This window comes from Bacillus sp. CZDM1 (genome assembly GCF_055502545.1).
Window position 1 is genome coordinate 57,672 of sequence record NZ_JBUESO010000013.1, and the last position, 57,671, is coordinate 115,342.

Consider the following 57,671-nt stretch of genomic DNA (forward strand, 5'->3'; position numbering starts at 1 on the left):
TTATGTCTCTGATATTGAATACATCGAAAATCATAATAGTCTTTTAAGAAGTTTTAATCAGTCCAGACCAATAAACCCATCTATTAACTCCATTCGCTTTTATACCGATAATACATCCATCATTTATTCAGGCGGGGTGTATTCGATTGACAGCCTTCAACAGGAATTAAAACACTTCAAGAATGCATTAAAGAATAGTAATGGTTCGCAAATTCTCATCGATACACCTTCTAATCAGAATTTCGAAACCTTTAGTATTATCCGGAATTTAGATTATTTTTATACCGGTAAACAAAAGTTTGTAAAGGTTGAAATTAATCCTTCAGCCATAGAAGATATTTTTAACAATGTAACATTTAAAGGAGATGTATATCTAATTAATGAAAAAGGGGGGATTGAATACACGACCAATCCTTCGATTAAACAGTTGGATAAGACAATTAATTTTAATCAAATAGAAAAAGAGAACAATCTAGTTACCATCTCTGCCAATCTTAATAATGGATCATATTTAAGTGACTGGTCCGTTGTTGGAACCATATCTGAGGGAACCATGCTTAAAACTGTTAATAAATCTACACTCTTTATTATCTTGCTGGCCCTGATAAATTTTTTAGCTCCCACCATCATTATTGTTATTATTTCTCGATCTTTTTTGACTCGTTTACAAAGGGTGTTACGCCATGTAAAGCGGATGAAGAACCAGGATTTTGAGTTAATCCATGATCAGGAGTATCAAGATGAAATCGGTCAACTAACAAGTGAATTTAATCGGATGACCAAAAAAATTAAGGATTTAATTAATGATGTCTTATTAGTTACTATCCAAAACAAGGATCTAGAAATAAAACGTAACCGCGCACAGTTGAGTGCACTGCAAAGCCAAATCAACCCCCATTTCTTATTCAATGCGTTAGAAACGATTCGAATGAGAAGCTTGATGAAGGATGAGATAGAAACAGCGAAAATCATTCATAACATGGCTAAAATATTTCGTAACTCGCTTACATGGGGCAAGGACATCGTTCCTATTAGAGATGAAATTAATCTTATAACTAGCTTTTTGGAAATTCAAAAATATCGATTTGGAGATAAATTAGATTACGAGATTACAGTGGGTGAAGATGCAAAAGAATGTTTGATTCCAAACATGACACTCTTACCGTTTATTGAAAATGCCAGCATTCATGGTATTGAACCATTAAAGGAAAATGGGGAAATTACCGTATCCATCTCCCAACATGCTAGTATTGTAACCTGTATTGTGAAGGATAATGGGGCTGGAATTTCAGTAGGAAAGAGAACGCAATTACTATCATCTTTAGAAAATGAAGAAGATATTGGAGAGAATGTCGGCATTAAAAATGTTTATTATCGATTAAAACTCTACTATCCTGATCAGTTTTACTTTAATATTGATAGCCAACTAGATTACGGTACAACCATTACGATTCAATTGCCTTCTCATAACGAAAGATAAGTTATTAATAATTCAGAAAGTATCTTTACTTTATTAAGTAACACCTATACTTTTTAAATGGTGCAGAAAACCCTTAAATTATAAAATGAAAGTGCTTTCAAAAATAAAAGGGGGTTCGAAAATGGCAAAAAAGTTTCTTCCTGTACTCTTAATGCTTATCCTGCTAATCGCAGTTGCGGGCTGTGAAAAGGATAAAGAAACAAGCGGCAATGCAGACGGATCTGGTAATTCGAAAGAAAAAGTAACCTTTACTTATTTTAACGCAGCTTCCCCAGGTAAAGACGGAAACACGAATGAGACAACTATAGGGAAAATATTTGAAGACCAAACGGGAGTTAACTTTAAAACAGAATATCTAGTCGGTGACATTAACACCAAAATCGGGACAATGATTGCAAGTGGAAAGTACCCAGATGTTCTTGTACCGGATATTGCAATTGATAAAGTACTAGACGCAGGTGCATTTATTGACCTTACTGAATTGATTGAAGAGCATGGTCCTAATCTTAAAAAATTATACGCACCGCATTGGGAGCAAATGAAAGATAAGGATGGAAAGATTAACTTCCTTCCATTCGCAGCTAAGCATGGCTATATTAAAGACCCAAATATCACTCAAGGTGCATTCTGGATTCAACGCGGCATTTTAAAAGAAGCCGGCTATCCAAAAATTAAAACACTAGATGAATATCTTGCTTTAATTGAAGATTATCAAAAGAAACATCCTGAAATCAATGGATCTTCTACTATTGGATTCACAACTTTAACGTATGACTGGCGCTTCTTTGCACTATCTAATGTTCCTAACCATTTAGCAGGCTACCCAAATGATGGTGAAGTAATTGTAGATATGAAGACACATAAAACGGATGTATACGCTGATAACGATATTACAAAACGTTATATGAAAGAGCTAAATGAACTAAACAGCAAAGGCTTATTTGATAAAGAGTCATTCGTTGCTAACTACGATGAATATCTTGCAAAAATAGCATCTGGCCGAGTATTAGGATTCTTTGATTACGGCTGGCAGGTTCAACAAGCTCTAGATAATCTAAAAGCAGCTGGAAATGACGATTTACGTTATATGCCTCTTCCAATTACATTTGATGGAGAAAAAGATCAATATATTGATCCGCCGGCATTCATTAATAACCGTGGTGTTGGTATTACAGTAAGTGCGAAAGATCCAGTACGCATTATTAAGTACTTCGATAACATGGCTAAAGAAGAGAACCAAAAGTTAATGTTCTGGGGTATTAAAGACGAGACTTATAGTGCAGATGAAAAGGGTAAATTCTATCAAACCGAAGAGCAATATACAAAAACTAGTGATGAGGATTATCGCGATAAGTCTGGATTAAATACATTTGAGTATTACTGGCCAATGGGAGACATGCTTTATAGCGACGGAAACGCATGGGTTCCAGGAAAACAGCCTGAAGTTGCTCAAGTATCCTACACTGATGGTGATAAGGCGATTCTAGAAGCTTATGACGCAGAGGTATTCTCTGATTTATTTGCAGATCCAGACGATCGTCCATGGTATCCAACATGGAGTGCCGTTATTGAACAAGGCTCTGACGAACAAATCTTTGGTCAAAGGAAAACGGACTTAACAAAAGTTTACTTCCCTAAGTTAGTCCTAGCTAAGCCGGGTGAATTTGATAAAGTTTGGGATGAATATATCAAAGAATTTAATACTTTAGATGTTAAAGCTTTAGAAAAATTTATGGATAAGGTCGTAGAGGACCGTATTAAAGCCGCTGCAAAATAATAGTTTACCAGAATGAAGAAAAGCAGGCCGATATCGCCCAATTGGCTTTATCGGCCTTTTGCTTTACGTTCGTTATCTTGAAATCATAAGCCGCCCCCTTCATTCGGGAGCATCTAAGGGGGCAGCTTATGATTTTAGGATATAGATTTTTCGAGAAAGAGGAGGGGTAAGGATGCAGATTGGTTCCAAAGCGATAAAAGAGGTAATAAATCCTTCAGTTTCCATCGCTGCACACAAAAAAAAATCATTCTTTCAGAGGATGATGTCACAAAAAGCACTATTGGCCATGAGTCTGCCATTCTTGATTTGGTTATTTGTTTTTAAGTATATTCCATTGTGGGGTTGGTCGATTGCCTTTCAGGATTTTAAGCCAGCAAGAAGCTTAACTGACCAGGAATGGATTGGGTTAGAACATTTCAAGTTTTTATTTACCGACGATAATTTTTGGCGCGTGCTTCGGAATACACTCGGCATGAGCACGATTAACCTAGTATTAGGTTTCGTTACAGCGATTTGTCTTGCCCTTCTGATTAATGAAATTAGGCATATAAGATTCAAGAAGTCAGTACAAACCATCAGTTATCTGCCGCACTTTATATCATGGGTAGTAGCAGCTAGTATTGTCTCCTACAGCCTTTCACTAGAAAACGGAATCGTTAATATCGTATTAGTAAACTTGGGTATTATTGATGAACCGATTCTATGGCTGGGTAAGGAAAAATGGTTCTGGGTCATCAACGGACTAACAGAGGTTTGGAAGAATGTCGGCTGGAATACGATAATTTATTTAGCAGCTATTACCATGATTGATCCAGAACAATATGAGGCTGCTGATATTGATGGAGCATCTAGATTCCAACGGATTAGACATATTACACTCCCATCTTTAAAGCCAACGATTATCATCCTGCTTATCATGAACTTAGGCTACATTTTAGAGTCAGGCTTTGAAGCACAGTATTTATTAGGAAATCCTATGAACCTAGCTTACTCAGAAAACCTTGATATTTATGTATTAAAATACGGTATGTCAATGGGGAACTTCTCACTTGCAACCGCTGCCGGTATCTTTAAAACAGTAGTGAGTTTCATCTTTTTATTTACGGCAAACCATATTGCCAAACGATTTGGTCAGCCAAGGCTTTTCTAGGGGGGGAACTATATGGCACAGAAACGATTTTTCAAGGCTACTCGACATCACTCCGGTGTAGGCGATTATTTATTTGATATCTTCAATTATACTTTTTTAGTTTTCCTTTGCGTGGTCATGTTATATCCATTTCTAAATCAATTAGCTGTTTCACTCAATGAAGCCAGTGACTCTTTAAGGGGAGGTATTTATCTCTGGCCGCGAGAATTTACTTGGGCAAATTATCAACATGTTTTTGGTGAAGCAAGTATCGTAAATTCCTTCTTCATTTCTGTTCTTAGAACCATCATCGGAACATTAACATCCGTGTTGGGTACGGCAATGGTGGCTTATACCATTAGCCGGAAAGATTTCGTTCTGAAGAAATTTGTGACGATCGCATTCGTTTTGACGATGTATTTTAACGGTGGATTGATTCCGAACTATTTACTAGTAAAAGAATTAAATTTATTAGATAGTTTTTGGGTTTATATTGTTCCAGGAATTATTGGAGTATTTAATTTAATCGTAATTCGTTCCTTTATTGAAGGAATCCCAGAAAGTTTATTTGAATCTGCAAAAATTGATGGAGCAGGGGATTTTACTATTTTCATAAAGATTGTTCTGCCACTGTCCATGCCGGTATTAGCGACTGTATCATTGTTTGTCGCGGTTTACCAATGGAATTCATGGTTTGATGTGTTCTTATACAATTCATCAAGTGCAAACTTATCTACCCTTCAATATGAGTTAATGAAGATCTTGCAAAATTCCAACGCATCGATGTCTGGTAAAACCGCAGCAGACGCTTTTGCCAATGCCAATGCAAGTGCCAACATGGTTTCGCCAACATCCATCAGAGCTACAATGACCATTGTAGCGAGTCTGCCCATTATCATGGTCTATCCATTCCTGCAAAAATATTTTGTTAAGGGGTTAACATTAGGCGGAGTAAAGGGTTGAAAAAAGAATCAGATGAGATCACTCATCTGATTTTTTTAATAAAATCATAGGTTTAAGGAGAGATAAATAATGGTGAAAACGACAGTAGAAGTTCCTTCTTTATCAAAAGTGTATGAAGAATACTTTAACATTGGTGCCGCAGTTAATTTAAATACCATAGAGTCACAAAAGGATTTATTAAGAAAACATTTTAATAGTATTACAGCTGAAAATGAAATGAAATTCATCGAGATTCAGCCTTCTGAGGGACAGTTTACGTTTGAAAAGGCCGATCAATTAGCTGCTTTTGCAAAGGAAAATGGAATGAAAATGCGTGGACATACATTAGTTTGGCATAATCAGACTCCTGACTGGGTATTTCAAGATGCGGATAGAGAAACGCTTTTACAACGAATGAAGGACCACATCACTTCAGTAATGAAAAGATATAAAGGAACGATTTTCTGTTGGGATGTGGTAAACGAAGCGGTAACCGATGAGGGACCAGAATTGTATAGACCTACAAAATGGTTAGAAATAATCGGAGAGGATTATATTGAAAAAGCATTCGAATTTGCACACGAGGCAGACCCGGACGCCCTGCTTTTTTACAATGACTATAATGAATCCAATCCGGAGAAACGTGAAAAAATCTATAAGCTTGTTAAATCTTTAATAGTTAAGGGTGTTCCCATTCACGGAGTCGGACTCCAAGCACATTGGAATTTAGTCAATCCTAGTCTTGAAGATATTCGTACAGCGATTGAACGATACGCATCCCTGGGGTTGAAGCTGCACCTGACAGAATTGGATATATCTGTTTTCAACTTTGAAGATAAGCGGACTGACCTTAAGCAGCCAACCCATGAAATGTTAGAGTTGCAGGCTGAAAGATACCAGCGAGTATTTCAATTGCTTCGACAATATCAAAATCACATTACTTCAGTAACCTTCTGGGGCGCAGCCGATGATTATACATGGTTAAGCGATTTTCCTGTTAAAGGCAGAAAAAACTGGCCATTTCTTTTTGACGAAAATCATCAGCCAAAAGAATCCTTTTGGAAGGTTGTCCAATATTAGCAATGGCTGATCAGTCATTCGCTATAAACTAGGTATCAGCTAAATAAATGGCGTTGTGATACCTTTGTAATTCCTGTGAAAGGGTGAAAACAATGCCAATTACTGTACAAAATGTACTTGATAAATTAATGGAACCTGTAGAACACTTGCAAAATACTGTGGATACCCTTAAGTCGGGTCACCCAACTACTCAAGTAAAGGGGATTGCCACAGCCTTTATGGCTACACACAAGGTAATTGAACAAACAATCGCGTTGGGTGCAAACTTATTGATTACCCATGAAGGGATATACTTCAGCCATCATGACCATACCGAATTCTTGGAAAAAGATCCTGTATATAATGAAAAACTCAGGTTAATTACGGAGTCAGGACTTGCAATCTATCGTTTCCATGATTATTGGCACCGGTATAAACCGGATGGGATTATGGCTGGCTTAATTAAGGCGCTCGGCTGGCAATCTTATATCGTAGAAAATCAGCCTGCTGCAACGATTCTAAGTATTCCTTCCATGACATTAGCTGAGATTTCCGAGCATATTAAGGGGCGGTTAGGGATTCAGTTTTTACGATTTGCAGGAGATTTGTCGATGAAATGTACCCGCATTGGGCTATTAGCTGGTTATCGTGGCGGGGGAAGTTTATGTATCCCGCTATATGAACAGGAAAATTTAGATCTTATTATTTATGGAGAAGGTCCAGAATGGGAAACTCCGGAATATGTGAGAGATACGAATGATCAAGGAAAGCAAAGGAATCTGATTGTTCTTGGGCATGCGGAAAGTGAAGAACCTGGAATGAGTTATTTAGCACAATGTATTCAAACCATGTTTCCAAGTATTCCAACCTATTTTATTCCGGTCGATCATGCCTTACAAGTTATATAGCTGGTACTACCTTAATCAAATTGACAGGCGGTGATAAAGGTTGAAAATGGGATTTCGATGGTATGGGGAAGGAAATGATTCCGTAAGCTTAAAGCAAATTAAACAAATTCCAGGTGTGGAAACGATTGTTTGGGCCCTTCATGATAGGCAGGCTGGAGAAGAATGGCCGATGGAGAAAATCCTTGAAGTAAAACAGCAAGCTGAACAATATGGTTTTACTATTGATGTGGTTGAAAGTGTAAATGTACATGAAGATATTAAACTGGGGCTTCCTTCAAGAGATCAATATATAGAAAACTATAAAAGAACCATTGAAAAATTGGCTAAAGCAGGTGTAAAGGTTATCTGTTATAACTTTATGCCTGTATTTGACTGGATCAGGACTGATTTATACAAAGAGCTTGAAGATGGTTCCACTGCCTTATTTTATGAAAAGTCTAAGGTCGAGAATATCGATCCAATTGAGTTGGTCAATAAGATTGCGAACAATCCCGACTATACCATGCCTGGCTGGGAACCTGAGCGGTTAGAAAATCTGACAAAGTTCTACGATGCCTATAAGAATGTTACAGAAGAAGATTTATTTCAACATTTGAGCTATTTTCTAGAAGCGATAATTCCGGTATGTGAAGAGAACGACATTAAAATGGCTATCCATCCTGACGATCCGCCATGGGCAATATTCGGATTACCTCGTATTATGACAAATCAGGAAAATATTAGACGAGTGTTAAAGGTTGTTGACAGTCCTTATAATGGGGTAACTCTTTGCAGTGGTTCATTAGGTTCCAATCCTAGTAATAATATTGTCGATATGGTCAGAGAATTTGCTGACCGCATTCCATTCGCCCATGTTCGTAACATTAAAGTCTATGAAAATGGTGATTTTATCGAGACCTCCCATCGGGGCCAGGATGGGACAGTTGATATAGTTGGGATCATGAAAGCTTATCATGAAAATGGATTTAATGGCTATATAAGACCAGATCACGGAAGACATATTTGGGACGAAAAATGCAGGCCAGGATATGGCTTATATGATCGGGCCCTTGGGATTATGTACCTTTTAGGTATTTGGGATTCATTAATTAGGTAGCTGCCTTTAGCTTAGGACTCAATCATCCATTGAGGAGGATAAATATTGAAAAGTGCTTTTGAAAATATATCAAAGAATCGTACAGATTTATACAAGGCAGAACATAAAGAAAGCTATTCTGCTTGGCTGCAATATAAAAAAATTGAAAATCAAGCATGGTCAGAAGAATATACCCAATGGTGCGGAGGATTTACTGTTTTAGGAGAATCGGTGGTCATTGAATCTGCTAAGAGAGAACTGATCCTCGGTATTTCTTCTATGTTAGGGATTCAACCTAGTATCAGTTCAGAACCGCAGCAATCTGGTCTTGTGTTAGCTGATAGGGATTCTATTGGAAATTTAGTAGATGTCGATTTTAATCAACTTAATGATGATGGATACGTAATTAAAACCGTTACTTTTGGTCAAAGAACTACGATTTTCCTTGTGGGAAAAAAAGATAAAGGTGTCTTATATGGTACCTTTCACTTATTACGCCTCATGCAAAACAGGGGAAATTTACAACAGCTGGATATCGTTGAAAACCCAAAAAATCAATTACGAATGCTGAATCAGTGGGACAATATGGATGGCAGTATTGAACGTGGTTATGCAGGAAAATCCATTTTCTATAAAAATCATCAATTCTCAGATGAACTTAATAGAATTGAAGATTATGCAAGACTGCTTGCTTCAGTTGGTATTAATGGAATTGCAATTAATAACGTTAACGTTCACCAGGCAGAGTCCCATTTAATTACAGGCTCCTTGCTGCCTAAAGTGGCTGATGTTGCCGGTATTTTTAGGGCTTATGGGATCACCACATTCCTTAGCGTGAATTATGCCAGTACGATCCAAATTGGAAATTTACCAACAGCAGACCCGCTGGATTCTGAGGTTCGAGAATGGTGGAAGGATAAAGCAGTAGAGATATACAGCTATATTCCTGACTTCGGTGGATTCCTAGTAAAAGCCGATTCAGAACACCGCCCTGGACCGTTTACATATGGCCGAAATCATGCGGATGGAGCAAACATGCTCGCAGAAGCTCTGCAGCCTTTTAATGGAATGGTTCTATGGAGATGTTTCGTCTATAACTGCCTTCAAGATTGGCGTGACCGCTCTACTGATCGAGCAAGAGCTGCATACGACCATTTTAAACCGTTAGACGGCCAATTCCATTCCAATGTTATTTTACAGATCAAGAATGGTCCAATGGATTTCCAAGTACGAGAAGGTGTTTCACCGTTATTTGGAGCAATGAAAAAAACGAATCAAATGTTGGAATTCCAAATCACTCAAGAGTATACAGGCCAACAAAGACATCTTTGTTATCTCGTTCCGCAGTGGAAAGAAGTCCTTGATTTTGACACATATGCAAAAGGGGAAGGTTCAGAGGTCAAAAAGGTAGTAGATGGTTCCCTGTTCCGGAACAGGTTTAGCGGAATTACCGCTGTTTCCAATATTGGAAATGATTATAATTGGACCGGGCATACGCTCGCACAAGCTAATTTGTACGGCTTTGGACGCTTGACATGGAACCCAGATCTTTCAGCTGAAAAAATTACAGATGAATGGATCGGACAAACCTTTGGTGATGATCCACTGGTTAAAGAGTTGGTAAGCAGGATGCTATTAAAATCATGGAATATCTATGAAAAATATACATCACCACTTGGTGTTGGCTGGATGGTAAATCCAAATCATCATTATGGTCCAAATGTGGATGGTTATGAATATTCCGTTTGGGGTACATACCACTTTGCCGATTGTGAAGGAATGGGAGTGGACAGGACTGTAAAATCAGGAACAGGTTACACCTCTCAGTATTTTAAAGAAAATGCCGATATGTATGAAAGGCTTGAAACATGCCCCGATGAATTGCTGTTATTTTTCCATCATGTCCCATATACACATAAGCTAAAATCAGGTAAAACCGTGATTCAACATATTTACAATACTCACTTTGAAGGGGTAGAAGAGGCTGAGGAATTAGTTGAAACTTGGTTACAGCTTAAGGATAGGATTGATCAAAAGCGATTTGATGATATCCTAACCAGATTACAAGAACAAGCAAACCATTCTAAAGAATGGCGGGATATTATCAATACCTATTTTTATCGAAAATCAGGAATCAAGGATGAGCTAAATAGAAAGATCTATTAATATATCTGTTTAATAGGGAAGATCACACATTTATAAAAATAATTTTGATTATTTTACCTATCGTGAACGTAAATAAGAGGAGGCCTCATTCAAATGACACAAAAAAATGTACTAGGAACCAACGTGATTGCGCAAATAGGTATTCTTGTTAATGATATCGAAAAAACCAGCCAGAACTATGCTGATTTCTTTGGTATAGAAAAACCTGAATGGAGTTTAACAGATACATTGGACCGTGCACAAACAGAGTTTGAGGGCAACCCAACTGAGGCTCGGGCAAAACTAGCATTCATTGATATGGGCTCTTTACAATTAGAATTAATTGAACCGGATCATCATCCAAGTACTTGGCGGAAGCATTTGGATGAGCACGGTGAAGGTCCTCACCATATTGCGTTTTTCATAGAAGGAATGCAAGGGAAAATTGAAATAATGGAAAGAAAGCAAATGCCGTTACTTCAAAAAGGTGAATACACCGGTGGAAGATACGCATACATGGACACATTCAAAGATCTTAAAATTGTCATGGAGTTATTGGAAAATGATAGATAAATAGAAACAGGAGGAGATTCTTAATTGGTTCTCCTCTGCCATAATAAGGTGGGATAAAAGAATGCGGATTTTGATAACGGGTGCAAATAGAGGTCTAGGGTTAGCTTTATCAAAGGTCGGGCCAGAAAGAGGCCATCAAATTATTGCTGGAGTAAGAGATCTAAAAAAAAGCACAGAAGGTTTAACTCAATCTGAAATATATAAATCAATTTCACTGCTACCCTTAGATGTAACAGATGAAGAGTCAGTTTCTGCAGCAGCGAATACAGTAAAAGAAAACTTTGGAACTATTGATGTGATCATTAATAATGCGGGTGTATTGTTGGAACGTGAAAAACAAATTGAGGACTTGGATCTTGACCAAGTGAAAGTTACGTTCGATGTTAATTTCTTTGGTCCAATTAGAGTGGTGAAACACTTCCTTCCTCTTTTACTGATGGGTGATCGATCATCCATCATCAACATTTCCTCTGATGCAGGAAGTATAAACCAAGCATATGGCGGTGATTATGCATATGCATCATCAAAAACCGCATTGAACATGTTCAGTCAGCAATTGAGTCAGTATGTACAGAGTAATAATGTCCACGTTTTCTCTATACATCCGGGGTGGATTAAGACAGACATGGGCGGCGAGAGTGCACCAGGGAACCCTTTTGACACGGCCAAAGGAATATTCGATATTATAGAAAGAAAACGAGTGATTGACAGTAGGAATGTTTTCATCACCTATGAAGGACATTCAATGCCATTATAAATAAAAGGTGGTGAACAAAATGATTAAATTTGCAGCGGTGCTTGGCGATTATTATCATCAGAGTGAATGGGCGAAACAATCACTTGAAACTGCACTGAACTGTAATAAGGAAGACCTTCAAATTGAATATTGCTCCCCTGAACAATTAAAAGAGGTACTAGAGAAGAAGCCGGATGCTGTGATCCATTTTAAAGAAAATAGAGTCAATCCTGCTGAAGAAAACATAGAAAAATGGATGACGGAAGATATTGCATTAGAAATCACAAAGTATGTACAAAATGGCGGAGGCTGGCTTGCATGGCATTCAGGCTTAGCATCATTCCCGGTCGACGGTTCTTACATAAAAATGTTAAAAGGACATTTTTTGTATCATCCCGAAAAGCATCAGATGGTCCATTACTACTCATCTGAAGGGAACTCAGTACTTCCAATACCTACTTCATTTGAACTAATCGATGAGCATTATTTTGTTCATTGTGATACAGAGAATACAAATATATTCCTTTTATCTGAATCTATTGATGGACAAGCTCCAGCAGGGTGGTCCCACAGTTTTGGATTTGGCAGGGTATGTTGTGTAACACCTGCCCATACGAAAGAGGGATTGATGAACCATGAACTTTTAAAAATTATAAAAAGCTGTGTAAACTGGCTTATTTCAAGATAAAAATAATGCATTTATCTCACGAACAATGAAAAATTATACTAGGCTATCCATATACAGTGAGTGGTAAATAGCTAGAATAATGATAAAAGAACCGTCCCAAACCATATGGGAACGGTTCTTTTGCTTTTAGCTTTGTTAAAGTTTGATGTTGATTTTACACATAAAAATCCTTATGAAGGACTAATCTCATTAAGAACTCACCTGATTAGTCCTTCATTAATCTTTTATACTGATAAACTAAAAATTAACAAAGAAATTTAACAAAGCATTACTTTTAAATAATATTTTTCCTCAGTTTTTGGGATGTTTTTTAATGTTCGGGGTTTGCTCCATTATGGATTCCTTTTTGTGATACTATAATGGTATGAATATAAAATGTTACGAGGTTGAGGAATATGAGTAGTACAATACTAGATATTGCCAAGCTTGCAGGTGTTGCGAAAAGTACGGTTTCTCGGTTTTTAAATGGCGGCTCAGTTGGGGAAGCAACGAAGAAGAAAATTGAACGGGCAATCAAGGAAACTGGGTATTCTCCGAATCCATTTGCGCAGAGTTTGAAAGCGAAGAAAACGAATATTATTGGCACGATTGTCCCGCGGCTTGATTCTTTTGCTGCTTCACAAACGTTAATTGGCATCGATGAACAATTAAAGAAAATGAACTATCAGATGCTTATCTCCAATACAAGTCAAAGTCTGGAGCGAGAGATTGAAAGTATTTATAGCTTCGCCAATCAAAAGATGGCGGGGATTATTTTGCTTGCCACTGAAATTACAGATCAGCATATTCAGGCATTTGAAAGTGTTAAGGTTCCTGTACTGTTAATTGGACAAGAGCATGAGAACTTTCATAGTCTGATTCATGATGATTTTAATGCTGGTTATGCGATGGGGAGGTATGTCCTTGAAAAAGGATATCGGAAAATTGCTTATCTTGGCGTAACGGAAAGGGATATTTCAGTAGGCGTGAACCGAAAGCAAGGTTTTAAAAAGGTGATACAAGAAGTAGACGATTGCGATGTTCGCTTCTATGAGACATTATTCAATATTCCAGCCGCACAAGCTAGTGCAAAGGAAATTATCCATGAATTTCAGCCTTCCATTTTTGTATGTGCAACCGATAATATTGCTCTTGGGGTTCTGAAGGCATCGTATTCAGAGGGAATTACGATTCCACAGGACTTAGCAGTAACGGGCTTTGGCGGCTATGATGTGACAGGAATCATTCATCCGGGCATAACGACAGCTAAGTTCTTTTACAAAGAAGCGGGGGAAACGGCTGCAAGACACATTGTTGAGTTAGTCAATGAACGCCCTGTGGAAAAAGTAACCGTCTCTAAATTTGAAATTATTGAGCGGGAAAGCGTTGACAATCTCTTTAACACTCCCCTATAATAAAGACAACGAAACCGGTTCCAATTAAGAGGGACCTATTCAATTGGCGACAAATGGATTTGGTTTCTCTTAAACAAATTTTTTTAGTTAAAATTGGAACCGGTTCCTATCGTGGAGAGCTTTTATTTTTTTGCTCTTGAATGGAACCGGTTCCGAAGTCAGATGAAAAGAGAGGGATTAGGATGGATCATAAAAAAATTGCTCGGGAAGTACTAGATGCCATTGGTGGTCAGGAAAATGTATCAGCTGCAGCGCATTGCGCCACTCGCTTACGTCTTGTTTTACATGATGAAACAGTTGTTGATCAAGCAGCGTTGGACAACATGGATGTTGTAAAAGGAACCTTTTCAACAGGAGGTCAGTTTCAAATTATCTTAGGATCTGGAACAGTAAACGAGGTCTATAAACACTTGGCGAAGATGTCAGGTCAAACAGAAATGTCAACGAGTGATGTAAAAGACGCAGCGACGAAGAAACTAAATCCGATTCAGCAGTTCGTCAAAATGCTATCAGACATTTTTGTTCCAATTATTCCAGCGATTGTAGCTGGTGGTTTATTAATGGGGATAAACAATATTTTAACAGCTCCAGATTTATTTCTTGAGGGAAAATCATTAGTGGATGCAAATCCAGAAATGGCGGATTTAGCGGCACTTATTAATACATTTGCAAATGCAGCCTTTGTTTTCTTACCGATATTAATCGGCTTTTCAGCAACGAAGCGGTTTGGAGGGAATCCTTTCCTTGGAGCCACTCTCGGAATGCTAATGGTTCATCCAGACTTATTAAATGGGTACGGTTATGGTGCCGCATTACTGAACAATGAGGTCCCAGTTTGGAATCTCTTTGGCCTAGAAATAGAAAAGGTAGGCTACCAGGGAACCGTACTTCCTGTTCTTGCCGCATCTTTTATTCTAGCAAAAATAGAAACATCCTTACGGAAGGTTGTTCCATCCGCTTTAGACAATCTAGTAACACCGTTATTGTCTATCTTTGTTACAGGGGTTTTAACGTTTACTTTGGTAGGGCCGCTGACACGCTCAGCTGGTAATCTATTAACAGATGGAATCGTTTGGTTATATGATTCAACAGGTGTAATTGGCGGGATCCTTTTCGGTTTACTTTATGCACCAATAGTTATTACAGGTATGCACCATAGCTTTATTGCGGTAGAAACACAATTACTTGCCGATATTGTGAAAACGGGTGGATCGTTTATCTTCGTCATTGCGGCGATGTCAAACATTGCACAGGGAGGAGCGACTCTTGCGGTGCTAAAAACAACGAAAAATACCAAGATCAAAGGAACTGCTTCAGCAGCCGGGATCTCTGCCTTACTAGGGATTACCGAACCAGCGATGTTTGGGGTTAATTTGAAATTACGCTATCCATTTATTGGTGCCATTATTGGTTCTGCCGTTGGATCAGGCTTTGTTACGATGTTCAAGGTTAAGGCGACAGCACTAGGGGCTGCAGGTATACCAGGAATTATCTCGATTCGCCCAGATACGATTATTTCTTATATTGTCGGTATGGCCATCGCATTTGCCGTCGCATTTATCGTCACGCTTGTTTTAGCAAAAAGAGACGAAAAAAAAGCTGTTAAACAAACATCTGACCAAGCAGCAGCATAATAAAAAGTGAAAAGGAGAATCCTGTGATTCTCCTTTCTGTATTAGGAGTGAATCAGCATGGAATGGACAAAAGAGCGACGATACAGAACCATGGACGAGGTATCTGTAGATGAAATCCAAGGGTTAGCCAATCTTGTGAATCAATGCCCATGGCGCCAGTCTTTTCATATTCAGCCGGTAACAGGATTGTTAAACGACCCGAATGGATTTAGTTATTTTAATGGTGAATATCATTTATTCTATCAATGGTTCCCGCTCGGGCCGGTTCATGGGTTGAAGCATTGGTATCATACGAAATCGAAAGACCTGGTTCACTGGGATAATGTTGGAATGGCCATTGAGCCTTCGAATGAGTTTGATTGCCATGGGGCGTATTCCGGAAGCGGAATTGAGCATGATGGGAAATTATATATCATGTACACGGGCAATACGCGCGATGAATATTGGAATCGACACCCCTATCAATGTTTGGCTGTGATGAGTCCGGATGGAAGCATTGTCAAAATGGATGAACCAGTGATTGCAGAAGTTCCAAGCGGCTATACCGATCATTTTCGTGATCCAAAGGTTTGGAAAAATGGGGATTACTTCTACGCGGTGATTGGTACTCAAAGAGAAAATAAGACTGGAAGTGTAGTTTTATATCGATCCAAGGATTTAAAAGATTGGCAGTTTGCGGGCGAAGTGAAGACAGGGTTAGGTGAAGCGTTCGGTTATATGTGGGAATGTCCGGATTACTTTGAGCTGGATGGACAAGGGGTATTCCTTTTCTCCCCACAAGGGTTAAAAGCGGAAGGCGACAGCTATCAAAATATTTATCAATCAGGGTATGTAGTTGGAAGTCCAATAGATTTAGAGAATATTGAATTAAAGCATGGTGCATTTCATGAGTTAGATCGGGGCTTTGATTTTTACGCGCCGCAAACAACGGTGGATCACCAGGGAAGGCGGATTCTAGTCGGTTGGATGGGGTTACCGGAAATTAACTATCCTACAGATAAAAATGGATGGGCTCACTGTTTAACACTCCCTCGTGAGTTATCGATTAAAGACGGGAAACTGGTTCAGCAGCCAGTTTCTGAGCTGATATTGCTTCGCGGGAAAAAGGCGGAAATCAGCTGGACGGTTGAGAATGAAAGTGTTGGTTTGGATGACTTTGAGGGAAACGCATATGAGCTTTTTGCAGAGTTCTCTGATAGTACGGCTGAGGAGTTCGGTTTGGAACTTCGTGTTGGAGAAATGGAGAAAACTGTGATTAAGTATGATGGTGTTGCGAAGAAGGTTGTGTTTGATCGAACTGAGTCGGGAGAATCCTTTGCTGAGGAGTTTGGTACGATTCGGAAATGTACGTTGGACGCTGAAAAGATTTCATTCCGAATCTTTGTTGATGTTTCCTCTGTTGAGGTGTTTGTTAATAATGGGGTTGAAGTATTTACAGGTAGGATTTTTCCTGGTGAAAATAGTAATGGAATTCGAGTGTTTGCTCGTGGGGGGCAAACTAAAGTGAAGGCTGTAAAATGGGAAATCAAATAAATTTATAGAGTATTAGAGGTGGAAAAATGGGGAAGCTTTTTACGATTGGTGAAGTGTTAATTGATTTTATCCCTTTTCAAAAAGGTGTGGCTTTAAAGGATGTTGTCTCTTTTGAGAGAGCTCCTGGGGGAGCACCGGCAAATGTGGCAGCTGCCGTTGCTAAATATGGGCAGAAAGCAGCGTTGATTTCTAAATTAGGGAAGGATGCGTTTGGCGACTTTTTAGTTGAAAGGCTAGTCGAGGCGGGAGTTGAGACGGACAAGGTATATCGAACTGGGGAGGCGAATACGGGTTTAGCTTTTGTTTCGTTAAAAGAAAACGGGGAACGTGACTTTTCATTTTACCGTAATCCTTCCGCTGATTTGCTGTTAAGCGAGGAGGAGGTTGAGACAGGCTGGTTCGAAGCAGGAGATATTCTCCACTTTTGCTCAGTTGATCTTGTGGAAAGCCCGATGAAACAGGCTCATAAAAAAGCAATTGCCGCTGTTTCAGCTGCGGATGGCTTAGTTAGCTTTGACCCAAATGTGCGGCTTCCGCTTTGGGAAGATCCGGAGGACTGCCGCAGGGCAATTCTTGAATTTTTACCGACTGCAGATATCGTAAAGGTTTCCGATGAAGAGCTTAATTTTATTACGGGAATAAAAGAGGAGTCGGATTCGATACAATCTTTGTTCGTTGGAAACGTGAAGGCAGTTGTCTACACAAAGGGAGCTGCCGGAGCAGATTTGATTTTAAAAGATCAAAAGTTTGATTCGAGCGGATACACTGTTAAAACGGTGGACACAACCGGTGCAGGTGATGCATTCATTGGCGGATTTTTATATCAATTATTAGAATTGCATGCAAGTCCGGAAAATATTGAAGAAGTACTACGAGACCAACAGGCCGGTATCCTCCAATTTGCCAATGCAAGCGGCGCTCTCACTACAACAGGAAAAGGAGCGATCTCTGCTCTGCCGACAAAGAAGGAAGTTGAGGAACTTATAGAGAATCAAAATTAGGAAGTCTCCTCCCCAATGATGCTGCTGAACTGGGGAGATGCGCTACGGGTGGCATGATGTTATAAATCCTAAATAATTAAGAAGCTTCTCATAAGTTTATTGAACATACGAGGAGCTTCTTTTTTTGGCAAAATTAAAGCATGTCTTCATAATCTAGGGAACTTGTGTGAAACAAGATTATTCGGGGAGTGACAGGCACGAATTATATCTCCCCACAAAATTTGGCAACTTCCTCTTATTGGTTCTTTTACGATTAATAAATTCTCTTCAATTTCACCTTCTTGCGTTTCTCCCTTTTGGTGCGGAAATTGAATTCATTTCGATTTTACAAAAAATGCGCTTTGAACCAACTTCTTTCCATATGGATGTGAAAGGGGAACGCGCGGACGACCACCCAAAACAATTCACTACCATCCATATTCACTATGCCTTAGAAGGGGAACTACTTCAGGATAAAGTAGTTCGCGCGGTCAAATTATCAACGGAAAAATATTGTTCCGTATCCCACTCCTTAAATGCGGAAATCACCGCTAGCTACTCCATCAATGGAGTAAAAGGAACGCAGGAAGTATAAAGTTACCTAAGCCAGGCTTAAAGCCTGGCCTTTTACTAGTTATAGTGATGTCTTTTTCAAAGGGGTTGTACATATAATGACTAATGATCTCTTATAAAGGAGGGGTTTTGTGGGAATTAACTTAGGAATCTTCATTAGTGCGTTGTGTACTGCTTTAGGAGCCGTTCCCGCTTTGTTCTTAGGTAATCTTTCGCACCGGTTTAAGGATAATTTATTGGCCTACAGTGCGGGGATTATGGTGGCAGCCTCAACATATGCCCTGATTCCTTCTACGTTGAAGCTTTCCAATATGTTTGTATTGACGATTGGAATTCTAGTAGGAACGGCCACTCTTACCGCCCTAGAAATGAGCTTGCCACATATAGAACTGGAGCATACTTCTCCAGCTGCTCACCAAGCAAGACCAATGCTTTTAATCGCGGCCATGGCTATACATAATATACCGGAAGGAATTTCAGTCGGTGTTAGTTTTGCAAGTCAATACGAGGATTTAGGCTCACTTGTTGCCTTTTCGATTGGCTTACAAAATATCCCGGAAGGCTTTCTGGTTTGTTTGTTTTTAGTGGCGAATGGAATCCCAAAGTTATCGGCCTTTATGTATACAGTCTTTACAGGAGGTATTGAATTAGCAGCTTCGTATCTGGGGTTACAGTTGACGGATCAATATCTTGGTGTTGTTCCGTATGGATTAGCGTTTGCTGCAGGGGCCATGCTGTTTGTTGTCTATAAGGAGCTCATTCCCGAAAGCCATGGTGATGGGAATGAGAGGTCTGCTACCTTTTCTTTTGTCATTGGTCTACTTACGATGATTCTTATAACAGACATTTTTAGATAAAAAGAACGAAAAAGTCATTATGATGTTTGGGGCTGCTGCTATTGGTTTGGTCACTGTTTTTCTCATCCAAATGTTTCAGAATAGCGGAGTGCAGTCTGATGCGGCCATTGGAGTCGTATTCACCGCATTATTCGCTGTAGGTGTTATTTTAGTTAGTCTGTTTACTAGACAGGTAGATTTGGATTTAGATTGTGTTTTATATGGGGAGATTGCTTATGCACCATGGGACACTCTCGGAGTTGGCGGACATAGCATCGGGCCAAAGGCCGTTTGGGGAATCGGCGCTAGCTTTCTGTTAAATGTATTGTGTATTGGAATCTTTTATAAACAGTTTAAAATAAGCGCCTTCGATCCTGCAATGGCCGCTTCATTAGGTTTTCCGGTGGTAATTTTTCACTATTTATAAATGGGCTTGGTGTCTGTTTCAACGGTTGCTTCCTTTGAAAGTGTTGGCGCCATCTTAGTAGTGGGCATGATTATTGTCCCTGTAGCAACAGCTTATCTTTTAACGGACAGATTGAGTATGATGATTGTTATCAGTGTTGTGGTAAGTATTATAAGTTCTATCATAGGCTATTACGTTGCTTTTCTACTAGATGCATCCATCGGTGCAACAATGGTTTCGGTTGCGGGATTCCTATTTGTACTTGCCTTCTTATTTTCACCCATACACGGGATTTTGGTTAAAAAGTGGAGGAGAAATAAATTTACTCATCAATATTAATGTTGATTCTTTTATTAAGGGGATGTTGAGATGGCATCACCATGTAAAGAGAAATATCTAGAGAAGATTTATTACGATGTCGTAAAGCAAGGGTATAGTAGTGTTACGGATAGTGCCATTTCTTTAAATGTATCTGTATCTTCCGTAACCAAAATGGTCCGAAAGCTAAGTGTTGAAGAATATCTGGAATACAAACGGTATGGAAAGATTCGAATGACAGAAATAGGTATGATCAAAGGGGAAAAGTTAGCATACGACTATCAAGTTTTATAAGCCTTTTTTCAGCTTATAGGAATGGATCAGAAACATATTCCGCACGAAATTTCATGTATTAAATACCATCTAAGTGGAAATGCCATAGCAAAAATTAGAACTTATATGAGTGGCATAATAAAAAATGCTGAGATTAGGTAATAAATACCTAGTCTATTCTTTTTTGTAGTAAAAAATTACCATAAAATCCATATATTTGTTTACATTAATGCCATTTCCTATTATCATTGATTTAAACTTGCCTCAGGGCAACACTATATTAAACAGTAAACATTAAGGATCACGTTCGCTCATATATATTTTATTAAATTATTTTTCAGGAGTTTGAGTGTATGTTGAATAAAGTAAAAGAGCTTATGCTGGCTACGAGGGTAAATAAAATCCTGAATCGACACTCAATTGAAATTGCCCATTATATTCCCGGAAGAATTCGGCTAAAGTCTACTTTATGGAAGCATAACCCCAATACCGTTGGTCAATTAATTAGTCACTTTAAAGGGGAGTCTAGAATTCATTCTATTCAATACACACCTGAAACAGGTAGTTTATTAATTTCCTATGATAGTAGTCCGGTTGACAATGTCAAGCAGCTTGAACAATGGGTGGAACAAATTGAAAGGATATCTGTAAGCGTTATCCAGTAGAAGGAGAGAAAGTATGATTTCTTCACTAGTAGGTTTAGGTGCTTCCCTATTAGCTCCTAAAATTTTATCCCAAATTAATGATCAAAAGGTAGAAGTTGTTCATGCCATGCCTGGCAGAGTAAGGCTTAAATGCGATCGCTGGAAAGACCCGGTCGTGGCAGCGCATCTCGAACAGACCTTTTCACACCTTGGAATTGTTAAACATGTAAGTGCATCTCCTATTACCGGGAGTCTATTAATTGAGTTTTTTGTTCCTAGTCTTACCACCGAGCAATTTGACGAGTTAGTTAAGCTTGCTGTTAACACCTCAGTAAATGCCTTTCCACATGTAGAGGCGCAACTTATGAAAACAATGAAAAATACCGTTTCCTCCGTAGATGGTCTGATAAAGAAAAGAACATCTGGCAAGGCAGACATCGATTCATTGCTATCATTATTTCTCCTTATCTACGGAACATTAGGTTTTTCTGCAAATCCGGCTTTTTCAAGTAGTTTGCTCTATTGGTCATATACTATCATTACGAAAGAGAAAGGATAGGACTATGGAATTCGAGCTTTCTTTAATCCATTCCTTACCAGGAAGGACAAGATTAAAGTTAGGATTAAAAAACGGAAATGAAAAGGAGATTGAAGCGTTTTTCCGTTCCAATCGATCTATTTATTCCGCCTCCTATACCAAAGAAACAGGGTCAGTGCTTCTCTATCATGATTCACAGCTGTCATGGACTGATCTTTTTCGGAAAAATACGAAACCCACGACGGCTACTACACCCACACCAGCCAAAGCAAGGTTTCCGATTATTGAACTACTTACATGTTTTAGTGCGTTTGTCCTTGAAGTAGTCAAATCCTCTCCTGTTCCAGCTCAAGGAATGATTCAGCTAGTTAGACCAACTTCCATATCGGTATTGTTTTCATCGTACAGGATTATCAAAAAAGGATTTTTATCGTTATTAACCACTGGAAAACCTAGTGCAGACACACTAACGACAGCAGCTTTACTTGCATCTATCATAAAAGGAAATCCAAAATCAGCTCTCATTATCTATTTAATGTCAACCATTAGTGAGTGGTTAACCGATTTCACGGCATATAAAACAAGAAATTATGTGAGAGACATGTTGAGTGTCAAAGCAGATTCTGTCTGGAGAGTAGATGAATTAGGCCATGAAGTAAAGGTCTCAGTCGATCAAGTAAAAGCAGGCGACCAGGTTGTTGTTTTCCAAGGTGAAAAGGTTGTAGTAGACGGGAAAATCATTGATGGAACAGGAGTTGTAGATGAATCATCGATTACAGGCGAGTATCTTCCCAAAGAGCTTTCAAAGGGTGACCTGGTTTTCGCTGGATGCGTTATCGTTGAAGGAAACTTCAAGATTTTAGTAGAAAAGGCTGGAGACGACACAGCCATTGCGAGAATGATTCATTTAATTGAAGATGCCCAAACAAAACAAGCGCCCATCCAATCTATTACTAATCGCTTAACCGAAAAACTTGTACCACTTTCATTTGCCTTAGCAGGGTTAGTTTATCTTGTTACAAGAGATTGGAATAAAGTATTAAATATGCTGGTTATTGATTATGTTTGTGGTTTAAAACTGTCTACAGCTACAGCTATTTCGTCATCTATCGGATTAGCTGCAAAGAATGGAATTCTGTTAAAAGGTGGTCAAATAATCGAGAAGTTGGCGCAAATCGATACGGTTATTTTAGATAAAACAGGGACTATTACCGAAGGAAGAGCCATAGTAACCAAGATTATTCCACTTGCTGAAATGCTAGAGGATGATGTGTTAAGCCTCGCAGCTTCTGCTGAAGTACATTCCTCACACCCGATTGCAGAAGCCATTTGTAACAAAGCAAATGAGTTAAATCTTCCTATTCCTTACCATGATGAACTTGAAATGGTAGTTGGAAAGGGTATTAAGGTCTCAGTTGGTCAAAAAACCGTACTCGTCGGTAGCAAGAGATTCTTATCTGATTGGAGAATTCCTCTAGATCGACTTGGAGATAGTAGCAGTCAGGTTAATCCAGATGAAAATATGGTTTATGTTGCATATAATCAGAAACTTATCGGTATCATTGTTTTAGAAGATAAGGTTAGAGACGGAATGAAAAAGAGCATTAATCAGTTAAGAAGATCCGGTGTAGATGAAATTATTATGTTAACTGGAGATCTTTATCATCCAGCGAAAAAGATAGCCAATCAGCTTGGGATGGATTCGTTTGTTGCAGAAGCTCTCCCTGAAGATAAAGCAAAGTTTGTTATGAATTATAAAAATAAAACGGACCACTTAATGATGGTGGGAGATGGAATAAATGATGCACCTGCTCTTGCATATGCTAATGTAGGGGTTACACTAGGCACAAAACGTACAGATATCGCAGTAGAAACTGCAGATGTAATTGTTACAGCAGATGACCCCTTGGCTCTAGCAGAGGTAGTTAAATTATCTCAAAGAACGATGAAGTTAATATACCAAAATATCATTGTCACTGTACTTGTTAATAGCGGTGCCATTCTACTAGGGACACTAGGTTTTATATCACCTGTTATGGGAGCCGCTATTCATAATGCAGCGACCATTGCCGTTGTAATCAATAGTGGGAAGACTATTTTATTAGGGGGAAATCTGAGTGGAAGCTAATTATCGAATCGCCCACAGTATTCCCGGAAGGGTACGTCTCATTATTCAAGCATTATCGGATAAAACTGATTATATAAATATTGAAAAAATGTTTTCCGCATTAAAAGGCGTTAAAAAAGTGAGAATAGAACCAATTATTCAGTCCATGGTGATTGAGTACGAACCGAAGATTGTTAACAGGAGTGTAATCCTCCGTTACATATCCCTGTTTTTTAAGCAGACTCAATTTGATCCGCTTGACCGGTTTATGGTCCAGGTTAAGCCAAATAGTAGAAAGGATTTCCTCCGCTCCTTATGTACTGGATTTCTCTTACTGATTGCTTATTTGCGAAAAGGGGTTGGACCAAGTCCCAATATTTTTGAATATGCTGCTGTCATTTCTACTGCCTATACGGTTCTCTCACATGGCGAAAATAAGTTAAGGCATCCAGATGTATTAACAGGGATGATCAGTATGTACTCCCTAGGAACAAATAATATTTTACAAGTTGCAATGTTTACTTGGGCAGTAAATGCTCTAGAAATTTTCCATGATATGAGAAGAAGTCGAAGACTTCTTTAAATATAATATTTAAAGTAGAGGGAGAGATTTTAATGGCTTTTAACAGAGATTTCTTAATGGGATTTGTTTCAGGAACAGTGGTAGGAGCGGTAGGCTATCGCTTGTACGAGCAAAATAATGGACAATTAAAGAGTTTAATTCAAAATAATGTACCTGCATTGAGTTTTCAAGCGCCAAGAGCAGAACTAACAATGGAGGAACTTGTAAGCCAAAAAGAAAGATTAGAAGATTTAATTGCTGAAAAATCTGCAGTAGCAGTAAGATAATTTGATAATTTACAAAAAGAGCAACCAAAGATGGTTGTTTTTTTTGTAGATCTTCCTGTCCTAGATCATAAAAGGGAGGATATCATGAAGATAAATGCTCATACTTTTGCTCATAGTAAGCAAAAAATGCTGACTTTTTTCACTAAAGACTCTTATCAGAGAAGATCTTTCATCAGTTTCCTGAACTGGTGGGAGGCCTTTTCTTCCATATTGGCGGTCATATGAGCGTAAATATTCATGGTTGTATTAATGTCTGTATGTCCTAAACGCTGCTGAATCTCCTTTACTCCCATACCTGCCTCAATCAGCGCGAACCAGCGAAGCTGTCACCACCCGCACGGTTCTTGGCGAGCAATGGAAGAATTGTACGCGCAAGGAAAACTTAAGGCTATTGGGGTAAGTAACTTCCATCCTGACCGTCTAATTGATTTGATTATTCATAACGAAGTTGTCCCGGCAGTTAACCAGGTTGAAACACATGTTTTCAATCAACAAGTGGAAAGTCATGCCTTCATGAAAGAGAATCATGTTCAGATAGAGTCATGGGGACCATTTGCGGAAGGGAAAAATAACATGTTCCAGAACGAAACACTGATGTCCATAGCTGGAAAGTATGATAAATCCGTTGCGCAAGTGGTTTTACGTTGGTTGACACAAAGAGGAGTTGTCGCGATTCCAAAATCTGTCCATAAGGAAAGAATCATCGAAAACTTCAATATCTTTGACTTTGAATTAAACCATGAGGATATGGACCAAATCGCCACGTTAGATATGAAAGAGAGCTTATTCTTTTCACATAGGGATCCTGAAATGGTGAAGTGGATCGGTACACGTAAACTTGATATTTAATGCTTGTTTCCAAATGAACATCGACTTTTTTCTTAGAACAACACTAGGGGAAGGACCGCGGGGACGGTTCTTGTGGTAATAACTAGCTTTATTTAAACCATAAGAAGCGTCCCCATAGCACCTCTTACATTTAGTACGGTCACTTGGCAGGTTTGATGGAACATGCATCAGTACAAAATGACCAGGCTGTTCCGACCATCCTGACGTGTAGATAGGCTCAGAATGACACGTAGAGATACTCTTGTTGACCCAAGCAATACCATAGATTTCTTCAATAGAGTACTTCAAAGATTACTTCAAAGAATAAAATAATATGTCCTCTTCCATTTCAATTTCCATCAAAGAAAAATTTATTTTATTATACCCTGTCCTTTTTCCACTTTTATTTATATATAACATGTGAAGGAACTTAAACCAATCGGCGGGCTGCTCGTGTCTTACGACCGAATCAAGGTTCCTTTATAAAAAGTTCAATAGAGGAGAGGTTCAGATGAGTAGGTTATTAATCAATGAAAGCCCCGTAATGATTATTCCTAGTTTGGCAGATAAGATTGGTTTAAATGAGGCAGTGGTATTGCAGCAAATCCATTATTGGCTTGGAATCAGCAAGCATAAAATTGAGGGGAGAAACTTGGGTTTATAATACATATGAAGAGTGGCAGAAGCAGCTGCCATTTTGGTCAGTGAGCACGATTAAGCGGACGATTCGCTCGTTAGAAATGCTAGGATTACTTCTGTCTGAAAATTGGAACCAGATGAAAATGGATAAGACATGGTACAGCATTGACTATGAAAAATTGCAGGAGTTTGAAGACAGCCTGGGGGAGAGCCAAGCTGCTCCTAAAGAGGAAATAGCACCTGAGGAAGATTCGGAAAAGATGAAGGAATCCGCAGTCAATTCTTCCGTGAAAAAGGTGATTACCTATGCTGAAATTATTGGCTATTTGAATGAGAAGACGGGAAAGAACTTTAAACTAAATTCTATTAAAACGAGGGAACAGATTCATGCCAGATATGGAGAAGGTTTTACGCATGAGGATTTTACTAGAGTCATTGATTTAAAGTCTGCAGATTGGCAGTCTGATCCCGTTTGGAATAAGTTCCTGCGGCCGGAAACATTGTTTGGGACCAAATTTGAAGCTTATCTCAATCAGCAGGAAGGTAAGAAGAGAATGACTGAGGAGGATTTTAATCTAGATGAATAAGAAAGAGATTTATACGTTGATGGTACTTATTCAAGTCTATTATGAAAAGTTTCATTTTGATCAACAGAAGCTGGATGCCTGGCATATGGTCCTGCAGAAATATTCGTATGATAAAGTGCATGAGAATCTACTGAAATTTGTGGTAGATTCACCACATCCGCCAAAGATTAGTGATTTGGTCCAGAATTTATCGGGTGGGCGGGATATCCCTCGTGGATTTGTATTAGATTTGACTGCAGGGGAAGATTGGTAGGGAGTAAACCGGCCACGTCATTCCCTGAATATTTTAGGCTCTTAGATTTGTTCTAAAATCGTTTCACCGATAGTAGAAAAATAAGAGTTTTCCTCGACAATAAATTTTTCAAGGAAACGGGTAACAAGCCTGATTTAAAAGGGTTTACTGCACTTTCAATCAATCGATTAGTTAGTATAAAATTTGTTTCTATTTGTTAAAATATGCATTTTGTAAGTTTCTATTGTCAGTTTTGAAGATAATTCTTAACAACCACAACATTAAAACGACAATTAATTCTCTTAAAAACAGCTAAAAAACTTTTGTTAAAAGAGTTTTGGCGGTATTTAATTAAACGTTTAATTAGTTAATTTGGTTTTAACTAAACGATTGATTAGAAAGCCTTTAAATGCTGTCAAACCTGTGATTAATCCTATTTAGCAGGAAGAATATTGTCGAGAAAGGAATCTAGTAAAAATGGTGGAAAGCTTTTGAAGGTGTCGATAGGTTTTTCTTACTTGGATTCGGACAAAGGGGCCACTTTTTGTCCAATTGGTGAACTCTCCTCTCCTGTACCCCATGTTCACGAAATGCTCAATTTTACTTAACCGAATCTTAACAAATCTTTTTGATAATGGGTTTGTAAAAACAATTCGGAAAATCTTCTCTAATGAGAAGTCCCCCGATATGGAGAGGAGCTTAAACATGAATAAACTTTTTATCTCTTCCGTTGCCGCCATTGTTGCCACGATTGCGCTTGGGTTTACTGTATTCTTCTTATTTGTACTAGATTCAAAGGGGCAACCGGAGGTGAGTTCTGCGGCATCCTCATCAATGCCTGGAGAACAAACAGAAACCAAACAAGACCATCCTTATTTACCTCCTAGTCTGGACGATATTCCAGAAGGGGAAGAAGGGGAATTAATCAAATTAGGGCTCAGAGAACATAACGAAACAAACATGGTTTTGGATGGTTATGTAGGGAACAATCTAAGCTGCGCCAGCTGTCATGCGGATGGTGGAGTTGGTTCTTCGCTTGACCTAGTAGGTATTTCAAAAACTTATCCTCAATACAATCCTCGTGCTGGGAAAGAGGTTACAATCGAAGACCGTATTAACGGTTGTTTTAAAAGAAGTATGAATGGAAAACCGCTTCCATTAGATAGCCAGGAAATGAAAGCAATGGTTGCTTATTATAATTTTATTTCAACCAATGTTCCAGATGGTACGAAAGAAAGACCTTGGGCTAAAATGCCAAAAGCGGAAGGTGATCTAGCTATGTTAGATGTGGAGGCCGGTAGAGAACTTTACAATAAAGCTTGCATTACCTGTCATGGTGAAGGTGGAGAAGGAGGTGCCTCAGGACTTCCTCTATGGGGAGAAAAATCCTATAACATTGGTGCGGGTATGGCTCGTGTAAGAACAGCAGGAGGATTTATAAAAAAATATATGCCTAAAGCACCGATGGGTGGTTATGAAGCAGGTTCATTCACAGATGAAGAAGCGATGAATATCGCAGCATATATTAACTCTATGGCTAGACCAGATTTTCCTGATAAAATTTATGACTGGCCGAAAGGCGATGCACCGGATGATGCAGCCTATGAAACACTTGCAGGGAAAAAGGATACGGAAAATTAATAAGAGGTAATGACCCGTTAACAGCGGGTCGTTTTTCTATATAAAACACTACCTTTTGTGAAACTCCTCTTATCACTATAATAGAGGCAAGGGGCTGAAGATGTTGGAAAATAAAAAATTAAGAGGTAAGACCATTTTAATTATAGATAGCAATAGGGAAAATAGAGCGGTGTTAAGATTTCATATGACCATGCAAGGTTTTGAAATATTGGAGGCGGCTGATGGACAATCAGCTCGTGAAATGTACTTAAAACATGATCCTTGTTTTGTGCTTCTAGAAACATCTCTTCCTGATATGGATGGACTAGAAATATGCTCGTGGATGCGTTACGAATTAGACAGTAACGTACCAATCATTATTGTATCTTCTAATAATACGGAGCAGGATAGAATCGTTGGACTGAAACAAGGGGCCGATGACTACGTTGGTAAACCATTTAATTTAGAGGAATTATCGGTTAGAATTGAAACGGTTTTACGAAGAACCGCCAATCGTTGCAGTAAACTTAGCTATAAAGGATTAACGATTAAACCATTAAGGGGAGTCGTGAAATTCCACGATGAAGTACTTGATTTAACCCATTTCGAGTATAGATTGCTTTATCTATTTATGACCCACCCAGATCAAATTTTTTCACGGGAACAAATCATCAATACCATATATAAAAAGAATGAAAAGATAATCAATGAACGAACAGTAGATGTCCATATCAAAAATTTAAGAGAAAAAATCGAGGAGTATACAGATTATCCCTTTATCGTAACATTAAGAGGGATTGGCTATAAGTTTGCAACTGTAGGTTAGAGAAATGCTTACAGAATGAACCGGAGTTGCATGTGAATGAAATGGTCTGAAGTTCGTAAGCATTTTCCAGAAGGATGTTTCTTAGTAGAAGATTTAAAATCAGACACAAGAGGAAAAGAAAGAGCCATTGAGGAAAGGTCAGTGATTGATGGCTTGGAGAACGGCAATGCAGCAGGAGGATATGGTGATGGCAACAAAAAAGAATTCACAAGCTTGGGCAGAGGCCAAAAAACGATGCCGGTTGAATGAGACTGATATACAAATGGCTAAGGAGTTAGGGATGACACCAAAGAGTTTAATTAAAAATATCCCTGCACCTAATCAGCAATGGAAAGCACCTGTAAAAGTATGGATTCGTGATCTGTATGAGGAGAAGTTCGATAGGGTTCTACCAGTTAAGCGCGTTCTCAGTAGAGAATTAATGGGGAAAGTCGATACGCAAGAAAAGCCGATTGTTTCTGAATGGCGGGATGATGATGAGAACTTACCATTTTGATGAAAATGTAGGATATCGGATTGATGAATCATGCAATAATAGAGTTTAACAGATTTATAGTAAAATAAAAAATAGATTAATAAAATATTGACCAAGGTGGGATACTGATGACTGAAAAAGTTACTGTATTAGGTGCAGGCACAATGGGGCATGGAATTGCTCAACTTTATGCACAGGCAGGATATGATGTTTTTTTATATGATATAAAAGCTGAATTTTTATCCAACGCGGTCACCAGAATTTCAACGAATTTAAATATGCTAATTGATGAGGGGGTTATTGGCGAAAAGGATAAAGAAAGCGCACTGTCCCATATTTTTACAACGACTAATTTAGAAGAGGCGGTTAAGAATACGTCCTTTGTTACCGAAGCTGCTTCTGAGAATTTAGATATTAAATTTAGCTTGTTCAAACAATTGGAAGAATTGATCGAGGATGATACCGTTATTGCTTCCAATACTTCAACATTTTCACTAAGAAAATTATCGGAAGGGATTCAGAAGAAAGACCGATTAATTATCACCCACTTCTTTAATCCAGCACAGATTGTTCCGTTAGTGGAAGTGGTGAAGGGACCTGATACATCACAAGAAATGATTGACCGAACTGTAGAAGTACTGAAAAGTATCGGGAAAAAACCAGTAGTTCTGAAAAAGGATATCCCTGGTTTCATTGCCAATCGCTTGCAAGCAGCACTAGTCCGTGAAGCTTTTTATTTATTAGATGAAGGGATTACTTCTCCGGAGGATATTGATTTAGCTATTACAGATGGTCCAGGATTCAGATGGGCTTTTATTGGTCCATTAGAAACAGCTGATTTTGGAGGACTTGACATATGGAAAAGTGTAGTGGAGAATCTTGCCCCAGAATTATCAAAAGAGGTAAAGGTTCCAGCATTTGTTGAGGAAAAAGTTCAAGGTGGAAATCTAGGAACCAAAACAGGTAGTGGGTTATTTACATATACAGACCATGAAGAAGTTCAACAGAAAATTAATCGAAGAGATGAAAGTTTTGTTCGATTAGCAAAAATAAAGAACACATAAATCTTTAGGCCTGTTAAAACTGAATGTTGATTTCACTGTGTTTAGAAAATAAGCGGAGAATTTCCGTTTAAATTGGGAAATACCCATATTTCCTTCATAATAAGCGGAGTTTTTCCGCTTATGGTATCCAAATCATTGGATTTTGTCTTATTTAAAGCAGTTAACCGGAATATCTCCGCTTATATCACCTTCTAAGGCTTGCTCTATATACAATAGCTGGAAATTCTCCGCTTATGAATACTTAACCCAACACGAAAATCTTGGGACCGCAGGGACGGTTCTTGTGGCAATAAATAGCTTTATTTAAACCATAAGAACCGTCCCCATGTCCACACCCATGTCCACCTATTGTCACTTAATGCTAACGTCACCTATAGGTGATACAGGTTGGATTTCAGGTAATTTACTGCCTTTTTCAAATCCAGCAACATTTCCTAATCTTTGGTGGTTTTCTACAAATGTATGAAAGTCCGTTACTTCATTACTTTTAGTATTCCAGGATTTTGTTGCTAAGGAACGCAATTCTTTGGCGATATCTTCAGTTATCTGGTCTTCTCGCACGATGTCTGGATTATCATTCCAGATAGATAAAGCGGCTCCTTTAATAAAATCTGAATGATCGTCAACTGTATTTTGATCAAATTTTCCTGGTGTCCAATCATTGTATATTCTTTCATCTTGATTTAAGAAATCAAATGAATGTTGTTTACGTCCATCCATTGGCATATCATTTCTCAATACGTAATAAAAATAACCTGCATTTAGATTATAAATATCTTTATGTCCCTTTTCTATGAATGTATGAAGGTTTGCAATACTTGGATTCCAACTCATTTGGGACCAGAAATCTATGCCAATAAAATCATGCATTTGTATTTGCTGCTTTGGCTCATTTAAATCATTTTCTCCATAATAAATGCCATCATTAAAAATTCTTGGTTTAAACCCGCCATCATATACATGGGCTGCTATTATGTTAATATAATTAGCGATTACATCTTTCCATGTAAAGCCTTCTCCAAGTGTTTCATGTGCATAGTCATTTAAAACTTCCTTATAATCAGAGGTAAATGGCGGTCTATCGAATTCCATATATTCGTCAGCGCCTATATGAAAATCTGTAAAACCTTCAAATAGTTCCATATACTCATTATAAAGGCTTTTTATATAATCAATAGCTTCAGTATTTATTACATCCATTGCTACTTTACTTTTATTGCCGTTTTTATTCACTTGTCCAAATTCCGGATGGACTTTTAATATATGTTCAACATGTCCCGGTGTATCTAAAGAAGGTATGACATTTATTCCATATTTTTTTGCTTCGGTTAGAATTTCCTTTATTTCTGCCTTTTTCAAATATCCATTTTGTGAAACAATTGCCGGATCCACATCACTTTCAATCCTAAATCCCAGGTTTTCTGAAAAGTGAAGCTGCAATGTATTCAGTTTTATGTAAGATAATTCTCTTATATGTTGAATAATCCAATCTTTTGACATAAATTTTCTACCGATATCAACATGAACACGGCGTTCTGGTAAATCGGGATAATCCATGACCGTTCCATAAACTAAACTATTTTTATTCGTAATCATGAGTTGTTGTATTGTCCGTAATGCATACATAGCAGCATTTTCTGATGCAGCAACTATTTTTACTCCCTCAGCCCCAATTTCAATTTTGTAAGCTTCTTCACTATTACTATTTTTTGAAATTGAACGGTTTTTATCTAAAGTGATAACGATATCTTGAGGCCCTATTTCTGCTGCTTCGGCATATAGTTTATTAATTTCTAAATTGGCAGGGATATTCTTTTCTAAAAACTCAGCCGATACCAATTCGACAACCTCTTTAAGTCTTGAATTCTTTAAGTATTCTTCTGTATTTGGAATAACAAATCTAGTTGATTCATCCATAGTCCATAGATAAGGTTTTGAGTCTACTTTATATGATTGAATGATGGGTAATGCTAGAATGGCTAATTCCTCACCTGTTAAATTAGATTTCTTTTGAATATTAGGATTTTCCCTTTCCATTTCGACACCTCTCCTCTTTCATAAAAATATAAAAAGTAAAGAATGAAGTATAAATACTTCGCTCTTTACTTAGTTTAACTTGATTCTGTACTTGTTGGTATAACTTTTATTTACTTTGAGCTTTTAGCCATTCCATCGCAACATTGGCGTGTAAGGCAGCACCATATTTGAAAATATCTTCATTCTGGTACATGCGAGGATTGTGAACAGGCGGCTCTCCTTCTTTACCAGTGCCTAAAACAACAAATGCAGAAGGAACGGCTTGAGAGATATGAGAGAAATCTTCTGAACCGCTTAATGCCCCATAATCGGTAATATTTTCTTTCCCCATAACCGCTTCTAATGCAGGCATAATTTCATCAATAAATTCTGCGTCATTATGGGTAGTGGGTGTATGGAAATCAACAATATTATATTCTCCACGCCATGCTTTCACTACATGATCAATCATTTCTGGAATTCGGCTGCACATATGATCTCTGGATTGTTGGTCAAAGCTGCGCATATTTCCTTGTAAAACTGCTTTATCAGGGATAATATTTGTCACAGTACCACCGCTCATTGCCCCGATTGAGAAGGTCACGTTGGCTCGTGGATCCACTTCACGCGTATATAATAAGTTTAAACTTGTATATAATTGATTCATAATCATATTCGCATCAATGGTTTTATGTGGTTGTGAACTATGCCCGCCATTCCCTTGAATCTCGACAATATACGTATCCATGGCTTGAGTTAATGTTCCTTTGTGTACGGATAACATGCCAGCTTCTTGGTCAGGCATAATGTGTATACCAAACCCTGCATCCACCTTAGGATTTTCTAGTAACCCATCATCAATCATTAATTTAGAACCATAGCCCCATTCTTCACCGGGTTGAAACATTAATTTAACGGTTCCTTGTAGTTTATCTTCATGATCCTTTAACATTTGGGCAGCGCCTAATAGCATGGCGACATGGGAGTCATGACCGCAGGCATGCATTTTTCCAAGATTCTTCGATTTATATTCGGATTCATATTCTTCTTCAAGCGGCAGGGCATCCATATCGGCACGAAGGAGGATACAAGGCTCACCAGTGCCAATAGTAGCCACAACGCCTGTACAATTTTTTTGTTCGGAAAATCCTGCTTTCAGATATTTCTTTGTAATTTCTTCAGGAACAACACCGCATGGCTTATTTTCAATCCCCATTTCATCCAAACGTTCTCGAATGTATTTTTGAGTGTTGGGAAGATCAAAACCAATCTCTGGGTATTGGTGTAAATAACGACGATCTTTAATGATTTGTTCTTCATACTTCTTTGATTCCTCAAAAAAATTAACCATATTTGTTACAGTAGTAGTCATTATACTGCTCCTTCCTTTCATTTGAAGAAATACCCTGCCATAAAGGCAGAGTATCGTTATCATTTTAGAATATCATCGATGTTACACGGCTTCTTTTTGTTCAATATCCATATCCGAAGAAGCCTTTGGTTTCGTTTTAATTGCAATGAATAATAATAAAAACTCCACGATTGCAAGTCCAATTAATATGTTTATAAGTAATCCATAGGAATGATTAATATTATAAATTAATCCTGATACTATTGGGGCTATAGCCGCACCTAATGATGTAAATAAAGCAACTATTCCATATTTTGCGCTGTAATCTTTCTCCCCAAAAAGGGCTGCTGTAAGATAGGCGGGTGTTACCGTAACAGCTGTTGAGCCTAATGCAGCAAATACGGTATAAAGGATGCCAGGGATTAATAAGTTTCCTTTCATTAAAAATAGAAAACATATGATATCTGATGCTACGATAAAGGTCAGAGTTTTAATTAATCCTAACTTGTCATATAGTCTTCCGACTAATAGTTTGGCAACGATTACCATCGATGCAGCCAAGGATAATAGTAGTGCAGCTCGTTGGGGCGGGGTACCAATATCCGTTAAATAAGGGACCAAGTGAAGAATCATACTATTAACAACAATTCCCCCTACAACAATCCCTAAGCAAAGAGCCCAAAATGATACGGACTTGAATGCTTCCTTTTGAGTTAATCCGACTAATGCTTTCTTAGGTGTACTACTTGAAGTTTTTTCTTCGCCTAGTGGTAATAGCCCTTTATCAGCTGGGCTTAATTTTATAACAAAGAGGATCATTGGAACGAGAACTGCCGCTATTAAGATCCCAATCGTTAAGTAAGCCGTTCTCCATCCGTATGCGGATATGATCCAAGTAACTAAAGGACTGAGAATCATTGCGCCGAAACCAGTTCCTGATAAGGCAATCCCTAAGCTTAAGCCGCGTTTTGCATTAAACCAATTTGTTATAAGAACGGAGACAGGAATTAATCCAGCCCCTGCTAGGGCCATACCCATTGGTACTGCAAATATTAGAAAATGAGTGAGTTCGGTTGCAAATGAAAACCCTACATATGCCCCTGCACCAATAATGGTAAATATAGTCATATACAAATTAATATTCATTTTTTTCATTAATCTGCCAGCTATTGGAGCTGTAATCATTGCCGTTGTAGCCATTATCGTGTAATACGAGGTAAACTCAGCTCTTCCAAATCCAAGCTCTTCTGTAACAGGCTTAGTAAATAGTGAGATTAAGTTTGCAATAGGAGCATATAAAAAGGTCATAATCATGAAGCATGCTATCAATATCCACCATCCGTAAAAAATACCGCCTTTTTTATTCATATCATATACCCCCGTTTTCCTTTGTTTTAGTAAGCCTGTCCTACTTCATTCACTGAATAGTAAAATAGAAACCCTACAGTTCAGCGAGTCCTTTGAAAAGCTCAACTCCTGTTTCAATAAGTTCATCACGGAAATCGTACTCATACGTATGAACTTGAGGATAGTTTTCCCCATTACCAATGTAGCAGTATGACCCCTTTGTCAACTTCGTATAGTGGCCATAGTCCTCGGAGCCGCGTAAAGCTTCTTTCATTTCAAGTAACTGCATGCCCTTTGCTTTGGCAGCCTGACGGATCTTATCAGAACTTTCTTTATGATTTACCGTTTCTGGGAACTCATCGTTGTAAGAGAAGCTAACCTCCAAACCATATTCCTTTGCTTGCGCTTTAGCCAAATCTTCAAGATTTTTTTGTAGTTTATCCAATTCATCTTCGTATAAAGCACGAATGGTTAAGAGTAAGTCACCTTTACTAGCAGATAAACCGAAGGCTCTTTCTCCAATGGCGACCTGAACCACAGTACAGAGTATGAGTCCCTTGTTTTTATCAGGTGAAATGAATTCAGGAATTGCACTAATCACGTTGGCAATAGCAAAAGAAGGATTTCTCCCATCCTCAGGCTGACTTGCATGAGCAGGAGCACCTTCTAGATGAATGGTCATTCCTTTAGATGCAAAGTGAGCTGTTCCATTAATGACATTTACAGACTTAAAAGGGAAGCCGCTCATGTTGTGGTATCCGAAAATTTCGTCGATGTTCTCTTCCTTGATTAGATCGATACATTGGATAGCACCATCTCCTGTTTCCTCAGCTGGCTGGAAGAGGAAAAAGATGTTTTTATCGGCGCCTTTTTGATCGATTTCAAGAGCAAATCCGGCTAATGTTGCTGCGTGGCCATCATGCCCGCATTTATGGGCCTTTCCAGTGAATTGGGAACCATGTGGGAGATCAATGCTTTCATCCATCGGAAGAGCATCATAATCCGCACGAAACGCTAGGTTCTTTTTATCTTGACCTGTACGGTAGGCAGCGTAGAACCAAGTGCCCTTGTCAATAATTTCTAATTTTGTATTCGTTTTCAAAAAGTTCATTAAATGTTGTTTTGTCCATACTTCCTCATTTGAGAGTTCTGGATGTTGATGCAATTCATGACGTAATTGTTTCGCTAATTCAAAGTTTTTATTTTCCATACAATCTAACTCCCTATAAATAAATTCGTTGTCTTACTTTACTGATCTATTTTTCCTCAGTTATCTAATTTTGATTTTTTAAAACTGAAATTATTAATTTTTTGTGAATAATGTATATTATATATTATATATTTTATTGTTTTCAATAAAAAAAATATTCTGTCTTCAGAAAGACAGAATAATTCTTCATTGTGTTAGTTAATATTTCTAATCTTACAAAGGGATTACTTCTCCTTTGTTAATATTCCAATGCACGTCTCTCATGAACCTTTCTAAATCAGCAAAATCGCCGTTTCTTATTAGTTCCATCATCTTTCTGTGCTCATTATTTGTTTCTAAAAGAGCCTTCTTTAACCATTCCGTCTGATCAGCGGCAACAAAGTTTTTTAAAAACTTCTTTTTATATTGTAACAGCAGGTCTACGAGGTTTTTGTTGGGACAGACCGATAGATAGACACCATGGAAAGCTTCCTGCATTTTATGATACATTTCGAAATTCTCTGTATTTATTGCTAGATCAATACTCTGAATATAGAACTCCATTTCTCTCATGTGTTTCTCCGTTAAAAGCGGAGCGGCTAATGTAGCAGCCAAGCCATCCAATGCACCAATGATAAAGTAGTTTTCTTTTGCTTCTTCCGTTGAAAGCTTTTTTATCACGAAGCCCTTTCTTGGGACATTTTCTAATATCCCCTCTGAAGAAAGCTGTATGAGCGCCTCTCTTACGGGTGTCCTGCTGACTTTCAAACTTTCACCAATCGCGTTTTCATTGACCTTGCTGCCAGCAATCAAATTCCCGTTATTAATCTGCTCAACGATGTATTTATATACATGATCTTTTAACGATAAATAGTCATTCATACAATAACCCCAATACTTTTTATATATAATTTTAATACAAGTCATTAAATTATATTTATTTTTTTTTGTATTAGTAGCCCGAGTTATTTTTTTTAGCTAAAGATGATACAAAAACTTACATTAGGAAATATTAAATATGACGCCCTAGCTACCTTTGTTCTTTTGTATCATTGTTCGTGAAAACGCATTCAACACAACTTGAAATTACGTACTTATCTACTATTTATTGGCAGTTGGCGAACATTTAATCAAAAGGGTGATATATTATTCGTCTTTTGCGTTGCCAAATAGATAATTATTTATTATAATCTTAACTTGAGAGTGATAGATAAAACCGGTTCTTGTCTGGTGTTAATCATCATTCAATAATACTTTTTGAATTGGAAAGTGAGGCCAGATATGACGCAGCGAAGAGTACCTTATCTCATCTTGGCTCCAGGATTAATTCTTTTGATTTTATTTTTGGTGTTACCCCTTATTTCCATCATTTTTCCAACGTTCTTTAATGGAGGGTTCACCTTTTCAAATTATACTTCGTTCTTCTTGGATGAGTATAACTTTGGTATTTTTTGGCGGACGATAAAAATTTCACTAATTGCCACTGTGATTTGTGTAGTGCTGGGAGTTCCGACTGCCTACTACATTTCTCAAAGTCCGAAAAAATGGCGCGGTTTACTAATGTCGATTACATTGTTTCCATTGCTAACGAATTCGGTTGTAAGGAGTTTTGCCTGGATTACCATATTGGGACAAGATGGGATATTAAATAATGCTTTAATGAAAATTGGTTTACTTTCTAAACCACTCACTTTACTTTATACAGAATTCGCCATAATCATTGGCTCTGTGTATCTCTTCCTGCCATTAATGGTCATTACGTTAGTGGGAATTTTAGAGAATATTGATTCTGAAATTATGGAAGCAGCAGAAACATTAGGTGCCAATCGCTTGCTTGCTTTTGTGAAGGTAATCCTGCCATTAAGTTTACCGGGGATTATTGTTGGCAGTATTTTAGTTTTCACAGGAAGCTTGACAGCTTATACAACCCCGCAATTATTGGGCGGAAATCGAAACATCATGTTAGCTACCTTCTTATATCAAAGTGCAACTGCATTAGGAAACTGGCAAGGTGCAAGTGTTATTGCCTTGATTATGATTGTGGTGACTTTAATCGTGATGAAGTTATTCAGCTGGATTGCAGGACGCATGGATAGACGAGGTGAGGCGAATGCGTAAAAAAATCGGTTTAAAAATCTTTGCTGGACTAGTTTTTGCCTTTCTGATAGTTCCTTTGCTCATTATCATAGTGACCTCTTTTGGAACAAACTCAACCATTCAATTCCCAATTAAAGGTTTTACTCTTGAATGGTATAGTAAAGTATTTAACAATGAAGCATTTATGGACAGCTTTTTTCTTAGTCTGCAAGTAGCTTTTTTTGCGACTCTCTTGGCATTGATTATTGGCGTTCCAGCTGCTTATTCTTTGGCACGTCACAGCGTGTTTGGACGGAAGTGGATAAAGAGTTTTTTCCTTTCTCCAACGATTGTACCAGGCTTGGTAGTTGGATATGCTATGTATCAATTTATTGTCATTAAGTTTCAATTTCCTATTATCCAAGGATTGTTTTTAGGACATTTCTTGATTTGCCTGCCTTATATTATTCGGGTGGTTGGTTCAACAATTGAGCAGCTTGATTTTTCAATTGAAGAAGTTTCGTGGACGTTAGGATGTACAAAATTACAAGCATTTATAAAAGTGGTATTACCGAACATTACTTCTGGGATTTTTGCTTCCTTCATGTTGGCATTCATTAATTCTTTCAACAATATACCTGTATCACAGTTTTTATCAGGACCAGGTGTAAGTATGCTGCCAACTAGCTTAATGAATTATATAGAATATAACTATGATCCATCTGTATCTGCTTTATCAGTTATTTTAATGCTTGGTACGATTGTTCTAATGTATGTTATTGAGAAAACATTAGGATTAGCAAGTATTTCATAGGAACAACCAGGATGTTAACATCGAAGGGGGTAAAACAGCATTATGTCCTATGTTGAATTAAAAGATATTCGTGTTAGTTATGACAATAAAGCCAACATTTTAAAAGATTTAAATTTATCCATTGAAAAAGGTGAATTGGTTTCCTTGTTAGGTCCATCAGGATGCGGGAAAACAACCACTTTACGCGTCATTGCCGGGTTAATTGAGCCGAATGATGGCGAGTTCCTTGTTGACACTCAAAACTTAACAAAGGTGCCCGTTCATAAACGTGAATTTGGAATGGTATTCCAAAGCTATGCATTGTTTCCCCATCTAACGATTAAGGAAAATGTCGCATTCGGATTAAAACTGCGCAAGGAAAAAAAGAATGTTATCGACAAGAAAGTAAAAGATATTTTGGCGATTACCGGCTTAGAAGAGCTTGGTGACCGCTATCCCAAACAACTTTCAGGCGGGCAGAGACAACGTGTAGCTTTAGCGCGCGCCTTAGTCATTGAACCAAAATTATTGTTATTAGATGAACCATTAAGCAACTTAGATGCTAAATTGCGTTTGGCGATGCGTATCGAAATTAAACGGATTCAAAGGCAATTAGGCATAACATCTGTGTTTGTTACGCATGATCAAGAGGAGTGTTTCTCCATTTCAGACAGGGTTGCGGTTATGAATAAAGGGATAATCGAACAGTTCGACACACCTGAGGAAATTTATAAAAATCCAAGGACGGAGTTTGTGGCTCGTTTTATCGGATTTGAGAACTTCTTTGATTTAACCCCAACAGAAGAATGGAAGTATAAAGCTATTGATGGAACGGTTTTCCAAAGTACTCGCAAATGGGAACCAGGAAAGCATAAAGGAACCATCCGTCCAGATGATATTGAGATTACGGCTGGAACCAAACAGAATACAGATAATACAGTGTCAGGGATTATAAAGGTCCGCACGTTCCTAGGCAAGTCTTACCAATATGAAGTTGAAACACCTATTGGCACATTACTTGCAAATAAAGCAGATGTTGAGGTCTATCAAGTTGGAGACGCTGTTACATTATCTATTCCATCTCACAAACTAATCATCGTTTAAATCATCCAAGAAAGAGGGAGAACAAAAATGAAAAAGAAATTAGGGTTAGTTAGCATAGGTTTAGCAACAGCTAGTATTCTGGCTGCATGCGGCGGCGGCGGAGACAATGAGGCAAGTAAGGAAAAACAAACATTAATTATCTCAACGTTTGGATTAGAAGAAGATAAAATGCAAGAAGATGTCTTTAAACCATTCGAAGAAAAATACAATGTAGACATTGTATTAGAAACGGGTACAAGCTCTGAGCGTTTAACAAAATTGAAAAGCAATCCAAATTCTACGGTTGATGTGATTGAATTGTCTCAATCAAATGCGGCTGATGGTGTATCAGCAGATTTATTTGAAAAAATCGACAGCTCAAAAGCGCCAAATATGGAAAACTTAATCGATAGTGCAAAGGATTTAGCTGCAGATGGTTCTGGGCCAGCCTACACGCTGAACAGTATTGGAATTGTTTATAATAAACAGACAGCAGGTAAAGAAATTAAGGAATGGAATGACCTATGGGACTCTTCTTTAAAAGGGAAAATCTCCATTCCTGACATTACTACAACATTTGGTCCAGCGATGCTATATGTAGCAAGCGGTCACGAGAATGTTGACATTACAACTGATAATGGAAAAGCAGCATTTGAAGGAATCACTAATTTAGCTCCAAACGTTGTAAAAACGTATAGCAAATCTTCTGATTTAGCTAACATGTTCCAATCAGGAGAAATTGCAGCAGCTGTTGTCGGTGACTTTGCTGTTCCGATTATCACGGAATCCAATCCAGATATAGCCTATGTTGTTCCGGAATCTGGAACATACGCAAACTTTAATACGATCAACATCAATAAAAACTCCAAAAATAAGGACTTGGCCTATAAATATATCGACTGGAGATTAAGCCAGGAAGTTCAGGAAAAAACGGCAGTGTCCCTAAATGAAGCTCCAACCAATAAAAATGTAGTACTAGACGAAGAAACGGCTAAAAATAAAACGTACGGTGATATTGCAGATAGAACGAAAAAGGTGGATTCTTTATTGGTAAATCAAAACCTGGAATCTTGGATTAACCAATGGAATCGAATTTTGAATAAATAGAAATGATAGTAAGGAGAGGGGCTAAGGATAATTCTTGGCCTTTTTCTCTTTTAAAAAGCACTTAGAAGGCGGGGGAACATCAATGAAAGCTGATATAGCAATTATAAATGCTCAGGTTTTTAACACATTTTCCAAAAGGTTTGAAAAGAAAAATGTATTTATTGTTAAGGATAAATTTTACTATATAACGGCTGACGAAATAGAGGATTATCAGGCAGCTGAAGTGGTTGATGCAAAAAATCAGTATTTGATTCCCGGCTTGATGGATATTCACATGCATATCGAAAGTTCGATGACTTCTCCTTCTATTTTTTCAGAAGCGGTGTTAACCCATGGAGTAACAACCGTTATCGCAGATGCCCATGAAATTGCGAATGTGTTTGGTATGGAAGGGCTGGAGGCGTTCTTTTCTCAGCCAAGTGTCATGGATATTTTCTATGCGATTCCTTCCTCTGTTCCTTCGACAACACCAGAATTAGAAACTACGGGCGGTTTTATTGGTGTGGAAGAAGTTAAACAGCTCTTGAAGCATCCAAAGGTAATAGCATTAGGAGAAGCGATGAACTTTAATGGCATTGTCAATGAACCAGATTCTTTGATTCGGCAGATTTTACGTGCAGTTCAAACCGAGAGGGCGTTTATGCCTTTAGAAGGGCATGTTCCCCGGGTTTCGGGATTAGAATTATCCAAGTTTTTATATGCAGGGATAACGGCTGACCATACGCATCAATCGCCAGAATCCATTTATGAGAAAATCACCCATGGAATGTTTTTAGAATTTCAAAAGAAATCCATTACCGCTGAAAACATCAGCGTGGTGGTTGAAAATCATTTCTATGAATATATGGCGATTATTACGGACGATGTGATGGCGGACGACTTATTGAGCGGCCATTTGGATGCCAACGTTCGACTTGCTATTTCATGTGGAATGCCAGCAGAACAAGCTATATATTGTGCTACCTATACGCCTGCAAGAAGAATGGGATTTCAGGACCGGGGTGCGATTGTTCCGGGCTTTAAAGCTGATTTTCTATTGCTGAAGGATGTTGAAGGCTTTGAAATTGGCGCGGTCTATAAGGATGGGAAATTGGTCTATTCACAGGGAGAGGACATCAGGTATCCAGCTGTGAAACCTGATTTTCCAGAACACTTCTATAAATCCTTGAATTGCCGGCCATTAACAGCAGAGGATTTACGTTTTAAGGTGACAGTATCTGAAAAGGCTGTAGTCAACGTAATTAAAATTTCGGAAGTGGGTACATTTACTGAACATGTACAGCATGAAGTTAGTGTCGTGGATGGATTTTTAGATTGGGAGAATAGCGGGTTAGCCTTAATTGTGGTGATGGAGCGGTATGGAAAAACAGGTGACATTGCCTATGGATTTGTTGATAAAGCCCTATATGAAAAAGGAGCTGTTGCCACTACATGGGCCCATGATCATCATAATTTGATGGTAATGGGAACAAGCTCGGAGGATATTGTAGCCGCGCAAAAGCAATTATTGGATATGCAAGGCGGTTATGTCGTGGTACAAGGCGGGGAGGTTCAAGCCGTTTGCCCATTGCCAGTGGGCGGTATTATCAGTGACGCACCGATACAAGAACTAGGTGCGCAATTGATGGAAGTTCGTCAAGCGATGAGAAGATTAGGCTATCGCAACAGCAATGAAATAATGTCTTTCTCGACTTTGTCCCTGCCGGTTTCACCTGTTATCAAAATTACAGACAAAGGCATGATGAATGTGCGTTCTCAACAAATGATCCCGCTGGTTGAGGGTGAACAATATTGAAAGTAATCATTAAAAACGCTTGGATATTAACACTCGATGAGCAAATGAAGCAGTTTCCAAAAGGGTATGTAATAACGGATGAGGAGAAAATTCTAGCTGTTGGCGCGATGGATTCACTGCCAAATGACACCGCTTATGACAAATGCATCGATGCCAAAGGGGCAATTTTGTTACCAGGTATGGTCAATACACATACCCATATTGGCATGATTCCGTTTCGTTCATTAGGGGATGACTATCCAGACCGATTACACCGCTTCTTACTTCCGTTAGAAAATGAATGCATGAATGAAGAGCTGGCATATACGAGCGCAAAATATGCGATTGCTGAAATGCAGCTTGCCGGTGTAACGACATTCTTTGATATGTATTATTTTGAACAACAATTGGCAGAGGCAGCGGAAGAAATGAATAGCCGCGGTATTTTAGCTGAAACTGTCATCGATTTAGTAACGGTAGATGTATCAGAGTCAATGGGCGGCTTGCAGTATGCTCAACGTTTTCTGCCTAAATGGCAGGGAAATAAGAGAATCCAAGCGTCCGTTGCACCGCATGCCCCCTACTCTAATACGATTGAAGTTCTCCAGCAAGCGGATGATTTGTCTCGAAAATATAATGTACCATGGATGATGCATGTGAGTGAAATGGACTTTGAAATGGATAAATTTCGAAAAGAACATAATCAAACTCCGATAGAATTTTTAGAAGAGATTGGTGTATTGAGTCCAAGATTTGTAGCTGCACACTGTATTCATTTATCAGATCATGATATTGAGTTATTGAAGAAGTATGATGTAAAAGTAGCTCATTGTATCGGTGCTAATACGAAATCGGCTAAAGGTGTTGCACGTGTTCGGGATTTATTAGCTGCTGGGGTATCTGTCGGTCTGGGAACAGATGGTCCAAGCAGCGGGAATACCTTGGATTTATTCAGCCAAATGCGATTGTTTGCTAATTTTCATAAAACGTATTTAAAGGACCGCAGTGCCTTTCCCGCTGAAGAAATTGTAAAGTTAGCAACCATCGGGGGAGCAAACGTTTTAGGCATGGCGAAGCAAATTGGCTCGATTGAGGCAGGAAAACAAGCAGATTTCATCCTAGTTGAAACAGATTCAGTCAATATGTTTCCTATTTTTGATCCCTATTCTGCGATAGTGTACTCGGCCAACGCTGGCAATGTTAGAGACGTATTTATCGCTGGGAAACAAGTGGTTGCAGACAAAAAATTAGTGGATTTTAATGAAACTCAATTAAGAGCAGAGCTTGCTGAAGCCATGGAGCAATGCGGATTTAAAACGATGGCATTAGAAGCATTGGAAGGAAAATAACTGGTAATTAAATAACTTTTTACAGAATGACTACTCTCTTATTAACAAGAGGTAGTCATTTTTGTTTGTGAACGTGGGCATATCAAGACTTATTCGGTGAATGGAAATTTCAATCCTAAAATTTTTTAAAAATTTAAAAACTAATTTGTTTAATAGGTTGATAAATTATGTTAGAATACTCCTTATTCACAGTAAAACTATAGGAATTTATATTTTGAGAGAAAATTAGAAAGATTTATATTCTTCCTTGAAGGGGTGGCAGCGAATGGGATCTCATGTTTTGGATTTAAGAATGCTTCAAAACAATTTTAGTACAGAAGAAATGCGATCTGTTTGGAATGATGAAAATAGATTGCAAAAGATACTTGATGTTGAAGCTGCATTAGCATTGGCAGAAAGTGAGCTTGGTGTTATACCAGAAAAGGCTGGAAGTGCGATTAAAAACGCGGCTAAAATAGAAAACTTTGATATTGAGACCATTGCAAATGAGGCTGCGAAGCTTAAGCATTCATTAATGGCAACAGTCAACCATTTGCAATCTTTATCAGGTGAATATGGCGAATATGTCCATTATGGTGTAACCACACAGGATGTGACCGATACCGGTACTATTCTCCAACTCAAAGAAGCAAATGAAATTCTCCGTCGTGATACGAAGAAGGTTGCAGAGCTTTTAATTGGACTTGCTTCAAAATATAAGGATACTCCGATGCCTGGAAGAACGCATGGAATGCAAGGGCTTCCAACTACCTTTGGCTTTAAGCTTGCGGTCGTTTTAAGTGAGTTTGAACGCCATTTGGAAAGACTGAAGGGTGCTGAAAGCCGTGTATTAACAGGTGTCCTTGCTGGCGGAGTAGGAACCTATGCTGCATTGGGAAGTGTTGGTCCAGAAGTGGAAGAAAGAGCTTTGGAGATTCTAGAGTTGAACACTCCAAATATTTGTTGGCATTCTTCTAGGGATCGTATTTCAGAGTATGGTTCAGTGCTTGGATTAATTAGCGGTTCACTAGGGAAATTGGGGAATGAATTCTATAATTTAATGCGAACAGAGATTGATGAAGTCGAAGAACCGTTTGCGGCAGGTAATGTTGGTTCGACAACCATGCCTCATAAACGAAATCCAGCCATTTTTGAAGGGATTGCAAGTCTAACCAAACCAATCCTGCATAGTGTTGCCTTGCTGCATGAATCATTAGTGATGGAACATGAGAGAGATGCTATGAGCTGGCGAAGTGAATGGATTGCATTACCTGAGATTTGTTTATATTTATCTTCACAGCTAAAAAGCACGATTACAGTTTTACAGGGTCTTGTGGTTAAACCTGAAAATATGATGAAAAACTTGGAACTACAGGGGGGGCTTATCCTTTCAGAACGTATCATGTTTGCGCTATCTGAAAAGGTAGGAAAACAAACGGCCCACCATCTGGTCTATGAAATAGCTATGGAGTCATCTGAACAAAAAGTTCCATTTAAAACGCTTCTTATTCAAAATGAGAAGGTGAGTGCAGTCCTATCAGAGGATCAAATTAATCAACTTTTGGATCCTAGCCGTTATACGGGGCTTGCTAGTCAAAAGGTAGACGAGGTCATTGCTTCTATTAAAAGTGGAGGAAATTTAAGTGAGTAATTTGACCTTTCATCAAGCGACGAATGAGGATATCCCAGCAATACTCGATTTATCCCTGCGAGGTTATGCGGCCATTCGTGAATTAGGTATTCATTTTGCTGCGGCAACTGCCGATGAAGAATTAGTGAAAAAAAATATCAATGAGAATATTTGTTTTTATATGAGAGATGGGGACGAAATAGTTGCGACCGCTTCGATCCGAATGCCCTGGAGCAGCCATCATGGACCATATGAAATCCCGCATATTTGGTGGGTAGCGGTGGCGCCTGAGTATAAACGAAAAGGCTATGCAACAAAGATATTAGATTTTATCGAATATGACTTTTTAAGAGATCAGCTTCATTGCCCATCTGTATCTCTCGGAACGGCGAAGGAACATCCTTGGCTTGCTGAAATGTATCTAAAGCGCGGGTACAAAGAGGTTGGCGAGGCGGATTTAGGAAAAGGTCATATGACCGTTTATTTAGAAAAATTGCTATTAACAAAAACATATAAGAAAAGGCAGGGAACAAAATGAAAAGAAAATTTGCACTAATGATTAGCATGGCACTTTTATTATTTTTAGCTGCTTGCGGCGGTACAAATGAAACATCAGGAGATAGTGAAAAAAGTGAAGAGAAAAAGGTAATTCGTGCAGGTTCAACGGCACAAAGCTATCCAAATGGATATGAGGAAGATGGTAAGCTGGTAGGATTTGATGTAGAAGTGTTTGAAAAGGTTGCAGCAAACCTAGGTTATGAAGTGGAATGGGTCAAATCTGATTTTGCAGGATTAATGGGCCAATTAGAAACAGGTAAAATTAATACGGTTGCCAACTTTGTTGCTGTAACAGCTGAAAGAAAAGAAAAATATAACTTCTCAGAACCTTACGCATATGCAGGAGCTACAATTGTTACACATAAAGACAATGATTATGATAGTTTAGAGGATTTAAAAGGAAAAACGGTTTCCGGTGTCCTTGGTTCTAACAATGTGAAAAACTTGGAAAATTATGATCCTGAAATTATTCCAAAAACATATGAAACACGTGATGGAGCTATGAATGATGCTATCAACAAACGTGTAGATGGGTACGTAAACTCTAAATCTTCCTTAATTGCTGAAATTGCAAAAGGTGATCTTCCATTGAAATTTGTTGGTGACCCATTTATATATGAAGATATCGCTTTTCCTTTTGTGAAAACGGAAGAAGGCGAGAAATTAAGTAAAGAGTTTAATGCTGAAATTAAAAAATTACGTGAAGATGGTACTTTAACAGAATTATCTAAGAAATATTTTTCCGATGAAGACATCACAGTTAAGAAATAAATCTGGAGGGACAACATGGAATTAAAACTAGATTTCGGGTACTTAGTCGAAATTATCCCAGAGCTGTTGACATTTATACCTCTTACCTTATTTCTTGCTGTAATATCAATGATTTTTTCAATTATCGGCGGGTTGATTTTAGCCTTAATTATTAGGTCCAATATTCCTGTTCTTAAACAGTTAGCGACGATATATATATCGTTTTTCCGTGCAATTCCAACATTGGTACAGTTGTTTTTAATCTATTACGGATTACCGCAGATTTTTCCTGCTTTAACTGCAATGACAGCCATTACGGCGGCCATTTTAGGGCTCAGCTTAAAACAGTCGGCGTTTTTAGCGGAAATCTTCCGTGCTGCTCTTAATTCTGTTGATAAAGGACAAGTCGAGGCATGTCTTTCTGTTGGAATGACAAGAGCACAAGCCTTTCGCAGAATTGTCCTGCCGCAAGCAACGCGGAATGCGATACCTGCGACAAGCAACGTATTTATCGGCCTGATAAAAGAAACTTCACTGGCATTTACATTAGGGGTAGTTGAATTATTTGCACAAGGAAAAATTATAGCGGCATCGTCCCTTAACTTCTTTGAAACTTATTTAGCATTAGCGTTACTATATTGGTTCTTGATTATCATATTTACTATGATTCAACAGGCGCTAGAAAAACGAATGGAAAAACCGTATATATCGTAAAGGAGTTTTACCATGATAACTGTTACAAATCTGAAAAAGAGGTTCGGTGACAATATTGTTTTAAATGGTGTCGATCTACATGTTGATCGAGGCGACGTATTGGCTATTATTGGACCATCTGGATCGGGGAAATCGACGTTACTGCGCTGCCTCAATTTATTAGAAATGCCAGACGAAGGCATCATTGAAATTGGCGATACAAAAGTTGATGTAACGAAAATGAGCAGGAAGGAAACCCATCTGCTCAGGCAGGAAACAGCAATGGTTTTCCAAAACTATAATCTTTTTAAAAATAAAACCGCTTTGCAAAATGTTACAGAGTCATTAATTGTTGCGAAGGGCATGGACAAAAGGGAAGCAGAAAGAATCGGAAAAGAGCTTTTAATCAAGGTTGGGCTTGAGGATAAGTTTCATCAGTATCCTGCTACTTTATCAGGCGGACAGCAGCAGCGTGTCGGAATTGCTCGGGCACTTGCTGTGAACCCGCACGCCATTTTATTTGATGAACCGACATCGGCACTGGATCCAGAGTGGGTCTCTGAAGTTCTTCAAGTAATAAAAGATATTGCCCAACAAAAAACAACGATGATTATCGTGACACATGAAATGAAATTTGCCGAAGAAGTAGCCAATCGGGTGATTTTTATGGCGGACGGAAATATTGTTGAAGAAAATGGACCAAAAGAAATTTTTCATAACCCGAAAAATGAAAGAACAAAGCAATTCTTAAAAACATTGAAAAGAGATGAATAGCAATCATGAATATGTCTCATGAACTATTAAGTGATTTAATTGAAAAACGAAGATATTTACATGAGAATCCAGAACTTGCTTTTGAGGAATTCAATACGACTGAACATATTAAAAAGTGGTTAGTGGAGCATGATATTTCTATCCTGCCGCTTGATTTAGAAACGGGTATAGTTGCAGAGGTCAAAGGCTCATTTGATGGACCAGCCATTGCGATTCGTGCGGATATTGATGCTTTGCCTATTAAAGAACAAACGGATGTGCCATTTAAGTCAAAATATGAAGACAAAATGCATGCATGTGGTCATGACTTTCACACAACTTCAATATTAGGGGCAGCCATTCTTTTAAACAGCCAGAAAGAAAAGTTACATGGGACAGTAAGGTTTATTTTCCAAGCTGCGGAAGAAGTTGCCCAAGGTGCGAAGAAGTTTGTTGAAAAGGGTGCTTTAGAAGGCGTCTCTTCTATATTCGGTATGCATAATAAACCAGATTTGCCTGTGGGAACCATTGGTGTGAAATCAGGTGGCCTCATGGCAAGTGTTGATAAGTTTGAAATAAAGTTTATTGGCGTAGGCGGTCATGCGGGGATACCTCATAATGCGATTGATCCGATTGTTATTGCGAGTCAATATGTAACGGCCGTACAATCAATTGTTGCTAGAAGAATGGATCTGTTTGATAATGCAGTCGTTAGTATCACTAGTATTCATGGCGGAAATACATGGAATGTAATTCCGGATGTTGTTACACTCGAAGGAACGGTTCGTACGTTCCAGCCTAAGGCACGTGAAGCGATTCCGGGTTTAATGAAGAAATTGGCTGAATCGATTGCAGAAGGAAATGGCGGTTCGGTTGAATTTAATTGGGAAGATTACTTGCCAGTGGTAAATAATGATCCGAAATTTGAAGAAATCATTCGTGCGACTGTCGTTGAAAGTGGTTATGAGGTTGCGGAGGCAGTACCGAGTGCAGGCGGGGAAGACTTCGCGTTTTACCAAACGTACATTCCAGGCTTTTTTGTTTGGATGGGAGTAGATGGACCTCAAGAGTGGCATCATCCTCAGTATGACTTAAAGGAAGACGCGATTAAAGTTGCTTCCGAGTTTTTCGCTAATTTAGCGATAAAAGTTTTAGAAAATGAATGATTTTACTAGATATATTGCTGGATTGATTCAAACCACTCCAGATTATGAACAGCTTGGAATAGTGACCAAAAGAAATTTGAAAAAGGGAGTTTTAGATTATTTTATATCTTGTTTTGCAAGTGTGAAATATGATCCAAACTTCCAAAATGTATTGAATACCGCGATTTACAGCAGCCTTGATAAGGCTGCTGTAATTGGTACGGAATCGAAGGTTCATCCTTATGATGCGTGCCTGATTAACGGGTATTCAGCACATGCCTTAGATTTGGATGATGTCCATTCTGAGATACGAGGACATCCCTCTGCGGTCATTTTAAGCTTATTATTCTCATTGGTAGAGGATAAGAAGGATATGAAATCAATCTATCAAGCTTATTTGATTGGGATTGAAGTCATGACCCGCTTTGCTAAGTTATTGGGCTCAGAGCATTATGAAAAAGGTTTTCATACAACAGCAACAGCGGGAGTGTATGGTGCGGTTGCTGCCGGGGCCCATTATTTGAAATTTTCTTCGGCTCAAATGACACAAGCTCTTAACTTATGTGTCTCTAAAATTAGCGGTTCTAGAAGTCATTTTGGAACATTGATTAAACCACTGCATGCAGGTTTGGCGGCTCAAAGTGCATGGCAGATTCTCCATCTTGTTAAGAAGAATGTCACCGGTAATGGAAATACGATTCTTTCAAAAAATGGATTGCTTTCTATGTACAATGAAAACGAGAGGAATCCGTGGAGGTTTTTTGAAAAATGGGGAGAGCCTTGGGCGATTGATACCCCTGGATTATGGTTTAAATTATATCCATGTTGTTCTGCCAATGCGCATGTGATAGATGCTGTGAAGGACATAAAAGCGAGGCATCGTTTTACAGCGAGTGAAGTTGCCTCTGTCGATTTATATTTTCCTCCAAGAGGAGATGCTGCTCTGGTTTATACATATCCTGAAAATGGAGAACAAGGGCGCTTTAGTGCTGAATATTGCGCGGCTCTGCTAGTGCTGGGATATGATTTATCCATCGAAAATTTTACAGTAAACAATATTTCTGAGGAAGTCCGAGATGTCTTGGGCAAGATAGAACGAAAATACGATGAAAAGATCCCAAAGGCAGAAATTAGTTTTCCAAAGGGGAGATATTGTATAGCAGAGATTTTCCTAAAGGACGGCCAAAAATTTGTTTCCAGAGTAGACGCACCAACCGGTTCACCAGGAAACCCACTAGAAATGGAAGATCTATTAAAAAAAGCCACTACTATATTAGGTCACCAGGCCGATTATATTATTGAACTTTTTTCGGCAGAACCGGAGTCTTGGGGAAAGCTTTTATAGGGATATTTTATTCTGATATGGTTCCAAATTAGAGGTTTTCGATTAGTTCTTTGAACTGTTGGGAAGCCTCTTTTTTGTTGAATTAGAAGGTATAGAGCGGGGGCAATAGAAAATGTCTGGGTCTTCAGGCGTGACTTTTTATAAATTCTGGTGGTTGACCGGTACAAAATAACCAATTTCTTCTTTTTTATAGAATAATAAAAAAATAGCTTTTATAATAAATAGGAAAATAGAGGGAAATGAGAATATTGGGACCGCGGGGACGGTTCTTGTGGCAATAACTAGCTTTATTTGGACCAAAAGAACCGTCCCCATGGCAATAAAAAAGCAGGTGATGAAGTGAGTATTAACGTTAATTTGGCAGCTTCGCAGGCAAATAAAATCAACGATTATTCCTCTAAACTACTTGAGGTTAAGAACAACTTAAATAGGGTAAAAGGGAATCTCAACAATGGCTGGAACGCACAAGAAATGATTTATATAAACCAAAGTATTGACAGTATAAATCGGGAAGTTGCTGCACTGTCTTCTAAGCTGGATTCAATAGGGTCAGATGTTCTCTCAGGTGCACAGCAAATTCAGCGTCAAGAAGAAGCAGAGGCAAGAGCAAAGGCGGAGGCAGAAGCGAAGGCAAAAGCAGAGGCTGAAAAAAAGGCAAATACTGTCGGAAACTAAATTAGTAGAGTAAATGGAGGTGCTATAAATTGCCGCCCATAAAAATTCAAACAGAATATATTAAACAGGCTGGTGCCAGTATTGGTCCTATGTCACAAAAAGTATCAGGAATTAGTGATGGTTTAAGCGCGCTGAGGTATTCTATTGATCATGAAATCATGAACCGGGGGAATTTACGTTCGAGATTCTATGCTGCCATTACGTCAGCAAATCAATTAGAGACGCGGATAAGAAACTTGGACCGGTTTATTGCTCAATCCATGGATCAGTATTGCAGGACGGAGACTGAGCTAACGAAAAAGTCGGAATCTGCCATAACTCCTGAATCTAAGAAATCAACTATTGCTAGTATCTTGAATGTCTTTAACTACATCAATGGAAAACTTAGTATCGGGGATGCCGCCTTAGTTGGCACACAACTGTTCACAATTGCACTTAGTGCTGGGATTTCTCGGAAGCTGAAAATTAATTACATAGGCGGGAAGCCAACGTTTTGGAAGAAGATTAAGGGTGATTATAAATTTACAGTAGGAGCTCATCCATCCTGGAAAAGCAGGGGAAGAGGAAGATATGATTCTAAACTCGCACGTGCGATCTACAATTTTTCAAAATCGAGCCCTGCGAATCCGATCGTAAAGCAACTTCAAAAGATAGCAGCCTCTTATAATAATCCTTCAGCTCTATTAAAGCACGCTGCTGGTTATCCAAAAAATTTGAATCTGTTAAAAGCGGATACCTTATCTGGTACATTCCAAAAACGAATAACGACGGGTACAAAGGAAATTGCTGAGCACCTAATCGATGCCAAGGGTTGGACCAAGGTGGCAAAGAAAGTCCCATATGTTGGCTGGGGAATATCAATCGCAGCAAACACTGCAGAGTTTGTTGACCCTGACAATGCAGGTAAGACCAGTGGTGAAATAACCGGACGCGCAGTTGCTGGCCTTACCGCTGATTTTGTCGCAATCAGTGGAGGCGCTAAAGTGGGTGCGATGATTGGGAGCGTGGGTGGCCCTGTCGGAATCGTAGTTGGTGGTGCCGTTGGTGCCTTAGTCGGCGGAGTCGGAAGTATTGTCTTTGAAGACCAGATTAAATCTGTCGGCGAAAAGGCAGGAGGAGCAATTGAGGAAGGAATTAAAGATATAGGTGCGGGGATTAATAACACTTTTAAATCCGTAGGAAGCTGGTTCAACTAAAAACGTTTTTTTTTTAAGAAAGCGAGAAATCTTTAGCAAATCTTTTAATAAAGGATAAGGATGAAACATGACTTTAGAAACGATGAAACTGATTCAAGGCTTATTATCCTATTATTTGAGTATTCAAATAATGTTTAGTATCTTGGTATTTTTACTCGGAAGGATTGTACTTGATGTTTATGAAACAGGTGTTTATGAAAATCCTAAAACGGTATTCCAACGGACGCTTACGGTTATAACCAATGCTTTTCTTGGTATAGGACCTTATCTAAACAAGAAATTTTTAAAGCACTCTTTCTTAAAAAGAAAGTTCTTTATGTTGATTTCTATAGTTGTCCAAATTATTGCCTCTATTATTGTTTATTATCTGATTAAAAATCTACTTCGGGCGATTTTTCTATAATCGAGAACAGTGACCAGGGGGACGGTTCTTGTGGCAAAACTTGCTCTTTCAAAAAACCGTGAGAACCGTCCCTATGGTTCGAAAAGGAATGTGAAATAAATGGATTATATTATGACTTGTACATCAGCTGAGCTTGCGCTCTTAGTTACTCTAAGTGGATATCCTGGTGTAGCAAAGGGTATTGCGGAGGCTTCGGTTGGAGAAAAGAGCCAAAAAGAATGGGATTCCATTATGGAAGTGACGACTCACCAATTAATCCTAAAGCAGCTCTGGGATGACGAAAGAGAGTTAAAGGGAGAGATTCCATTAAGGGATGAAATTCAGCAATTTATTCAGAGCTATGTCGAATCGAAATGGATGATTCGCTGCTCGAATAAAGGGCAATCGAACATTCTAATGATTCATCATGTTGAAAAGGATACATGGATGACTCATATCATCGATCGAGACATTATCCACGAATTTGCCTATGTCAAAGGTGCTGATATTCCAAACGTAATACGAAACTATTATTCTTTTTCGGAAGAGGGTATTGAAGGTGCCCAGCTGTTTCAGCTATCCGACCAGGCATTCGATTTGCTGAGTGAACACCATAACGTAAAGAAAGTAAGAAAAATAAGCCGTTTTTCCCCTGAAGAAGAACAGAGCTTTCGATTGTTTGTCGATGATTTAGAAGCGCAGACTTGGTCTCTTTATAATATTTCAATGTTTTATCATCCAAGTATTGAAAGAGACCCCATTCTTGAAAATATTGTCTTCTTTCTTCCCTCTGCAAAAGGGATATGGGTCGTCGAATATACGGACCATCCGACTGTACCAGTAAAGGTTGCATTAAATACGTTTGAGCAGTGGTGTGATTTATTAAATGGTGTAGGGCTTGAAGCTTCAAGTGTGAATAGTTGAAAATGAAAATCCATGTGAGCAGCCTCATATGGATTTTTTTGTTATAAAAAAATTGTTTATACGGTTCTTTCTTCACATGTAACCTAACGAAAAGTACTAGGAATAAAAGGCTAGAAGGGCTCTATACCGGTAGTTATGTGGAAGAGGAAGGTTTTTGCCAAATTGTGTCTAAAGTATGACGGACCAAGTAGAAAATTGCTTTATAATAACAAATATAGGAAATTGTTTCTACTAGAGCTACTTTGGCTTGATATAGGGAGAGAATTATTTTGATAGTAACGCTGTTTGATAGAGGTAAAGCATTTCATCTGGTGTTACCTGAAAAAATAACTGGGAGATACCTTCTCACGACAGTTGATAAAGATGGTAATACGCTTGAATTAATGGCGATTGAAGCGGAAGACGGTAAGTGGTTTGTAAAATCAAATAAATATGCCTACCTAAAGGGCGCTGCTGGTGAAAAGGTTGGAAAAATTCCGGTAGAGCCTTTTATGACGTATACGATCTATCGTGCTGAGGATTCGTCGGCGCTTTTATATGTGGAGCCAGCAAGTGAAGGACGGAAAGAGTTTACAAGACATATGGTTTCAGCAGATGTGATTAAGATTGGTCGGGCAAAGGATAACGATATTTGTTTTACCGACAAGTTGGTATCCAGTTTACACTGTTCGGTTGTATACGATGGGAAAGGTCAAGCTGTAATCCGGGACCATAATAGTTCAAATGGCACCTATGTCAATGGTGAAAGAATTAAGGAAAAAGTGCTCGAAATTGGCGATGTGATTTCGATTATGGGCTTACGGATTGTTTACAATGGAAGATTGCTTTCACTAAATAATCCCCATCAAATAGTGTTTTTAAATCGAAACGCTTTTAAACCTTTTGTTGTGGAACAGCCAATTGTCCAAGAGGATGAGGATCTCGATGATTTCTTAATCGAAGAAGAACAGGATGAATTGTTTTATCGTTCACCGAGGTTTAAACGGGATATTGAACGAAAGACCATCAAAATTGATCCGCCGCCGCAGCAAAATAATTCCGAAGAAACACCTTTAATGCTGATGCTTGGACCGTCAATTACGATGGGGATGGCTTCGTTGTTTACAGGTATATTTGCGGTCCAAAATGTGATGCGGACAAATGGGGATATTATGTATGCAATGCCTACACTTATCATGTCATTAAGTATGATGATTGGGATGATTCTTTGGCCGATTTTAACAAAAAGGCATGAGAAGAAAAGGCGGATGGAGCAGGAGAAAATACGTCAGGAAAAATATAGCAAGTACATAGAAGAGATGAAACAAGTGGTGGAGGACGAATGCAAGTATCAGAGTGAGATTTTGCATGAAAATCATATTCCCCTTTACCTTTGCTTGAAAAGGATTCGTAATCGTGAACGTAATTTGTGGGAACGGACGCTAGGACAAAATGATTTTCTCAAAATAAGGGTCGGTTTAGGAGATTTGCCCTTAGATGCGGAAATCAAATATCCTGAGAAGAAATTTACGCTTGAGGATGACAACCTCCAAGATGAATTGTATCAGTGGGTAGAATCTCCTCAAATCTTAAGACAGGTGCCTGTCACCCTATCGCTTACGGATGAGCGCGTAAGCGGGATTATTGGAAAAAGGGATTTAGTTGTTGAGTTCGCGAAGGGAATTATTTTTCAATTAGCGGCCTTACATAGTTACGATGAATGTAAATTCGTGTTTCTTTACGATAACGAAGAACATGATTGTTGGAAGTTCGTCAAGTGGCTGCCGCATGTCTGGGATGAGGGCAAGAATGTCCGCTTTATCGCCTCCGATGCGAATGAAATAAAGGAGCTTTCTGCTTATTTTGAAAAAGAAATCACCCATCGAGCTAGCCTGGCTAACAGTAATGAAGCGGATATTAAGCAGCATTATGTTGTTTTTTCGATGAGCAAAGAGTTAGCAGGAAAAGCTGAAATGGTGAATTTACTTTTAAAGGAAAAGAAAGAGATTGGCTTCAGCTTGATTACCTTATACGACAGTTTGGAAATGCTGCCGAAGGAATGCACCAATGTCGTTGAGCTTAATGACAAAATCAGCAAAATCTTCGATAAAGACGATATCTCAGGAAAGTATCAAAACTTTGCTGCCGATATTTTTTTACAGCAGGACGCAGAACCCATTGCCGTAGAGTTGGCCAATATCCAGCTGGCATCTTCTGTGAAAGCCTACACACTTCCTGATATGATCACCTTTTTAGAAATGTTTGGCGTTGGAAAAGTGGAGCATTTAAATGCGCCGACTCGATGGAAGGAAAATAATCCGACCCAGAGTATTGAAACACAGATTGGTGTTAACCAGAATGGTGAGCCCTTCAAGCTTGATCTTCATGAGAAATACCATGGTCCACATGGATTGATTGCAGGTATGACTGGTTCTGGTAAGAGTGAGTTTATTATGACCTTCATCTTATCTTTAGCGGTAAATTACCACCCAGATGAAGTCGCCTTTATTTTAATAGATTATAAGGGCGGGGGGATGGCCAATGCCTTCCTGAACCTGCCGCATCTAGCAGGGACGATTACTAACCTTGATGGGGCGGCTGTCAAACGATCACTGATTAGTATTCAAAGTGAACTAAAGCGGCGTCAGGCTATTTTCAGCGAAACAAGCAGAAGGCTGAATGAAAGCAATATTGATATTTATAAGTACC

54 protein-coding genes and 3 pseudogenes (2 of these 57 cut by a window edge) are annotated in these 57,671 nt (G+C 38.5%); 51 read left to right on the plus strand and 6 right to left on the minus strand.

Annotated features, from left to right (window positions below; all coding sequences use genetic code 11):
* From ACY3XC_RS23240 to ACY3XC_RS23355, 24 genes and pseudogenes are all read left to right on the plus strand, one after another.
* A protein-coding gene (locus ACY3XC_RS23240; RefSeq protein WP_464870678.1) for a sensor histidine kinase crosses the window boundary here: on the plus strand, positions 1 to 1,480 show its 3' portion. Its footprint begins 272 nt before the window's first position; the window shows 1,480 of its 1,752 coding nt (coding positions 273–1,752); the start codon falls outside the window, past its left edge; its stop codon occupies positions 1,478 to 1,480.
* Between the two features lie 121 nt (positions 1,481 to 1,601).
* Positions 1,602 to 3,257 (plus strand): ABC transporter substrate-binding protein, encoded by a 1,656-nt coding sequence (locus ACY3XC_RS23245; RefSeq protein ID WP_464870679.1) that lies wholly within the window; start codon positions 1,602 to 1,604, stop codon positions 3,255 to 3,257.
* Positions 3,258 to 3,429: 172 nt separating this feature from the next.
* The gene (locus ACY3XC_RS23250; RefSeq protein WP_256989240.1) at positions 3,430 to 4,407 is read left to right on the plus strand and encodes an ABC transporter permease; all 978 of its coding nucleotides are present in this window, start codon (positions 3,430 to 3,432) and stop codon (positions 4,405 to 4,407) included.
* 12 nt (positions 4,408 to 4,419) lie between these two features.
* Positions 4,420 to 5,349 carry a carbohydrate ABC transporter permease gene (locus ACY3XC_RS23255; protein ID WP_464870680.1) on the plus strand — a complete coding sequence of 310 codons (930 nt, stop codon included), beginning with the start codon at positions 4,420 to 4,422 and terminating at the stop codon, positions 5,347 to 5,349.
* 69 nt (positions 5,350 to 5,418) lie between these two features.
* Positions 5,419 to 6,408, plus strand: a complete 990-nt coding sequence (locus ACY3XC_RS23260; protein WP_464870681.1) for an endo-1,4-beta-xylanase — start codon at positions 5,419 to 5,421, stop codon at positions 6,406 to 6,408.
* Between the two features lie 92 nt (positions 6,409 to 6,500).
* Positions 6,501 to 7,295: a Nif3-like dinuclear metal center hexameric protein gene (locus ACY3XC_RS23265; RefSeq protein WP_464870683.1), complete on the plus strand. Its 795-nt coding sequence runs from the start codon at positions 6,501 to 6,503 to the stop codon at positions 7,293 to 7,295.
* A gap of 40 nt (positions 7,296 to 7,335) precedes the next feature.
* Entirely contained in the window at positions 7,336 to 8,391 is a 1,056-nt protein-coding gene (gene uxuA, locus ACY3XC_RS23270) for a mannonate dehydratase (RefSeq protein ID WP_464870684.1), read from the plus strand.
* Positions 8,392 to 8,436: 45 nt separating this feature from the next.
* A complete protein-coding gene (locus tag ACY3XC_RS23275) occupies positions 8,437 to 10,536 on the plus strand; it encodes an alpha-glucuronidase family glycosyl hydrolase (protein ID WP_464870685.1) in 2,100 nt (699 codons plus the stop codon).
* Between the two features lie 93 nt (positions 10,537 to 10,629).
* Positions 10,630 to 11,088 carry a VOC family protein gene (locus ACY3XC_RS23280; RefSeq protein WP_464870686.1) on the plus strand — a complete coding sequence of 153 codons (459 nt, stop codon included), beginning with the start codon at positions 10,630 to 10,632 and terminating at the stop codon, positions 11,086 to 11,088.
* Positions 11,089 to 11,149: 61 nt separating this feature from the next.
* Positions 11,150 to 11,845, plus strand: coding sequence for an SDR family oxidoreductase (locus ACY3XC_RS23285; protein WP_464870687.1), 696 nt, complete (start codon positions 11,150 to 11,152; stop codon positions 11,843 to 11,845).
* Positions 11,846 to 11,864: 19 nt separating this feature from the next.
* Positions 11,865 to 12,512: a ThuA domain-containing protein gene (locus ACY3XC_RS23290; RefSeq protein ID WP_179160658.1), complete on the plus strand. Its 648-nt coding sequence runs from the start codon at positions 11,865 to 11,867 to the stop codon at positions 12,510 to 12,512.
* A gap of 395 nt (positions 12,513 to 12,907) precedes the next feature.
* Positions 12,908 to 13,906, plus strand: a complete 999-nt coding sequence (locus tag ACY3XC_RS23295) for a LacI family DNA-binding transcriptional regulator (protein WP_179160657.1) — start codon at positions 12,908 to 12,910, stop codon at positions 13,904 to 13,906.
* Between the two features lie 182 nt (positions 13,907 to 14,088).
* Positions 14,089 to 15,540 (plus strand): sucrose-specific PTS transporter subunit IIBC, encoded by a 1,452-nt coding sequence (locus ACY3XC_RS23300; RefSeq protein WP_179160656.1) that lies wholly within the window; start codon positions 14,089 to 14,091, stop codon positions 15,538 to 15,540.
* 57 nt (positions 15,541 to 15,597) lie between these two features.
* A complete protein-coding gene (locus ACY3XC_RS23305) occupies positions 15,598 to 17,073 on the plus strand; it encodes a glycoside hydrolase family 32 protein (RefSeq protein ID WP_464870688.1) in 1,476 nt (491 codons plus the stop codon).
* Between the two features lie 26 nt (positions 17,074 to 17,099).
* Positions 17,100 to 18,074: a carbohydrate kinase family protein gene (locus tag ACY3XC_RS23310; protein ID WP_464870689.1), complete on the plus strand. Its 975-nt coding sequence runs from the start codon at positions 17,100 to 17,102 to the stop codon at positions 18,072 to 18,074.
* Between the two features lie 166 nt (positions 18,075 to 18,240).
* Entirely contained in the window at positions 18,241 to 18,648 is a 408-nt protein-coding gene (locus tag ACY3XC_RS23315) for an OsmC family protein (RefSeq protein ID WP_464870690.1), read from the plus strand.
* Positions 18,649 to 18,757: 109 nt separating this feature from the next.
* Positions 18,758 to 19,483 (plus strand): ZIP family metal transporter, encoded by a 726-nt coding sequence (locus tag ACY3XC_RS23320; RefSeq protein ID WP_464870691.1) that lies wholly within the window; start codon positions 18,758 to 18,760, stop codon positions 19,481 to 19,483.
* A gap of 7 nt (positions 19,484 to 19,490) precedes the next feature.
* Positions 19,491 to 20,207 (plus strand): annotated as a pseudogene (locus ACY3XC_RS23325) (metal ABC transporter permease); the annotation flags it as partial.
* Positions 20,208 to 20,237: 30 nt separating this feature from the next.
* Positions 20,238 to 20,480, plus strand: a complete 243-nt coding sequence (locus ACY3XC_RS23330; protein ID WP_464870692.1) for a hypothetical protein — start codon at positions 20,238 to 20,240, stop codon at positions 20,478 to 20,480.
* 332 nt (positions 20,481 to 20,812) lie between these two features.
* On the plus strand, positions 20,813 to 21,124 hold the full coding sequence (locus ACY3XC_RS23335) for an HMA2 domain-containing protein (RefSeq protein ID WP_464870693.1): 312 nt from the start codon (positions 20,813 to 20,815) through the stop codon (positions 21,122 to 21,124).
* A gap of 13 nt (positions 21,125 to 21,137) precedes the next feature.
* Positions 21,138 to 21,662, plus strand: a complete 525-nt coding sequence (locus tag ACY3XC_RS23340; protein WP_464870694.1) for an HMA2 domain-containing protein — start codon at positions 21,138 to 21,140, stop codon at positions 21,660 to 21,662.
* Between the two features lie 4 nt (positions 21,663 to 21,666).
* On the plus strand, positions 21,667 to 23,769 hold the full coding sequence (locus ACY3XC_RS23345; RefSeq protein WP_464870695.1) for a heavy metal translocating P-type ATPase: 2,103 nt from the start codon (positions 21,667 to 21,669) through the stop codon (positions 23,767 to 23,769).
* Positions 23,759 to 24,331 (plus strand): HMA2 domain-containing protein, encoded by a 573-nt coding sequence (locus tag ACY3XC_RS23350; RefSeq protein WP_464870696.1) that lies wholly within the window; start codon positions 23,759 to 23,761, stop codon positions 24,329 to 24,331. Before ACY3XC_RS23345 ends, ACY3XC_RS23350 begins: the two co-directional genes overlap by 11 nt.
* A 32-nt stretch (positions 24,332 to 24,363) precedes the next feature.
* Positions 24,364 to 24,597 carry a hypothetical protein gene (locus ACY3XC_RS23355; RefSeq protein WP_413304366.1) on the plus strand — a complete coding sequence of 78 codons (234 nt, stop codon included), beginning with the start codon at positions 24,364 to 24,366 and terminating at the stop codon, positions 24,595 to 24,597.
* Positions 24,598 to 24,752: 155 nt separating this feature from the next.
* Here the strand turns inward: ACY3XC_RS23355 and ACY3XC_RS23360 are convergent.
* Positions 24,753 to 24,905 (minus strand): annotated as a pseudogene (locus ACY3XC_RS23360) (tyrosine-type recombinase/integrase); the annotation flags it as partial.
* A gap of 28 nt (positions 24,906 to 24,933) precedes the next feature.
* On the opposite strand from ACY3XC_RS23360, the pseudogene ACY3XC_RS23365 reads away from it, so the two are divergent.
* The 9 genes and pseudogenes from ACY3XC_RS23365 to ACY3XC_RS23405 all read left to right on the plus strand — a co-directional run.
* Positions 24,934 to 25,446, plus strand: a pseudogene (locus tag ACY3XC_RS23365) (aldo/keto reductase); the annotation flags it as partial.
* Positions 25,447 to 25,936: 490 nt separating this feature from the next.
* Complete coding sequence (locus ACY3XC_RS23370; RefSeq protein ID WP_464870697.1) at positions 25,937 to 26,089, plus strand: hypothetical protein; 153 nt, start codon at positions 25,937 to 25,939, stop codon at positions 26,087 to 26,089.
* Positions 26,064 to 26,651 carry a conserved phage C-terminal domain-containing protein gene (locus tag ACY3XC_RS23375; protein WP_464870698.1) on the plus strand — a complete coding sequence of 196 codons (588 nt, stop codon included), beginning with the start codon at positions 26,064 to 26,066 and terminating at the stop codon, positions 26,649 to 26,651. Before ACY3XC_RS23370 ends, ACY3XC_RS23375 begins: the two co-directional genes overlap by 26 nt.
* Entirely contained in the window at positions 26,644 to 26,904 is a 261-nt protein-coding gene (locus ACY3XC_RS23380) for a hypothetical protein (RefSeq protein WP_464870699.1), read from the plus strand. Before ACY3XC_RS23375 ends, ACY3XC_RS23380 begins: the two co-directional genes overlap by 8 nt.
* Positions 26,905 to 27,588: 684 nt before the next feature.
* Positions 27,589 to 28,524: a c-type cytochrome gene (locus tag ACY3XC_RS23385; protein WP_464870700.1), complete on the plus strand. Its 936-nt coding sequence runs from the start codon at positions 27,589 to 27,591 to the stop codon at positions 28,522 to 28,524.
* 100 nt (positions 28,525 to 28,624) lie between these two features.
* On the plus strand, positions 28,625 to 29,329 hold the full coding sequence (locus ACY3XC_RS23390) for a response regulator transcription factor (protein WP_464870701.1): 705 nt from the start codon (positions 28,625 to 28,627) through the stop codon (positions 29,327 to 29,329).
* Positions 29,330 to 29,365: 36 nt separating this feature from the next.
* Positions 29,366 to 29,578 carry a hypothetical protein gene (locus ACY3XC_RS23395; protein WP_464870702.1) on the plus strand — a complete coding sequence of 71 codons (213 nt, stop codon included), beginning with the start codon at positions 29,366 to 29,368 and terminating at the stop codon, positions 29,576 to 29,578.
* Positions 29,517 to 29,825 carry a hypothetical protein gene (locus tag ACY3XC_RS23400; protein WP_464870703.1) on the plus strand — a complete coding sequence of 103 codons (309 nt, stop codon included), beginning with the start codon at positions 29,517 to 29,519 and terminating at the stop codon, positions 29,823 to 29,825. The genes ACY3XC_RS23395 and ACY3XC_RS23400 overlap by 62 nt, the downstream gene beginning before the upstream one ends.
* Before the next feature lie 107 nt (positions 29,826 to 29,932).
* Complete coding sequence (locus ACY3XC_RS23405) at positions 29,933 to 30,868, plus strand: 3-hydroxyacyl-CoA dehydrogenase family protein (RefSeq protein ID WP_464870704.1); 936 nt, start codon at positions 29,933 to 29,935, stop codon at positions 30,866 to 30,868.
* Positions 30,869 to 31,219: 351 nt separating this feature from the next.
* On the opposite strand, the gene ACY3XC_RS23410 is transcribed toward ACY3XC_RS23405, so the two are convergent.
* The 5 genes from ACY3XC_RS23410 to ACY3XC_RS23430 all read right to left on the minus strand — a co-directional run bounded on the left by ACY3XC_RS23410 (position 31,220) and on the right by ACY3XC_RS23430 (position 37,653).
* Positions 31,220 to 32,905: a family 20 glycosylhydrolase gene (locus tag ACY3XC_RS23410; RefSeq protein WP_464870705.1), complete on the minus strand. Its 1,686-nt coding sequence runs from the start codon at positions 32,903 to 32,905 to the stop codon at positions 31,220 to 31,222.
* A gap of 106 nt (positions 32,906 to 33,011) precedes the next feature.
* Complete coding sequence (locus tag ACY3XC_RS23415; RefSeq protein ID WP_464870706.1) at positions 33,012 to 34,256, minus strand: M20 metallopeptidase family protein; 1,245 nt, start codon at positions 34,254 to 34,256, stop codon at positions 33,012 to 33,014.
* Positions 34,257 to 34,337: 81 nt separating this feature from the next.
* Positions 34,338 to 35,603, minus strand: coding sequence for an MFS transporter (locus ACY3XC_RS23420; RefSeq protein WP_464870707.1), 1,266 nt, complete (start codon positions 35,601 to 35,603; stop codon positions 34,338 to 34,340).
* A 73-nt stretch (positions 35,604 to 35,676) separates the two neighbouring features.
* Entirely contained in the window at positions 35,677 to 36,792 is a 1,116-nt protein-coding gene (locus tag ACY3XC_RS23425) for a M20 metallopeptidase family protein (protein WP_464870708.1), read from the minus strand.
* Positions 36,793 to 37,005: 213 nt separating this feature from the next.
* Positions 37,006 to 37,653, minus strand: a complete 648-nt coding sequence (locus tag ACY3XC_RS23430; protein ID WP_464870709.1) for a GntR family transcriptional regulator — start codon at positions 37,651 to 37,653, stop codon at positions 37,006 to 37,008.
* A 399-nt stretch (positions 37,654 to 38,052) separates the two neighbouring features.
* Between ACY3XC_RS23430 and ACY3XC_RS23435 the strand changes: the two genes are divergently transcribed.
* The 18 genes from ACY3XC_RS23435 to essC all read left to right on the plus strand — a co-directional run.
* Positions 38,053 to 38,889: an ABC transporter permease gene (locus tag ACY3XC_RS23435; protein ID WP_464870710.1), complete on the plus strand. Its 837-nt coding sequence runs from the start codon at positions 38,053 to 38,055 to the stop codon at positions 38,887 to 38,889.
* Complete coding sequence (locus tag ACY3XC_RS23440; protein WP_464870711.1) at positions 38,882 to 39,661, plus strand: ABC transporter permease; 780 nt, start codon at positions 38,882 to 38,884, stop codon at positions 39,659 to 39,661. Before ACY3XC_RS23435 ends, ACY3XC_RS23440 begins: the two co-directional genes overlap by 8 nt.
* 42 nt (positions 39,662 to 39,703) lie before the next feature.
* On the plus strand, positions 39,704 to 40,744 hold the full coding sequence (locus tag ACY3XC_RS23445) for an ABC transporter ATP-binding protein (RefSeq protein ID WP_464870712.1): 1,041 nt from the start codon (positions 39,704 to 39,706) through the stop codon (positions 40,742 to 40,744).
* Positions 40,745 to 40,771: 27 nt separating this feature from the next.
* Positions 40,772 to 41,830: an ABC transporter substrate-binding protein gene (locus tag ACY3XC_RS23450; RefSeq protein ID WP_464870713.1), complete on the plus strand. Its 1,059-nt coding sequence runs from the start codon at positions 40,772 to 40,774 to the stop codon at positions 41,828 to 41,830.
* Between the two features lie 82 nt (positions 41,831 to 41,912).
* Positions 41,913 to 43,625, plus strand: a complete 1,713-nt coding sequence (locus ACY3XC_RS23455) for an adenine deaminase C-terminal domain-containing protein (protein WP_464870714.1) — start codon at positions 41,913 to 41,915, stop codon at positions 43,623 to 43,625.
* Positions 43,622 to 44,953 carry an amidohydrolase gene (locus tag ACY3XC_RS23460; RefSeq protein WP_464870715.1) on the plus strand — a complete coding sequence of 444 codons (1,332 nt, stop codon included), beginning with the start codon at positions 43,622 to 43,624 and terminating at the stop codon, positions 44,951 to 44,953. The genes ACY3XC_RS23455 and ACY3XC_RS23460 overlap by 4 nt, the downstream gene beginning before the upstream one ends.
* Before the next feature lie 265 nt (positions 44,954 to 45,218).
* A complete protein-coding gene (gene purB, locus ACY3XC_RS23465; RefSeq protein ID WP_464870716.1) occupies positions 45,219 to 46,583 on the plus strand; it encodes an adenylosuccinate lyase in 1,365 nt (454 codons plus the stop codon).
* Positions 46,576 to 47,100, plus strand: a complete 525-nt coding sequence (locus ACY3XC_RS23470; RefSeq protein WP_464870717.1) for a GNAT family N-acetyltransferase — start codon at positions 46,576 to 46,578, stop codon at positions 47,098 to 47,100. The genes purB and ACY3XC_RS23470 overlap by 8 nt, the downstream gene beginning before the upstream one ends.
* Positions 47,097 to 47,891 carry an amino acid ABC transporter substrate-binding protein gene (locus tag ACY3XC_RS23475; protein WP_464870718.1) on the plus strand — a complete coding sequence of 265 codons (795 nt, stop codon included), beginning with the start codon at positions 47,097 to 47,099 and terminating at the stop codon, positions 47,889 to 47,891. The genes ACY3XC_RS23470 and ACY3XC_RS23475 overlap by 4 nt, the downstream gene beginning before the upstream one ends.
* A 15-nt stretch (positions 47,892 to 47,906) precedes the next feature.
* A complete protein-coding gene (locus tag ACY3XC_RS23480; protein WP_179160630.1) occupies positions 47,907 to 48,584 on the plus strand; it encodes an amino acid ABC transporter permease in 678 nt (225 codons plus the stop codon).
* A 12-nt stretch (positions 48,585 to 48,596) separates the two neighbouring features.
* On the plus strand, positions 48,597 to 49,337 hold the full coding sequence (locus ACY3XC_RS23485) for an amino acid ABC transporter ATP-binding protein (protein ID WP_179160629.1): 741 nt from the start codon (positions 48,597 to 48,599) through the stop codon (positions 49,335 to 49,337).
* 5 nt (positions 49,338 to 49,342) lie between these two features.
* Positions 49,343 to 50,482, plus strand: coding sequence for an amidohydrolase (locus ACY3XC_RS23490; RefSeq protein WP_464870719.1), 1,140 nt, complete (start codon positions 49,343 to 49,345; stop codon positions 50,480 to 50,482).
* Positions 50,475 to 51,806 (plus strand): MmgE/PrpD family protein, encoded by a 1,332-nt coding sequence (locus ACY3XC_RS23495; RefSeq protein ID WP_464870720.1) that lies wholly within the window; start codon positions 50,475 to 50,477, stop codon positions 51,804 to 51,806. Before ACY3XC_RS23490 ends, ACY3XC_RS23495 begins: the two co-directional genes overlap by 8 nt.
* Positions 51,807 to 52,145: 339 nt before the next feature.
* Complete coding sequence (locus tag ACY3XC_RS23500; protein WP_464870721.1) at positions 52,146 to 52,481, plus strand: hypothetical protein; 336 nt, start codon at positions 52,146 to 52,148, stop codon at positions 52,479 to 52,481.
* Positions 52,482 to 52,510: 29 nt separating this feature from the next.
* Complete coding sequence (locus ACY3XC_RS23505) at positions 52,511 to 53,677, plus strand: hypothetical protein (RefSeq protein ID WP_464870722.1); 1,167 nt, start codon at positions 52,511 to 52,513, stop codon at positions 53,675 to 53,677.
* Positions 53,678 to 53,744: 67 nt separating this feature from the next.
* Positions 53,745 to 54,080 carry a hypothetical protein gene (locus ACY3XC_RS23510; RefSeq protein ID WP_464870723.1) on the plus strand — a complete coding sequence of 112 codons (336 nt, stop codon included), beginning with the start codon at positions 53,745 to 53,747 and terminating at the stop codon, positions 54,078 to 54,080.
* A gap of 99 nt (positions 54,081 to 54,179) precedes the next feature.
* Complete coding sequence (locus ACY3XC_RS23515) at positions 54,180 to 54,983, plus strand: hypothetical protein (protein ID WP_464870724.1); 804 nt, start codon at positions 54,180 to 54,182, stop codon at positions 54,981 to 54,983.
* A 269-nt stretch (positions 54,984 to 55,252) separates the two neighbouring features.
* Positions 55,253 to 57,671, plus strand: the 5' portion of a protein-coding gene (essC, locus tag ACY3XC_RS23520; protein ID WP_464870725.1) for a type VII secretion protein EssC. Its footprint extends 2,201 nt past the window's final position; only the first 2,419 of its 4,620 coding nucleotides appear in the window; the start codon lies at positions 55,253 to 55,255; its stop codon lies off the right edge, out of view.

Excerpts from the sequence above, each read along its gene's own strand:
- ACY3XC_RS23245 (WP_464870679.1), top strand. The coding sequence starts at position 1,602 with ATGGCAAAAAAGTTTCTTCCTGTACTCTTAATGCTTATCCTGCTAATC.
- ACY3XC_RS23250 (WP_256989240.1), top strand. The coding sequence starts at position 3,430 with ATGCAGATTGGTTCCAAAGCGATAAAAGAGGTAATAAATCCTTCAGTT.
- ACY3XC_RS23255 (WP_464870680.1), top strand. The coding sequence starts at position 4,420 with ATGGCACAGAAACGATTTTTCAAGGCTACTCGACATCACTCCGGTGTA.
- ACY3XC_RS23260 (WP_464870681.1), top strand. The coding sequence starts at position 5,419 with ATGGTGAAAACGACAGTAGAAGTTCCTTCTTTATCAAAAGTGTATGAA.
- ACY3XC_RS23265 (WP_464870683.1), top strand. The coding sequence starts at position 6,501 with ATGCCAATTACTGTACAAAATGTACTTGATAAATTAATGGAACCTGTA.
- ACY3XC_RS23280 (WP_464870686.1), top strand. The coding sequence starts at position 10,630 with ATGACACAAAAAAATGTACTAGGAACCAACGTGATTGCGCAAATAGGT.
- ACY3XC_RS23285 (WP_464870687.1), top strand. The coding sequence starts at position 11,150 with ATGCGGATTTTGATAACGGGTGCAAATAGAGGTCTAGGGTTAGCTTTA.
- ACY3XC_RS23290 (WP_179160658.1), top strand. The coding sequence starts at position 11,865 with ATGATTAAATTTGCAGCGGTGCTTGGCGATTATTATCATCAGAGTGAA.
- ACY3XC_RS23295 (WP_179160657.1), top strand. The coding sequence starts at position 12,908 with ATGAGTAGTACAATACTAGATATTGCCAAGCTTGCAGGTGTTGCGAAA.
- ACY3XC_RS23300 (WP_179160656.1), top strand. The coding sequence starts at position 14,089 with ATGGATCATAAAAAAATTGCTCGGGAAGTACTAGATGCCATTGGTGGT.
- ACY3XC_RS23305 (WP_464870688.1), top strand. The coding sequence starts at position 15,598 with ATGGAATGGACAAAAGAGCGACGATACAGAACCATGGACGAGGTATCT.
- ACY3XC_RS23310 (WP_464870689.1), top strand. The coding sequence starts at position 17,100 with ATGGGGAAGCTTTTTACGATTGGTGAAGTGTTAATTGATTTTATCCCT.
- ACY3XC_RS23330 (WP_464870692.1), top strand. The coding sequence starts at position 20,238 with ATGGCATCACCATGTAAAGAGAAATATCTAGAGAAGATTTATTACGAT.
- ACY3XC_RS23335 (WP_464870693.1), top strand. The coding sequence starts at position 20,813 with ATGTTGAATAAAGTAAAAGAGCTTATGCTGGCTACGAGGGTAAATAAA.
- ACY3XC_RS23340 (WP_464870694.1), top strand. The coding sequence starts at position 21,138 with ATGATTTCTTCACTAGTAGGTTTAGGTGCTTCCCTATTAGCTCCTAAA.
- ACY3XC_RS23345 (WP_464870695.1), top strand. The coding sequence starts at position 21,667 with ATGGAATTCGAGCTTTCTTTAATCCATTCCTTACCAGGAAGGACAAGA.
- ACY3XC_RS23355 (WP_413304366.1), top strand. The coding sequence starts at position 24,364 with ATGGCTTTTAACAGAGATTTCTTAATGGGATTTGTTTCAGGAACAGTG.
- ACY3XC_RS23370 (WP_464870697.1), top strand. The coding sequence starts at position 25,937 with ATGAGTAGGTTATTAATCAATGAAAGCCCCGTAATGATTATTCCTAGT.
- ACY3XC_RS23380 (WP_464870699.1), top strand. The coding sequence starts at position 26,644 with ATGAATAAGAAAGAGATTTATACGTTGATGGTACTTATTCAAGTCTAT.
- ACY3XC_RS23385 (WP_464870700.1), top strand. The coding sequence starts at position 27,589 with ATGAATAAACTTTTTATCTCTTCCGTTGCCGCCATTGTTGCCACGATT.
- ACY3XC_RS23390 (WP_464870701.1), top strand. The coding sequence starts at position 28,625 with ATGTTGGAAAATAAAAAATTAAGAGGTAAGACCATTTTAATTATAGAT.
- ACY3XC_RS23395 (WP_464870702.1), top strand. The coding sequence starts at position 29,366 with ATGAAATGGTCTGAAGTTCGTAAGCATTTTCCAGAAGGATGTTTCTTA.
- ACY3XC_RS23400 (WP_464870703.1), top strand. The coding sequence starts at position 29,517 with ATGGCAACAAAAAAGAATTCACAAGCTTGGGCAGAGGCCAAAAAACGA.
- ACY3XC_RS23405 (WP_464870704.1), top strand. The coding sequence starts at position 29,933 with ATGACTGAAAAAGTTACTGTATTAGGTGCAGGCACAATGGGGCATGGA.
- ACY3XC_RS23410 (WP_464870705.1), bottom strand. The coding sequence starts at position 32,905 with ATGGAAAGGGAAAATCCTAATATTCAAAAGAAATCTAATTTAACAGGT.
- ACY3XC_RS23415 (WP_464870706.1), bottom strand. The coding sequence starts at position 34,256 with ATGACTACTACTGTAACAAATATGGTTAATTTTTTTGAGGAATCAAAG.
- ACY3XC_RS23420 (WP_464870707.1), bottom strand. The coding sequence starts at position 35,603 with ATGAATAAAAAAGGCGGTATTTTTTACGGATGGTGGATATTGATAGCA.
- ACY3XC_RS23425 (WP_464870708.1), bottom strand. The coding sequence starts at position 36,792 with ATGGAAAATAAAAACTTTGAATTAGCGAAACAATTACGTCATGAATTG.
- ACY3XC_RS23430 (WP_464870709.1), bottom strand. The coding sequence starts at position 37,653 with ATGAATGACTATTTATCGTTAAAAGATCATGTATATAAATACATCGTT.
- ACY3XC_RS23435 (WP_464870710.1), top strand. The coding sequence starts at position 38,053 with ATGACGCAGCGAAGAGTACCTTATCTCATCTTGGCTCCAGGATTAATT.
- ACY3XC_RS23440 (WP_464870711.1), top strand. The coding sequence starts at position 38,882 with ATGCGTAAAAAAATCGGTTTAAAAATCTTTGCTGGACTAGTTTTTGCC.
- ACY3XC_RS23445 (WP_464870712.1), top strand. The coding sequence starts at position 39,704 with ATGTCCTATGTTGAATTAAAAGATATTCGTGTTAGTTATGACAATAAA.
- ACY3XC_RS23450 (WP_464870713.1), top strand. The coding sequence starts at position 40,772 with ATGAAAAAGAAATTAGGGTTAGTTAGCATAGGTTTAGCAACAGCTAGT.
- ACY3XC_RS23455 (WP_464870714.1), top strand. The coding sequence starts at position 41,913 with ATGAAAGCTGATATAGCAATTATAAATGCTCAGGTTTTTAACACATTT.
- purB (WP_464870716.1), top strand. The coding sequence starts at position 45,219 with ATGGGATCTCATGTTTTGGATTTAAGAATGCTTCAAAACAATTTTAGT.
- ACY3XC_RS23475 (WP_464870718.1), top strand. The coding sequence starts at position 47,097 with ATGAAAAGAAAATTTGCACTAATGATTAGCATGGCACTTTTATTATTT.
- ACY3XC_RS23480 (WP_179160630.1), top strand. The coding sequence starts at position 47,907 with ATGGAATTAAAACTAGATTTCGGGTACTTAGTCGAAATTATCCCAGAG.
- ACY3XC_RS23485 (WP_179160629.1), top strand. The coding sequence starts at position 48,597 with ATGATAACTGTTACAAATCTGAAAAAGAGGTTCGGTGACAATATTGTT.
- ACY3XC_RS23490 (WP_464870719.1), top strand. The coding sequence starts at position 49,343 with ATGAATATGTCTCATGAACTATTAAGTGATTTAATTGAAAAACGAAGA.
- ACY3XC_RS23495 (WP_464870720.1), top strand. The coding sequence starts at position 50,475 with ATGAATGATTTTACTAGATATATTGCTGGATTGATTCAAACCACTCCA.
- ACY3XC_RS23510 (WP_464870723.1), top strand. The coding sequence starts at position 53,745 with ATGACTTTAGAAACGATGAAACTGATTCAAGGCTTATTATCCTATTAT.
- ACY3XC_RS23515 (WP_464870724.1), top strand. The coding sequence starts at position 54,180 with ATGGATTATATTATGACTTGTACATCAGCTGAGCTTGCGCTCTTAGTT.